This window comes from Jingyaoa shaoxingensis, assembly GCF_014385005.1.
GTDB classification, from domain to species: Bacteria; Bacillota; Clostridia; order Lachnospirales; family Lachnospiraceae; genus Marvinbryantia; species Marvinbryantia shaoxingensis.
In genome coordinates this window covers 1-57671 of sequence record NZ_JACRSZ010000016.1, presented here as the reverse complement: position 1 = coordinate 57671, position 57671 = coordinate 1, and the positions used below count along the sequence as shown (strand labels likewise).

Sequence of the window (57671 nt, the reverse complement as noted above, 5' to 3'; positions counted from 1 at the left end):
ATGACTGGTATATCGCAGCAGACAGTGATGAACAGACTTATTTTGACCTGGAATATCAGTTTCTGATGTATAGGAGAAAAAAATAAAAAGCTTCGAGTATGGAAGGAGAGGACAGAAAAATGTATCGAGATCATACGAAAACAGTGCATATTGGCAACCGGGTGATCGGAGGGGGCAATCCGATTCTGATACAGTCCATGACCAATACGAGAACCGAAGATGTAAAGGCAACGGTGGAGCAGATTCACCGTCTGGAGGCAGCAGGATGTGAGATCATCCGCTGTACGGTACCGACGCTGGAAGCAGCACAGGCATTGAAGGAGATTAAGAAAGAAATCAGCATTCCGGTGGTGGCGGATATTCATTTTGATTATCGTATGGCTCTGGCAGCCATTGAAAACGGAGCCGATAAGATCCGTATTAATCCGGGTAATATCGGTGATACAAAAAGAGTGAAGGCAGTAGTGGATGCGGCAAAAGAGCGTAACATCCCGATCCGTGTGGGGGTAAACAGTGGATCCCTGGAAAAAGACCTGGTAAAGAAATACAACGGTGTAACGGCAGAAGGCATTGTAGAAAGTGCTTTGGATAAGGTGCACAGTATTGAAGATCTGGGCTATAATAATCTGGTAGTCAGTATTAAGTCATCGGATGTGATGATGTGTGTAAAAGCTCATGAATTAATTGCAAAGGAGATCAATTATCCGCTCCATGTGGGAATCACAGAGGCAGGAACGTTGTTATCCGGTAATATTAAGTCTGCCATTGGTCTGGGACTGATTTTAAATCAGGGCATCGGAGATACGATCCGTGTATCGTTGACTGGAGATCCGGTGGAAGAAATCAAGTCGGCAAAACTGATTTTAAGAACCCTGGGACTGCGCAAGGGCGGCATCGAAGTGGTATCCTGCCCGACCTGTGGAAGAACCAGTATTGACCTGATCGGTTTAGCCAATGCAGTGGAAAACATGGTGCAGGATATTCCGCTTGATATCAAAGTGGCAGTTATGGGATGTGTGGTAAATGGGCCTGGAGAGGCAAAAGAAGCAGATATCGGAATTGCCGGAGGCAAAGGTGAAGGACTTCTGATTAAGAAAGGCGAAATCATTCAGAAGCTTCCGGAAGACCAGCTTCTGAATGCGCTTCGGGAGGAATTGTTGAACTGGGAGAAATAAGTATGGAGAAAAGTTTTCTGGAAGTATTTCCGGAATTACAGATCAGTGATTCAGTGAAAAAGCTCTTTGAGAAGGTCGCGGTGACAAAAGTTGCCGTGACTTCTTCCAGAGAGCTTCTGCGCGTTTATATCATCAGTGAGACATGGATCCACAAAAAGTACATCCGTATGGCAGAAAAAGCTATTAAGGATCAGTGTTTTTCTGATGCGGAAATTGATGTACGGATTATTGAAAAATTTCATCTGTCCGGTCAGTATACAGCTGAGAATCTGTTTCCGGATTACCGTGACAGTATTTTGCTGGAACTGAGAGACTACAGTATTTTTGAATATAATTTATTACGTCAGGCGGAGTATGAATTTACAGCTCCTGATGCCATGATACTGACCATCGAGGAATCCGTGGTTCTGGAAGGAAAAGCGGAGGAACTGATCCGTATTATGGAAAAGATATTCTGCGAACGCTGCGGACTGCATCTGAAGATTACCCTGAGACAGAAGGTTGCTCAGATGAGTAAGGCACGGAAAAACAGTGACTTGCTTATTGAACAGGAAGTGGCGGCTATCGCAGAACGGCTTCGTAAGAACCGGGAAGCCGGAGTGGGAGAAGAGTCATCCGGAGCAGAAGAATTAATGATCGATACTGATTCCAAACCCGAGAAAAAAGAAGCAAAGACGGCAAGTGGCAAAAAAGAAGCTGCGAAGACAGCACCTGCAGAGTCCAAAAAGCAGGTACAGGAACCAAAAAAGTCATTTGGCGGGGGTGGTTTTTCCAGAAAAGGTGGCGGAGATTATCGCCGTGGACTGAAACGTTCGGATAATCCGGATGTGATCTACGGGAGAGATATTGACGAAGAAGCTATCGAGATCCGTACCATTGAAGGGGAAATGGGAGAAGTGGTCATCCGTGGATGTGTCCGTGCTCTGGAGACCAGAGATATCCGAAATGAAAAGACAATTATTATGATGGATATTACGGACTTTACAGATACGATTACGGTCAAGATTTTCCTTGCAACGGAGCAGGTGCCGGAACTGACACAGGATTTGAAAAAGGGTGCGTTTGTGAAGCTGAAAGGTGTTACTACCATTGACCGTTTTGACAGTCAGCTGACGATTGGGTCAGTTGTGGGAATTAAGAAAATCAGTGATTTCCGCGCAGGTCGTATGGATACCTGGCCGGAGAAGCGGGTAGAGCTTCACTGTCATACCAAAATGAGTGATATGGATGGAGTATCTGAGGTAAAAGATATTGTAAAGCAGGCATACAAATGGGGACATTCAGCTATCGCTATTACCGATCACGGGGCGCTGCAGTCTTTCCCGGATGCCAATCATTTTATCGAGGATATTGATCGGGCATACCGGGATAAATATAAGGTAGAACATCCGGATGTGACAAAAGAAGAATTGAAGCTGATTCATGATCCGTTTAAAGTTATTTACGGGGTGGAAGCTTATCTGGTGGATGATTCCAAGGATATTGTTATGCATTCCATGGGGCAGAATCTGCAGGGAAGTTTCGTAGTGTTTGACCTGGAGACTACCGGCTTTAGTCCGGTGAATAACCGGATCATCGAGATCGGCGCGGTAAAAGTGGAAAACGGAGAGATCACAGACCGTTTTTCTACCTTTGTCAATCCACAGGTGCCGATTCCGTTTCGAATTGAAGAACTGACCAGCATCAATGATAATATGGTGATGGATGCGCCGGTGATCGAAGAGATCCTGCCACAGTTTCTGGAATTTGTGGGAGATGCGGTACTGGTGGCTCATAATGCAGGATTTGATGTCAGTTTTATTGAAGAGAACTGCCGCAGACAGGGGCGGGAACAGATCTTTACGTATCTGGATACTGTAGCACTGGCACGCATTATGCTGCCGCAGCTGAACCGTTTTAAGCTGGATACGGTTGCAAAAGCGCTGCATATTAATCTGCACCACCATCACCGTGCAGTGGACGATGCAGAATGTACAGCAGAGATTTTTCTGAAATTTGTAGAGATGCTGGCAAAACAGGATGTCTTTGACCTGGACGGCATCAATGAGCTGGGAAGCACTTCTCTGGAACAGATAAAGAAGCTTCCGACCTATCATGCCATTATTCTGGCAAAGAATGAGATTGGAAGAATCAATCTGTACCGTTTGGTATCCTGGTCGCATCTGCAGTATTACAACCGAAGACCCCGTATTCCGAAGAGTGCCATACAGCAGTACAGGGAGGGACTGATTCTGGGATCTGCCTGTGAAGCGGGAGAACTGTTCCAGGCAATTCTGGAAGGAAAAACAGAGCAGGAAATTATTCGTATTGCGAACTTTTATGATTATCTGGAGATTCAGCCAATCGGCAATAATGCATTTATGATCCGTGAGGAAGACAGAGAAGACATTAAGACGGAAAAAGATCTGCAGGATCTGAACCGGAAGGTTGTCAAACTGGGAGAGCAGCTGCACAAGCCGGTTCTTGCCACCTGTGATGTGCATTTCCTGAATCCGGAAGATGAGATTTATCGTCGGATTATTATGGCCGGCAAAGGATTCAAGGATGCAGACCAGCAGGCACCGCTGTTTTTGCACACTACAGAAGAGATGATGAAGGAATTTGCCTATTTGGGACAGGAAAAGGCAGAGGAAGTGGTCATTACCAATCCAAACAGGATCGCAGATATGTGTGAGCATATTGCGCCGGTACGTCCGGATAAATGTCCGCCGGTCATCGAGAACTCGGACAAAACCTTACGAGAAATCTGTTATAACAAGGCACATGAGATCTACGGAGAGGATCTGCCCCCGATAGTATCGGAGCGTCTGGAGCGTGAACTGAACTCTATTATTTCCAACGGATTTGCCGTAATGTATATCATTGCCCAGAAGCTGGTGTGGAAGTCTAATGACGATGGCTATCTGGTAGGATCTCGTGGATCGGTTGGATCTTCTTTTGTAGCTACTATGGCGGGAATCACAGAGGTAAATCCATTAAGTCCTCATTATTACTGTGAAGTCTGCCATTATTATGATTTTGATTCTGATGATGTAAAAGCCTTTTCCGGACGGGCTGGATGCGATATGCCGGATAAGAAATGCCCGGTGTGCGGGGCATCCCTTCGAAAAGAAGGATTTGATATCCCGTTTGAGACTTTCCTGGGATTCAAGGGAAATAAAGAGCCTGATATTGACCTGAACTTCTCTGGTGAATATCAGGGAAATGCCCATCGTTATACGGAAGTCATCTTCGGAACCGGACATACTTTTAAGGCGGGAACCATTGGTACGCTGGCAGATAAGACCGCATTCGGTTATGTAAAAAATTACTACGAAGAACGTGGACAGCGCAAGCGTGTCTGTGAGATTAACCGTATTGTAGAAGGATGCGTCGGAGTACGAAGGACCACAGGACAGCATCCGGGTGGTATTGTTGTACTGCCTCACGGGGAAGAAATTTATTCTTTTACCCCTGTACAGCATCCGGCAAACGATACAGAGACAGATATTATAACTACTCATTTTGACTACCATTCCATTGACCACAATCTGCTGAAGCTGGATATTCTCGGACACGATGATCCGACCATGATACGTATGCTGGAAGACCTGACTGGGTTAAATGCCCGCAATATTCCATTGGATGATAAGGCAGTGATGTCTCTGTTCAGCAGTACAGAGGCACTGGGGATTACCCCGGATCAGCTGGTGGAATGCCCACTGGGATCCCTGGGTATTCCGGAATTCGGTACCGACTTTGCCATGCAGATGCTGATTGATACCAAGCCAAAAGAATTTTCGGATCTGGTGCGTATTGCCGGACTGGCTCATGGTACTGACGTATGGCTGGGAAATGCCCAGGTGCTGATTCAGGAAGGAAAGGCAACCATTTCTACAGCAATCTGTACGCGAGATGATATCATGATTTATCTGATTCAGAAGGGGCTGGACAGTGAACAGTCCTTCACTATCATGGAGAGCGTGCGAAAAGGAAAAGGCCTGAAGCCGGAGTGGGAAGAAGAAATGAAGAAGCATGATGTGCCAGACTGGTACATCTGGTCCTGTAAGAAGATCAAGTACATGTTCCCGAAGGCACATGCGGCAGCTTATGTTATGATGGCGTGGCGTATAGCTTACTGTAAGGTATATTATCCTCTGGCATATTATGCGGCTTACTTCAGTATCCGTGCAGATGATTTTAATTATGAACTGATGTGCCAGGGGGAAGACAGGCTGAAGATGCATATGCGGGATTATAAAAAGCGCAGTGATTCTCTGTCCAAAAAGGAACAGGATACCTACAAAGATATGCGAAGTGTACAGGAGTTTTACGCCAGGGGTTTTGAGTTCCTGCCGATTGAACTGGAGAAGGCTCAGGCCAGCCGTTTTCAGGTGATTGACGGGAAACTGATGCCATCCCTGTCTACCATAGACGGAATGGGAGACAAAGCGGCAGAAGCAGTAGTAGAAGCAGTAAAAGACGGACCATTTTTATCGAAGGATGATTTCTGGCAGAGAACGAAGGTCAGCAAGAGTGTTATCGATGTGATGGATGATCTGGGTATTCTGGGAGATCTTCCGGAATCCAATCAGTTATCTTTGTTTGATTTTTCATAGGCACGGTGCTATACTTAGAAGAAAATGCTGAAAAAGCGTTTCCTACGCCGAATCTGCAAAGGAGTGGAGAAAATTATGAGAACATTTAATAAATCAACGAAACTCGACCACGTTTGTTATGATATCAGAGGACCAGTTCTGGATGAGGCTAACAGAATGGAGGAAAATGGTGAGACCATTTTGAAACTGAACATTGGTAATCCGGCACCGTTTGGATTCCGTGCACCGGATGAGGTGGTTCAGGATATGATGATGAATCTGACCAGCACCCAGGGATATTCCGACTCCCGCGGGCTGTTTTCCGCCAGAAAGGCGATCATGCAGTACTGCCAGATCAAGGGCATCCCGAATGTGGGAATGAATGATATCTATACCGGTAACGGTGTCAGTGAGATGATTACCATGTCTATGCAGGCATTGTTAAATAATGGAGATGAGATTCTGGTTCCGGCACCGGATTATCCGCTGTGGACTGCTTCTGTTTCTTTGGGTGGAGGAACGCCGGTACACTATATGTGTGATGAACAGGCTGACTGGAATCCGGACATCGAAGATATTAAGAAGAAGATCACAGATCGTACCAAGGGAATTGTTATCATCAATCCGAACAATCCGACAGGTGCAGTTTACAGCAGAGAGATTCTGGAAGAGATTGTTGAGGTCGCAAGAGAACATGGGCTGATTATCTTTGCGGATGAAATATATGACAGACTGGTGATGGATGGAATAGAGCATATTTCTATCGCATCCCTTTGTCCGGATCTGTTTTGTGTGACGATGAATGGTCTGTCCAAGTCTCACCGTATCGCGGGATACCGTGTGGGCTGGATGTGCTTAAGTGGTGATAAGTCTCATGTAAAAGGTTATCTGGAAGGCATCAATATGCTCTCCAACATGCGTCTCTGCTCGAATGTTCCGGCACAGTCGGTAGTACAGACTGCCCTGGGCGGATATCAGAGTTCACAGGAATTGCTGATACCGGGAGGACGTGTTTATGAACAGAGAGAGTTCATTTATAAGGCTCTGAATAATATCCCGGGAGTATCAGCAGTAAAACCAAAGGCAGCATTTTATATCTTCCCGAAGCTGGATGTGGAGCGGTTCAACATTACTGATGATGAGCAGTTTGCATATGACTTCCTGAAGGAACAGAAGGTGCTGGTAACACACGGAAAAGCCTTTAACTGGCCGGATCCGGATCATTTCCGAGTAGTATATCTTCCGAGAAAAGAAGTACTGGAAGAGACCATGAATAAGCTGGAACTTTTCCTGAGCAAATACAGACAGAAATAGGCGGGCTGCGGATGTTAGAGATGTTTTATCCGGATGAGTATCTGGATTCCACCTACAGTATCGATTTTGAAAGACTGTATCAGAAGGGATACAGAGGAATATTATTTGACATTGACAATACGCTGGTGCCTCACGGGGCACCGGCAGATGACAGAGCAAAGGCACTGTTTGAGAGACTGAGGAACATTGGCTTTCAGTGTTGTCTGATTTCCAATAATCAGCTTCCAAGAGTGAAACCCTTTGCAGATGAAGTGGGAGCACTTTTTCTGGAGGATGCACATAAGCCATCCAGAAAAGGATATCAGCTTGCCATGCAGAAGATGGGAACTACCACAAAAAATACACTGTTTGTGGGGGATCAGCTCTTTACAGATGTGTATGGAGCGCGGCGAACCGGCATTACCAGTATTCTGGTAAAACCGATTCATCCAAAAGAAGAGATCCAGATTGTGCTGAAGCGTTATCTGGAAAAGATTGTGATTTTCTTCTATCGGAGAAAGTGTAAAAAATATAAAGTATAAGAAAAAAGAGGTAACTGTTCAGAACCCACTGTGAAGGCACGGAACAGATACAGAGAAAGGGATTTAAGGAATTATGAAGGGCTATTATACAAAGGTGTATGCCGTACTGGATGAGAAAAAAGCAGATGCTGTTCTGGTATCTGACGGATATAATATGCGGTATTTAAGCGGATTCCGCGGAGCAACCGGATATCTGTATATTTCTAAAAAGAGACAGGTTCTTATGACAGATTCCCGTTATACAACGATGGCGAAGGAAGAAGCACCGGATTTTGAAGTACAGGAACTGGTAACAGGACAGACATACGGACAGATGGTGAATGCTCTGATCACAGAAGAAGGCGCACAGCACGTGGCTTACGAAGATGCGTATATGTTGTGTAAGACCTATCAGGGACTGCAGGAAGCCTGTGCAGGCAAGATTGACATTTCTCTTGGGGATTCCCTTGACCTGCTTCGCAGCGTAAAAGCAGACTGGGAGCTGGAATATCTGGCAAAAGCAGAATCTATCGGAGATATGGCATTTACCCATATTCTGGATGTGTTAAAACCAGGCATTACCGAACTGGAAGTGGCAGCAGAGTTGGAATATTTTATGAAGACACATGGTGCAGAGAATTTAAGCTTTGAAACGATTGTGGCGTCCGGTCCGAATTCAGCTATGCCTCATGCAATGCCATCTGATCGTAAACTTGAAAAAGGTGATTTTGTTACCATGGACTATGGATGTCTCTACCATGGATATTGTTCTGATATGACCAGAACAGTTGTGATCGGAAAAGCAAATGACAAACAGAAAGAGATCTACCATACGGTACTGGAAGCGCAGCTGTCTGCACTGGATGCCTTAAAGGGTGGCGTACGTGGCTGTGATGTTGACAAAGTGGCAAGAGATATCATTGCAAAGGAAGGATACGGAGAATATTTCGGACACGGTCTGGGACACAGTGTGGGGCTTTTTATTCATGAAGAACCGCGCCTTTCCATGCTTTGTAAAGAAACGATTCTGCCAAATATGATTCAGACTGTAGAACCTGGAATCTACGTACCTGGATTTGGCGGTGTCAGAATTGAAGATATGGTAGTGGTTACAGAAGAAGGATACCGTAATCTGACACATTCACCGAAAGAATTGATTGAATTATAGAAAAAAAACTTGAAATGCGAGATATTATATTATACAATCTATAATATCTATGGGAAGAGAACGCAACCCGTATTCGTAATCTAAGGAGGAATATTTGAATGATATCAGCAGGAGATTTTAGAAATGGCGTAACACTGGAGATCGAAGGAAATATTTACCAGATTCTGGAATTCCAGCATGTAAAACCGGGAAAAGGTGCTGCTTTCGTTAGAACCAAGTTAAAAAACATCATCAACGGTGGTGTGGTAGAAAAAACTTTCAGACCAACTGAAAAGTTCCCTGCTGCACGTATTGACCGTGTAGATATGCAGTACTTATACTCAGATGGTGACCTGTTCCACTTCATGAACGTTGAGACATATGATCAGATCGCACTGAGCAGTGATGATATCGGCGATGCACTGAAATTCGTAAAAGAGAATGAAATGGTTAAAATTTGTTCACACAACGGTAATGTGTTTGCAGTAGAACCACCACTGTTTGTAGAACTGGCTATCACAGATACAGAGCCTGGTTTCAAAGGTGATACCGCTACAGGTGCAACAAAGCCAGCTACCGTTGAGACAGGTGCAGTTGTATACGTACCACTGTTCGTAGAACAGGGCGATGTGATCAAGATCGATACACGTACAGGTGAATATCTGTCCAGAGTATAATATGATGCAAGGGGCAAAAGTTACGAAGTAACGAGGCAATTTGTGGACATCATATGAAGCAGACAAATGGATCCCGGATTTTCCGGGATCTTTTTTTGTATAATAGGAAATTGCATTTCCTATTATACAAAAAGCCTCCGGCAGGATGCGCACTGCGGCGTACAATGATGATGTCGCAAGCGACCTCCGCAGGCGCCAGAATGTGCCAAGGCACATTCTTTGTTCCGACAAAATTCCACAAATAATAACAAAACTTCCTTATTGCATATGTGATCAATATGTGCTAATATATGTGATGTAAAACTTCTGAATAATTCTGGTGCGTTCGCACAATATTTTTCCAAGCGGTTTTATAAAATAAAAGAAAAGAGGAACAGTGTATTGAAGTATGAAGAATTCATCTGCTGTATGCAGACAAAAATGCAGGAGAAACTGGGAGATGAGGTGCGTACAGAACTGCACCAGGTAACAAAAAATAATGATATAGTGCTGGACGGGCTGACTTTTTATCAACAGGGAACGAATATGGCACCGACAGTTTATCTGAATGATCTGTATCAGGAATACATAGAAGGAAAGACCATTCCGGAGATTACGGAGCATGTATGTGAGCTGTATCATCATGCGACAGTGGCAGAAGAGTTCCGTCCGGAGGAATACCTGAATTACGAGAAAGTAAGGACACATTTAGCCTGCAAGCTGATCAATTATAAGAAAAATGAACGTCTCCTGAAGGAAGTTCCATATCAGAGATTTCTGAATCTGGCAGTAGTAGCTTATTACAAAGTAGAGGATGAGAAGATCGGCAATGCAACGATACTGGTGAGAAGCAGCCACTGTAGATCCTGGGGAGTGACAGAACAGGAAGTACTCATGCAGGCGAGAGATAACACACAGAAGATTCTTCCGGTAAAATTCGTGGAGATCGGGGAGGTACTGGAAGAATGCGGTTATGAGTCAGAACAGGGTGTCCGGATGTATGTACTGACGAATGAGGAGAATTATTTTGGAGCGTCTGCCATTATTTTTGACAGTATTCTGGAAAAAATCAGTATTCTTCTGAGGGACGATTTCTGGATTCTTCCAAGCAGTATCCATGAATGCATCATTGTACCGGCGGACTGCACCATGTCAGCAGAAGGAATGCGGGATCTGGTAAGAGAGATCAATCAGGCAGAGGTGGCACCACAGGATTATCTGTCGGATGAGATTTACTATTATCAGTGTCAGATGCATCGTCTGACTTGCGTGGATGAGGTGGAGGAGAAAACGGACGGGACGGAAAGCTAATTGCTGTTGTTTACTCCGTGGCCGGCAATAGTTAGTTCAAACTTTTTCCGTTCTTGACTTTTTCAGAAATGTATTGTACTATAATGAGTGTTGTGGACTGTCCATAATGCACCTGTAGCTCAGGGGATAGAGCAGTGGTTTCCGGTACCACGTGTCGGGGGTTCGAATCCCTCCAGGTGCGTTTTCATTTTAATGAACAGGAGGCAGAATTATTATGGACGATATCAGAGAGTGGATTTCAGACAATCTGAGATACATTTTACTGGGAGTTGCCCTGATTGTTGTTATCATACTGGCAGTGACCGGTATCAGAGCAATCAGTCATTTGGGCAAGGGCGGAAGCAGTTCCCCAAAGACAGAGACAGAGACGGAGACATCAGCCGGTACGGATACGATTGTAGACGGGGATGCAGCGAGTACATCTACGCTGGTTCAGAACGATGCAGATGTGTTGACGGTAATGACATCTTATTATGCGGCCAAGACAAACAAAGATCTTGAGACATTGAAGAAGCTGGATCCTTCCATTGATGAAACAGAGGAGAAGGCAAATCTGGACAGCAGTTATGTGGAAAGCTACAGCAATATCAAGACCTATTCCAAGCAGGGTCCAACAGAAGACAGTTGTGTAGTGTATGTATGCTATGATGGAAAGGTACAGAACATTGATACACTGGTACCGAGTCTGACACAGTTCTACCTGAAGAAGGATGCAGAGGGCAGTTATGTCATTACTGATCCGACAGGAGACCAGGCGGCAGAGAGTTTCATTGAAGAGACAAGAAAGAGCACTGAAGTGCAGAATCTGATTGATACAGTGAATAAGCAGTGTGAAGACGCGAAGAACTCTGATCCGGTACTGAAGGAATTTATGAGTAAGTATGGTAATTCACAGGATGGCGAAGCTGAGACAGAGACAGAAGCTCAGTCTGAAGAACCAACAGAGATGATTGCTAACGATTCCTGTAATGTACGTTCCGAGCCGAGTACAGAGTCAGACGATAATGTCATTGGCGGTCTGTACATGGGTGATACGGTTACCAAGATCGGGGAGACAGATGATGGCTGGACCGAGATCGATTACAATGGACAGAATGCGTATGTAAAGAGCGAGTTCCTTTCTTCAGCAGATGGTTCAGATTCAGCCGATACATCTGACAACAATGCGGATGCGAATGCAGATACGGAAGCAGATTACTTCTCACCGGATTATAATGCAGAGGCAGTCCCAGAGACTGAGGCAGCGGCAGACGGATCAGGAGAAGCAGCATAAAATGAGTAAAGAGGTTTACGGGCAATCGTAAGCCTTTTTCTTTTTATATCAGATGTGAATTGATTCGAAAATTCGATTATACTAATCATAATAATCTGTATTCCAGAGACGGAAAAATGCTTGTCACAAAAAAACGAAACGTATATAATAATGGCAGACAAGGGCGTCAGAGATAAAAAGATGGACTCTTGCAGTCCATCTTTTTTATAGCCCGGATTTAAGGAGGAATATGAAAAATGTCATACGTTGATGAGGTAATTGAACAGGTAGTGAAAAAAAATCCAGCAGAACCTGAATTCCATCAGGCAGTCAAAGAGGTTCTGGAATCTCTGAGAGTAGTGATCGAAGCCAATGAAGAAAAGTTCAGAAAAGATGCATTACTGGAAAGACTGGTTGAACCGGAAAGACAGATCAAGTTCCGTGTACCTTGGGTAGATGATAAGGGACAGGTTCAGGTGAATACCGGATACCGTGTACAGTTTAACAGTGCAATCGGACCTTACAAGGGAGGATTAAGACTTCATCCATCTGTAAATTTAGGTATCATCAAATTCCTTGGATTTGAGCAGATTTTCAAAAACTCTCTGACAGGCTTGCCAATCGGTGGTGGTAAAGGTGGATCAGACTTCGATCCTAAAGGAAAATCAGACAGAGAAGTAATGGCATTCTGCCAGAGCTTTATGACCGAGCTGAGCAAATATATCGGAGCAAACGAAGACGTACCTGCAGGTGATATCGGAACAGGTGCAAGAGAGATTGGTTATATGTATGGACAGTACAAGAGACTGACAGGGCTGTATGAAGGTGTCCTGACAGGTAAAGGACTTTCCTACGGTGGATCTCTTGCAAGAACAGAAGCTACAGGATATGGTCTGTTATATCTGACACAGGAACTGTTAAAACTGAATGGTAAAGATATCAAAGGCATGACTGTTGCAGTTTCCGGATCAGGTAACGTTGCTACCTATGCAATCCAGAAAGCACAGCAGCTTGGAGCAAAAGTAGTAACCTGCTCAGACTCCAACGGATGGGTATATGATCCGGAAGGAATTGATGTAACTGCATTAAAAGAGATCAAAGAAGTAAATCGTGCACGTCTGACAGAATACAAGAAATATCGTCCAAATTCTGAATATCATGAAGGACGTGGCGTATGGAGCGTAAAAGTAGATCTGGCTCTCCCTTGTGCCACACAGAACGAGCTGCATCTGGAAGATGCACAGCAGCTGGTTGCTAACGGTGTAACAGCTGTATGCGAAGGTGCAAATATGCCTACAACTCTGGAAGCTACTGAATATCTGCAGAAGAACGGTGTAATCTTTGCACCTGGTAAAGCTGCTAATGCGGGTGGTGTTGCAACATCTGCTCTGGAGATGTCACAGAATAGCGAGAGACTGAGCTGGACATTCGAAGAAGTAGACAACAAGCTTCAGCAGATCATGATCAACATCACACACAACATGGTAGATGCTGCAAAACGATACGGTATGGAAGGCAACTATGTTGCAGGTGCTAACATTGCCGGATTCGAAAAAGTCGTAGACGCTATGACTGCTCAGGGTATTGTATAGAATATCAGATCAAAAATAAAGGAATCATTACAGGAGGCTGCGGAGCTTTTTTCCCGGTCTCCTGTTTTTTGCCAAAAAACTGATGCAAAAAAGAAAGTACATCTATCAGAAAACCTCATAATAAAAAATTTGCCAAACACAGGGATATTTGCTATACTAAAGCTTGAAATTTTGGAAAAGATAGAAAATATCAGGGAAAAATGGTTGTGATTCACATTATGAACCATGACGAAGAAGATTGCCACTGATAGGAGACAAGAAAAAGAGGAATGAAAAGATATGTGCGGTATAGTTGGATTTGTTGGTAAACAGGGAAATAAAGAACAGGTTCTGGACGACATGATGAAGGTGATTATCCACCGTGGTCCGGATTCTGCAGGAAAATATGTGAATGACCAGGTAGCACTGGGATTTCGCCGTCTGAGCATTATTGACCTGGAGAACGGGTCACAGCCGATGTTTAATGAAGATGGAGAGGTAGGTATTGTCTTTAACGGAGAGATCTATAACAGCCCGGAACTGAGAGAGCGTTTTCAGGCCAAGGGGCATGTGTTTAAGAACAGCTCTGATACCGAGACTCTGGTACATGGATATGAAGAGTACGGCGAGAAGCTGGTACATGAACTACGTGGTATGTTCGGATTCGCCATTTGGGATAATAAGAAGAAGAGATTGTTTATGGCAAGAGATTTTTTCGGAATTAAGCCGGTATATTATGCCATGATCCGTGGTAATCTGGTATTTGGCTCTGAGATTAAAAGTATTCTGGAGTTCCCGGGATTTAAAAAAGAAGTCAATAACGAAGCTCTGGAAGAGTACCTTTCTTTCCAGTATTCCAATCTACCGGAAACCTTTTTCAAAGGTGTGTATCGTCTTCTTCCGGGGCATTATCTGACTTACCAGAACGGAGAACTGAATGTAACACAGTACTTTGACCCGACTCTGGAACCAGTTTCCAAGGACAGTCAGGAAGAACTGGTAAAGAAGCTGACAAACGTACTGGAGGATTCTGTGGACAAGCATATGCTGGCAGACGTAGAAGTAGGTGCATTCCTTTCCAGTGGCGTGGATTCCAGCTACATTGCAGCAAAATATTCCGGAAAGAAGACATTTACCGTAGGATTTTTTGATAAGAACAATCAGTACAGTGAGACACAGTATGCAGAAGAGTGTGCCAAGTTCCTGGGACTGGAGAATTACAGCCACCAGATTACGGAAGAGGAATACTGGGGTGAGATGCCAAAGATTATGTATCATATGGATGAGCCTTTGGCAGATCCGGCAGCTATTGCACTGTATTTTGTGGCAAGAGAGGCAGCAAAACAGGTAAAAGTAGTTACATCCGGAGAGGGAGCAGACGAGTTCTTTGGCGGATATACTATTTACAGAGAGCCATTGTCTTTACGCTGGCTGTCCTGGCTGCCAAAGAGCTGGAGAAAGAGTATGGCAAATCTTGCTGAAAAACTGCCGGAAGGCATGAAGGGACGAAGCTATATCATTCGTGCCAGCAAGTCTGTGGAGGAGCGTTTCATTGGTAATGCGAATATTTTCACAGAAGAGGAACGAAAAAAACTGCTGAAGGTAAAGACCAATGCACCTTCACCGGAAGCACTTTTGGCTGCAAAATATAAGAAGATGAGCAAGTACGATGATACCACCAAGATGCAGTATATTGACCTGACAAACTGGCTTCCGGGAGATATCCTGCTGAAGGCAGATAAGATGAGTATGGCACATTCACTGGAACTGCGTGTACCATTCCTGGATAAAGAAGTATTCCAGGTGGCAAGACAGATTCGTACGAATATGAAGCTGAAGGACAAGACCACCAAGTTTGCTTTCCGCCGTGTGGCAGAGCCTTGCCTGCCGGAATTTACTACTAATAAGAAGAAACTGGGATTTCCGGTGCCAATTCGTGTATGGTTAAAGGAAGAGACCGGATATGGCAAAGTAAAAGAAGCTTTCGAGAGTCCGGCAGCAAAGAAATATTTCCATACAGAGCCGATTATGCGTCTGTTGGATGATCATAAGAATGGAGTAAGAGATAACAGCCGTAAGATCTGGACGATCTATTCCTTCCTGGTATGGTATCAGGTATTCTTTGAGGAGGAGAAGAAGGCTGCATAATATGAAGAGTGAATCGGGTCTGTGGAACAGACCCGAATTTCGCATCAGGATCTGTGAAAAAGACGGATCAAATGCGGGGACAGGGGGATATATGACAAAAGAAGAATTTCAGAAACTGACAGAAAACATAACCCTTCTTGACGGAGCAACCGGTTCCAATCTGTTTGCCATGGGTATGCCGAGAGGTATATGCACCGAAGAGTGGATTCTGGATCACCCGGATATACTGACGGAACTTCAGAAGGCTTATGTGGAAGCAGGAAGCCAGATTCTGTGTGCACCGACTTTTGGAGCAAACCGTTTTAATTTAAACGGTTACGGGCTGGGGGCGCAGGTAGAAGAGATGAATCATGAACTGGTTCAGATCAGTAAAAAAGCGGTAGATGGCAAAGCTTATGTGGCTGGAGACGTAACCGCCATTGTGAAAATGATCGGTATGTCACCGGATGCCACCTATGAGAAAGCCATGGAACGCTATAAAGAGCAGATGAAATACATGATAGATGCCGGAGTAGATGTGCTTTTGATGGAGACCATGACCAGTATGGATGAAGCTATGGCTGCACTGGAAGCAGCGCAGGAGATCAGTGATCTTCCGGTTCTATGCAGTATGACCATCGATGCAGACGGCAGTATCTACGCAGGCGGACACATCTTCGAAGCGGCAGAGACCCTGCAGGCAATGGGCGCAGACGCAGTGGGAATTAACTGCTCTGTAGGACCGGAACAGTTAGTATCCATCGTAGAAGGACTGAACAATATTCTGACTATACCGATGATTGTAAAGCCAAATGCAGGAATGCCGAAGATTTCTGATACCGGAGAAGCCAGCTACGATCTGACACCGGAAAAATTCAGAGAAAGCATGAAAGTATTGCTGGAGAAAGGTGCGAAGATTGTAGGCGGATGCTGCGGTACCACACCAGATTTCATAAGAGAGTTAAAGAAATTGGCATAAGATAACAGGGATCAGATAAACTGGCATCGAGAAGTAAAATCGATGCCAGTTTGCGTGTCCAGATCTACCGGTCTGATTCATAAGGAGGGTCAGCCGGATGCCCTCCCCGGTCTTTCTGCATACACCGCTGAATGCTGTCACGGGAGGTACCCCAGTCTTTATCACGGTTTCGGTAATCGTATTTTTCAGTAAACCATAGTACTTCGTCTTCCAGACGCTTCAGATTCTCCTGCATAAGCTGAAAAAGTGCAGGGTAAAAGGCGTCTTTTTCTTTATTTCCCAGCCTGCTGTCAGCAAGATCTGCCAGATCACCAAAATGAGTCAGGCAGAAGCCTTTGCTGTTTTCGAAGAGTTCTTTGAAGGATGGCTCCTTTTTGTACAGTTCAAAGAAGGTGTCCAGGTATCGTTCATAATCGGAACGGATGTGGTCACAGATATAGCAGTGGGAAGTCTGACTTTGTACCCACTGACCGATAGAAGTGGCAGGTGCATCTTCGGAACCGCTTTTTTTAAACCGCTTCATCAGACTGCTTTTTCCGGGAGTGAATTTTTTAATCTCCGTATCCAGTTCTGCATTTAATTTATGAAAATGAGTACTCAGGATCAGGGCAGCGCCCAGACGGTTGCCATAATCGTAAAGCTTCTTATAATGATGGCGGCAGAAACCGGCAGCATCCGTCTGGGCACGAATATCGTCTTCCATATAAGAAGCGCCACTTCCCAGAACGAAATCAATAGAATGTTCCTCAATCTGACGTTCCAGAAAACAGAAAGGACATTCGTCTTCGGAACGAAAAGCATCCATCAGAGGGATGGTATAAATAGACTCTTTCATAGCCGTATCTCCTTGTATTTATCTCATATAAACCAGTATAGGCGAGTGTTGAAATTATTGCAATGAAATGTTATACTTAATGAATCTTTGAGGAGCGTGAAAGATTTATGCATAACAACCGAATGCAGTCGGAGTTTGAACAAAAAGATGAAAACAAGCCTGTCAGGCTGAATAAATACTTGAGCGAAGCCGGGATCTGTTCCAGAAGGGAAGCAGACCGGCTTATTGAGATGGGGAAGGTTTTTGTGGATGGCAGGCTGGCAACCACAGGTCAGAAAGTGATTCCCACTCAGAAGGTAACGGTGGAAGGACAGCAGGCAAAGCGGGAAAAGGAGATGATCCTGCTGGCTGTAAACAAGCCGAGGGGCATACTTTGCAGTACCGATGACCGGTGGGGGGATACTACCATTGATGCATTTTTGAATTATCCCAAGAGAGTCTTTCCCATCGGGAGACTGGATAAGGATTCCGAAGGGCTGCTTTTAATGACGAATCACGGAGACATTCTGAATAAAATCATGCGGGCTGGAAACTATCATGAGAAAGAGTATGAGGTAGAGATTGACCGCCCGGTGACAGAAAAGTTTATTCAGAAAATGCAGCAGGGGGTATGGCTGTCCCAGCTAGAAGTAAAGACCAGACCCTGTAAGGTGAGGAAGATTGGAGAAAAAAAGTTCTCCATTATTCTGACGCAGGGGCTGAACCGGCAGATCCGCCGGATGTGTCAGGCATGCGGCTGTAAGGTGTTGCGGTTAAAGCGAGTACGTATCATGAATATTTCTCTGGGAAATCTGAAAACAGGAGAGTACCGGGAAGTATCTGACCGGGAAATCGAAGAATTATATGAAAGAATAAAGGAATCCAGATCATGAAAGACAGAATAGACGAATTACGGGAGATTATCAATTATCATATTGACCGTTATTATAATCAGGACGATCCTGAGATTACAGATTATGAATACGATATGCTGATGCAGGAATTAAAGAAGTTAGAAGCAGAACATCCGGAGCGTATCACCCCGGATTCTCCGACCCAGCATGTGGGTGGAACGGCAAAGAGAGAAGCAGGTGTACTGGTGCGCCACAGAGTGCCGATGCTCAGTCTTCAGGATGTGTTTTCCAAAGAAGAGGTTATGCAGTTCGTAGAGAGTATGCAGCAACAACTGGATCATCCGGAATTTGTAGTTGAGACGAAGATTGACGGACTTTCCATGGCAATCCGTTATACGGATGGTGTGATGACCACAGCAATCACCAGAGGAGACGGCATTATCCAGGGAGAGGATGTAACAGAGAATGCCCGTGTAATCAAAGATGTGAAGAAGAAGCTGAAGCATCCGATTTCTTATATCGAGATTCGCGGTGAAGTGTATATGACAAATGAGGCTTTTGATGCAGTAAATGCGAAGCAGGAGTTGCTGGGAAAGAAGACTTTTGCCAATCCGAGAAACTGTGCGGCAGGAACCCTGCGTCAGTTGGACAGCAAGATTACAAAAGAACGCAATCTGTCCATGTTTATTTTTAATATTCAGGAAACTCAGGGCAGAACGTTTACTACCCATACAGAAGGCTATGAGTATTTAAAGAGCAATGGCGTGAAAGTAATTGAGAACTATCAGATCTGTACTACAGGAGAAGAAGTATGGGAAGCCATTCAGAAAATCGGAGAGCAGCGTGGAAAGCTGGGCTATGATATTGATGGTGCTGTGGTGAAGTTAAACAATCTGCAGGATCGTGTGACGGTGGGAGAGACATCCAAGGTTCCGAGATGGGCAGTGGCTTATAAGTATCCGCCGGAAGAAAAAGAGACTGTGCTTCGGGATATTGAGCTGTCCGTAGGACGTACCGGAAGAATTACCCCAACGGCAATCTTTGATCCGATCCGGTTGTGTGGTACCAGCGTATCCAGAGCAACCCTGCATAATCAGGACTTTATCGATGATCTGGATATTGGCATCGGAGATACTATTGTAGTATATAAATCCGGGGAGATCATTCCGAAGATCAAGGCAGTAGTAAAAGAAAAACGGCCGGATGGTACGGTGAAGTTCCGGATTCCGGATCGATGTCCGGTGTGCGGAGCTCCGGCAGTGAGGGAAAAGGAAACGGCAGACATTAAATGTACCGGTATCAGCTGTCCTGCACAGAAGGAACGCCATATTATCAATTTTGTAGGCAGAGATGCCATGGATATCAAAGGATTTGGAGAAAATTATATTGTAGAGCTGGTTCGCCGGGGATATCTGGAGAATGTGGCAGATATCTTTACTCTGAAGAACTATCGTGAGGAACTGATCGAAAAAGGTCTGATCGGAAAGGAAAAGAATACCGATAAGCTGCTGGCTGCCATAGAAGAATCTAAGAAAAAGGAACCACAGCATCTGCTGGCAGGGCTGGGCATCCCGAATGTGGGTAAGGCAACAGCAAGGGAACTGATGCAGCATTTTGGTTCTATAGAGAAACTGGAGGCGGCAACTGTGGAAGAACTGGAAGAAGTGCCTGATATCGGGCAGATCAGTGCATGCTCGATTTATGACTTTTTTGCAGACGAAGAGAACCGGAAGCTCCTGGAGAAGATGGCAGCAGAAGGCGTTCGAATGGAAGCAACGGTGCAGGCTGAAGGCGGCGTGTTAAGTGGAAAAACACTGGTAGTGACAGGGACACTGCCGACTATGGGCAGAAAGGAAGCCACTGATAAGATCCTTCAGTATGGTGGAAAGGCGTCAGGATCTGTATCCAAAAAGACCGATTATGTACTTGCCGGTGAGAATGCTGGAAGCAAGCTGACCAAAGCACAACAGCTTGGGGTTCCGGTGCTTACGGAAGATGAATTTTTAGAGATGATTGGAGAGAAACACTGATAAGGCAGGGAAAGTAAAGAATCGAGGAGTTTGAGTGGAGAAGAAAAAACAGTTTTTGATGAAACAGAAGGAACATCTGAATCGTGGTAAGAGAGGCGTTTTAAGCGTTATCTTTGGGCGTACCGGTATCCTGCTGATGCTGATTTTGCTTCAGATAGGATTGCTTCTGGTGGGATTTCGGTTCCTGAGTAATTATATATTCGCTATTTATGGTGGATCCATTTTTCTTGGATTCGTGCTTAGCGTATATCTGATTAACCGTAAAGGAAATCCTGCATTTAAAATTGCCTGGATGGTTCCGATTCTGACGGTACCGGTATTTGGAGCACTGTTTTATCTGTATTTTCATCTGCAGCTGGAGAGCCATCTACTGAATCAGAAGGTGGTAAAAGAAGTGGCCAGAACAGCCAGTCTTTCGGAGCAGAAAGAAGAAGACAGGGCTTCTCTGGAAGCAGAATCACCTCAGATGGCAAATATGATATCTTATCTGCGTAAGGTAAGCAACAGTGCAGTGCATACCAATACCACAGCGCGTTATTATCCAAGCGGTGAGAGTGCCTTTGATGTGATATTGCAGGAGCTGTCTGCAGCAAAGCATTATATTTTTATTGAATTTTTCATAGTGGATCAGGGATACATGTGGGAAACCATACTGGAGATCCTGCGGGCGAAGGTAAGAGAAGGTGTGGAAGTACGTATTATGTACGATGGCATGAGTGATTATTTCCGCCTTCCGGTTCACTACGCCAGACATCTGAATGAAGAAGGAATCAAATGCCAGGTATTTTCACCAATTGTACCTCTGTTATCTACAGTGCAGAATAACCGAGATCATCGGAAAATTATGGTTGTGGATGGGCATACGGCATTTACCGGAGGAATAAATCTGGCAGATGAGTACATCAACCAGAAGGAACGGTTTGGTTATTGGAAGGATGCCTGCCTGATGTTAAAGGGAGATGCGGTAAGAGACTTTACCTTGATGTTTCTTCAGATGTGGAATGTAGTGGAATATGTGAAACTTTCCAAGACGGAGAGAGAAAAGGTGGATGATCATCTGCTGGAAGAATACCGCAGATACATTCAGATGCCAATTCCGAAGTGCAGTGAAGAGGGAAAAGGATTTGTGATTCCGTATGATGATAATCCGCTGGATGATGAGCAGGTTGGCGAACTGGTTTATCTGGATATCTTAAATACAGCAAAAAAGTATGTGCACATTATGACTCCGTATCTGGTGCTGGATCATAATATGATCGTGGCACTGACTTATGCAGCAAAGCGTGGCGTGGATGTGAAGATTATTATGCCTCATATTCCAGATAAAAAGTATGCGTTTATTCTGGCGCGGACTTTTTACAATGAATTGCTGGATGCAGGAGTTGAGATCTATGAATTTTTGCCAGGTTTTGTGCATTCGAAGGTCTTTGTGTCAGATGATGAAAAAGCGGTAGTGGGAAGTATCAACATGGATTTTCGAAGTCTGTATCTGAGCTTTGAGTGTGCGGCACTTCTGTATAAGAATAAAGAAATATCCACAATTGAAGCAGATTTTCAGGAGTCATTGAAGTCATGCGAAAAAGTCACAAAAGAGGTCTATAACAGTCAGCCAGCATGGAAGAAACTGGCAGGAAGTCTGTTGCGTTTATTTGCGCCGTTGATGTAAGAAGAAGGGATCATATGAATGGGAAAAAAGTTGGAGAGTAGGAAAAGTATCTATTTTAAATATACACTTTGCTTTCTGGTTACGGGAATACTGGTATTTGGCTGGCTGGTAGCCTACGGTAAGTCTTTTGTATGGGATTTTGACGGAGTTTTCCAGCATTTCAATACACTGGCATATTATGGGAAATATCTTCGGAAGATTCTGATGACTCTGATAAGGGAGCACAGGTTTGTGTTTCCAATGTGGGACCTGAGTATTGGATTTGGTTCCGATATTCTGACGACACTGAATTATTATGCCATAGGAGATCCACTGACCCTGCTTGCTGTTCTGGTGCCAGGGTCACGGACAGAGTATCTGTATGCAGTACTGATTGTGATCCGTATCTATCTGTCAGGTATGGCATTTATTATGTTTTGTCGTTATCATAAGAATCAGGGAAACGGAGTGCTTCTTGGAGCAGTCACCTATTGTTTTTCCGGATTTGTGTTATTCTGCGGGGCGAGACATCCGTATTTTATCAATCCAATGATCTATTTACCACTGATTTTAATTGGAATTGATAAGATTTTTAACAGGGAGAAACCATGGCTTTTTGTGGGAATGACAGCCATCAGTGCCATCAGCAATTTCTATTTCTTCTATATGATTGCCATTGTGATGGTGATCTATGCGGTGTTCCGTTATCTTATGATCTATGGGAGAATTCGTATCAAAGAGGTGGTGCCCTGGCTTTTGAAGTTTGCAGGATGGTCCTTTCTGGGAATAGGGATCGCGATGCCGATTCTTCTTCCTTCTGCCATGTATGTGTTAGGCACAGGCCGCATGTCAGCCAAAAACTACATCCCGGTTCTGTATCCACTGGCACATTATGCACGGTTGCTGAATGATTTTTTCGGAGTGGATTATATAGCGGCAAGTCCCAGATATTATACAGTAACCGGTTTTGCACCAATCATACTGGTGGCGTTGTTTATTTTGCTGGTGAGCAGAAAAAAACACCGGGAACTGAAATGGGGATGGGTGGTGCTGACAGCATTGTTATTGATACCATATGCAGGACATGTGATGAATGGATTCTCTTATGTGTCTAACCGCTGGATCTGGGCTTATGGTATGCTACTGGCATATATTCTGGTGAAACTGTATCCGGATTTCCTGGAACTGAAAAAAAGTGAGAAAAGAACTCTGGCAGTGATTGGATGTGTGGTACTGCCTGCGGCACAGCTTCTCTTAAGTAAGTATGCAACCCTTCATGGCTGGCTGGGGATTGGCATGACAGCAGTTACGATAGTGATCCTTCTGATCTGTTCCGGAATGAAAAAACAGCAGTTCTTTGCGGCAGCGATGGTGGTGACAACGATTGTTTCCATAGCCGGAAATGCGTATTTTCTGTTTTCACCGGATCAGACCAATTATCTCAAAGCATTTCGTGCAAAAGGTGCTCCGTATGCGTGGCTGACAAATCAGGCACAGAACAATCTTGTAAAAGAACTGGAAGATACAGATACTTTTTACCGCTATGATCAGTACGGCAATATTGCCAGAGAAAATACGGCAATGCAGAACCGTCTCTACAGTACAGATTTTTATTACAGTGTTACAAACGGGGCTGTAGCAGAATTTTTCCGGGAAATGGATACGTCCAATCCGATTGAACAGATGTATGACGGACTGGATGGACGTACGATATTGGATCGGCTTACCGGAGTAAGGTATTTTATTGTCAAGAAAGGACATGAAGAATATCTGCCATATGGCTATGATGAAAAAGTGGCGGAGAATAAAAAATATACCGTATATAAGACAGAACAGACACTGCCATTTGGATATACCTGCGACAGTGTCATTACCCGTGAAGTCTGGGAAGAACTGTCCGTGACAGAAAAACAGCAGGCACTGCTCCAGGGCGCTTACATACAAGGTGAAACAGAATACGACACAGATCTTGCGCAGACAAGTCTTGTCTTTAACGATGTGGAACCGGAATATGAGATCACTACAGACGGAGATATCCAGATCGAAGGTAATCAGTATGTGGTAGGGAAAAGCGGAGCATCCATTACCCTGCATTATCAGGGGGTGGAGAACTGCGAAACTTACCTGGTACTGGAAGGGCTGAATTATGACGGAGAAGCGACCAAGTTTGGAATGACGGTTACCAGAGATGACGTGGAAAAGAAGGAAACGGTCTATACAGAACGGAACAGCTTCTACAGTGGCAAAGAAAACTTTTTATATAACACAGGATATCATGAAGATGCTTCCTCTGAGGTGACATTGACATTCCGGAAAGCCGGAGTCTTCACTATCGAGAATCTGTATCTGGCAGAACAGCCAATGGAAAGTCTGGATCAGCAGACAGAAGCATTGAAGGAAAACATACTGGAAAATGTGGAGTTTGATGAAAATACTGTAAAAGGCACTATTACACTGGATGAGAAGAAAATACTGGTATTGTCCATGGCGTACAGCAAAGGATGGAAAGCATATGTAGACGGAAAAGAACAGGCCGTGCTGCAGGCAAATGGTATGTTCTGTGGTCTGGAACTGGATGCGGGAGAGCATGTGGTAGAGATGCATTACTGCACACCATACCTCATACCGGGATTGATCATCAGCGCACTCTGTCTGACCGGAATAGTGATCTTTCTGATCTGGAAGAAAAAATGTAAATAGCCTGTAAGTAACTAAGGTGTAAAGTCTTTATGGAAAGTAAAGGCTTTGCACTTTTTCTCAGTATGGGCATATTGACAAGTACGCAGAGTGAGATATTATGAAATAAAGCAATACAAAGGAGAAGAAAAGATATGGTTGTGTGTGATGCATATAAACCGGTTTTACAGGAATACCAGGAAGCGTTAGAGGAAAATTTTGAAAATATGAGTGAATACACATATGTGCAAAGTACTTTTGACCCGTACTTTACATTTTATCGTGGGGAGGATATTTATTATGCAGAATATGACTTCTGCGATGACGGACTTCCAGAATTGCTGATTGCGGTTCGGTATGAAGCAACAGAGCAGCAGGCAGAAAAGTATCAGATTAAGGCTGTTTATGGTACGGATGGAACTGACGTTGATCGTCTGGATGCTTCACAGGAAAAATCGTTTAGCGACTATTCTTTCTGTGATGGAAATATTATGAGATGTCACTGGACCAGTGGAGGACTGTCTGCAGGTGGAGACCTGTTCTTTCAATTGAATCCTGGAATGGCCGAGGGAACCCTGCTGGATGAAATGTTTTATATGGGAATGGGGGATTGTTACAGAGGAAGTGAGCCGGATGAATCAAATGAAATATCAAGATCAGAATACGATGATATTGTAGCATCTTATAAAGAATTGAAGAATCTTTCCATTCAATGGGAACTTCTTAGTGACAGCGATTTTACCCCATCATCTGAAAGCGGGGATGATGTTGACAGAATCAGATACGATAAGAATGACATGAATTATGTGTATGACGGTGAATGGATTAATACTGGTTTTGGATGTGAGGCATATCTGCCGGTATACTGGAACAGGACTCAGGAAACTAATGAAACGATTTCCAGTGGCATAAACAGACAATATTATTGTGAAGATGCAAGTATCACAATTTATGCCGGGTATCAGTCCTATGAACCTACAGAAGAAGGGATCTATGAGTATTTACTGGAAAACGGATATCAGCCGTACTATGCAGATGCAAATGGAGTTACAGGTGTTGCATTTGAAGCACAAAATGGTACGGAGATATCCTTCGCATTTCCGGCAGTTGATGATGAAATTGTGCAGTTCAGCGTATACAGTTCGAATGAAGAAACTGCAAGAGCATATGCCAGAGATCTGTTTTCTTCCATAAGCCTCAGATAGAGACAATATAAAAGATCTCTCATATTGCAAAACTGTCTTCGCTGGGGGTATCGGTTGAAGATATTACTTTGTAGAGAGAATAAAATAACTGAATAACAATATCTAAGGTGTAAAGTCTTTATTGAATTTAAAGACCTTACACCTTTTAAAATTTGATGAAAATATCTAACGGAAACTCTTTACCCAGTTCAGCAGGGAATTAGGATAAATATTTTCTGCTACATCTCTGCGCATCTGGTCGGTAACAGGACCGTTCTTCGCCAGTTTTTCCAGAATAGCAGCCTGGAGTTCTTCTACGGACATTTCCTCGTAAGGTTTGTTCAGATCAAGAACTTTTTCGGCTTTGATTTCAGGATTACTTGAACTTTCCGGTTTTACAGAATCGGCTGCTTCGTCAGGAATTTCCGATAAAATTTCAGCAGCAGAGGTTACTGGTGTCGCATCAGCGTTATCAGCAGGTCCTGTAATCGTATTTTCCAGTGAAGGCGTAGTACGTTTCACCTCATTCGGATCAGCCGTCTCAGTAGATTCTTTTACAGCATCCGTTGCTAGATCAATGTTATCCGCAGCAGTTGTCTTTACCTTTCCGGCAGTGTCTTTCATTGTTTCCTCTTTTGATACAGTCGTCTCTACAGAAACTGTAACTTGTTCACCATTCAGTGCAGATTCAGGAGCCCAGATTTCTCCGAAGTTTCCACCAACGGTGACATGAATCTGTCCACTTTCCGGCAGCACTTTCGCACCAGTCAGAGCACCGACATAGGTTTCACTGCTGTCTACCGGTACCCAGAAATCAGCTTCGTTGTCATCGTTGTTGACAGTGACAGCCACAGTACATCCATTCCAGCTTCTGGTGAATGCATACTGGCGGTTGGTCAGTACACGCTGCTGATAGTCGCCATAGGAAAGTGCAGGAACAGCTGCGCGTACTTTTCCTAATGCAGCGATCAGTGTAGTACATGGGTTGGAAGTAATGGCATCTTTATAATCATTCAGATTCAGCTGTGGACGGAGAGAATCGTCAGAGCCGTATTCCTTCTTGCCTTCTATACCGAATTCGGAACCATAATAGATAGAAGGAACACCCGGAAGGGTATACATCAGGATATGCACCGGTGCAAAATGTGCTTTATTATTCAGCTTGGTGTAGATACGTTCTACGTCATGGTTGTCCACAAAATTATACAGCTTCAGTCCATCCGGACGGTTACCACCCATTTCATAGAGGCGTTTTACGGTATGCGCGATTTCAAAGTAATTGTGATCGTTATGTCCGGAATACAGGGCTTTATGCAAGTGATAGTTGGTAACGGAATGCAGGGTTCCTTCATTGACCCAGCGGATATAATCTCCGTGAATGACCTCACCCATCAGCCAAAACTCTGGCTTCACTTCATTGGCAGTCTGACGAAGAGCCTTCATGAAATCAAAATCCAGAACGTCTGCAGCATCCAGACGGATACCGTCAATATCGAATGCTTTCACCCAGAAACGAATTACATCACAGATATAATCTTTGACCTCTGGATTACGCTGATTCAGCTTTACCAGAAGGTTGTAGCCACCCCAGTTCTCGTAGGAAAAACCATCGTTATACTCATTGTTGCCATAGAAATTCACATTGCAGTACCAGTCGCGGTAGCGAGAACTTTCACGGTTCTTCTGAATATCTTTAAATGCAAAAAAATCGCGTCCGGTGTGATTGAATACGCCATCCAGAATGACCCGGATACCCTGACGGTGACATTCTTTTACAAAATCAGTTAAGTCTTCATTCGTACCCAGACGACTGTCCAGCTTCTTATAATCGGTTGTTTCGTAACCATGTCCTACAGATTCAAACAGTGGCCCGATATACAGAGCATTACATCCAAGATTGTGGATATGAGTGATCCAGGGAAGAAGGGTGTTCAGCCGGTGAACCGGCTTCTCATAAGCATTCTGCTTCGGCGCTCCTGTCAGACCCAGTGGGTATATATGATAAAAAACAGCTTCATCGTACCATGCCATAATAATAATACCTCCAAAAAACAAATTCTTTTTCTATTATAATGTTTTTTCGCAAAAAATTCTATACTTTTGTCAAGAACTACTCTATAATAAAAAATGGAAAACAATGCAAAAGAGGAGAGAAGAAAATGAGTCAGTTGGAAAACAAAGGACCAGAGTACGATTTTTACGGGAAGCTGTCATTGAAAAAGGCCATACCCCTGGGACTGCAGCATGTACTTGCCATGTTTGTGGGAAATCTTACTCCGATCCTGATTATCACGGGAGCATGTGGAATTGGATCAGGAACAGAATTTGCAGATGTGCAGATTACCTTACTGCAAAATGCCATGCTGATTGCAGGAATTGTAACATTAATTCAGTTATTTGCTATCGGACCGGTAGGCGGCAAGGTGCCAATCATTATGGGAACCAGTTCCGGATTTATCGGTGTCTGTAACAGTGTGGCATCCGTTATGGGAGGCGGTGTGCTGGCATACGGTGCCATCATGGGAGCTTCTCTGATAGGTGGATTATTTGAGGGTGTACTTGGATTTATGATTAAGCCTTTACGTAAGTTTTTCCCACCGGTAGTGACAGGAACCGTTGTGTTGTCCATAGGTCTGTCACTGATTTCTGTAGGTGTGGGATCCTTTGGGGGCGGAAGTGCCGCAAAAGATTATGGTTCTGCAGAGAACCTGATTCTGGGTGCTATTGTCTTGATTGTAATTATTGCATTAAAGCATGGAACTAAAGGAATGACCAGCGCATCTTCTGTACTGATCGGTATTATTGTCGGATATGTAGTGGCTGCGATTATGGCGGCAGTACTTCCAACGACAGGAATCGACGCAGAAGGTGTGGAATACACCAAGGCGTGGGTACTGAACTGGAGCAAGGTAGCAGATGCCAGTTGGTTTGCAGTGCCAAAACTGATGCCGGTAAAGATTGTATTTGATGCAAGAGCAATCTTACCAGTTTTGATTATGTTCGTAGTAACTGCAGTAGAGACGGTAGGAGATATCTCAGGTGTCATCGAAGGTGGTATGGATCGAGAAGCTACCGACACAGAGCTTTCTGGTGGTGTGGTATGTGATGGTATTGGATCCTCACTGGCTGCGTTATTTGGAGTATTGCCAAATACCTCATTCAGCCAGAATGTAGGACTGGTAACGATGACAAAGATTGTAAACCGTTTCGCGCTGGCTACAGGAGCCGTTTTCCTGATTCTCTGCGGACTGTTTCCAAAGCTGTCTGCCCTGATTTCCATTATGCCACAGAGCGTACTGGGCGGCGCAGCAGTGATGATGTTCTCATCCATCGTAGTCAGCGGTATTCAGCTGATTACAAGAGAGAAAATGACTGCAAGAGACATCACCATCGTATCAGTAGCACTGGGACTTGGTTATGGATTTGGCTCTAACAGCGGTGTGCTGGCAGGACTGCCACAGTCCGTTCAGCTGATTTTCGGCGGATCCGGAATCGTACCGGCAGCTCTGGTAGCTATGGTATTAAATATTGTGCTTCCAAAGGAAGAAGCATAGGTTCGTTATAAGTAAAAATGACTGGAGAGCAGTGATGTTAAAGATAAAAGAAATTGTCAGACCACAGAGTCTGGAAGAAGCCTATGAACTGAACCAGAAAAGAACTAACCGAATTTTGGGCGGGATGCTCTGGATGCGTATGAGCAACATTCAGATTCAGAAGGCTATTGATCTGTCTGGTCTTGGACTGGATAAGATTGAAGAGACGGAAGAAGAATTTTCCATAGGCTGTATGGTGACTTTACGTGAACTGGAACTTCATACAGGATTAAATACCTGTTTTGAAGGTCTGATCCGCAGATCTGTGGAAGATATTGTTGGAGTACAGTTCCGAAATTCGGCAACTATTGGAGGCAGTCTGTTTGGGAGATTTGGTTTTTCAGATGTATTGACCGCCTTTCTGGTGTTGGATACTTACGTGGAGCTCTATAGAGGAGGGGTATGCCCTCTGGCAGAATTTGCATCCGGAAAACGGGATAATGATATTCTGGTAAGAGTCATTGTAAAAAAGACAAAGGGACATTATGCTTACCAGTCGTATCGTAACACGAAGACCGATTTCCCGGTACTGGCTGTGGCAATGGCGCAGGCAGAAAATGGTGTGAAAGCAGCTGTCGGCGCCAGACCGCAGAGAGCAGAAGTGCGAATTGTCACAGATATGGAAAAGAATACGTTGAAAGCTTTGGCAGATTCTTTTGCATATGGAAGCAATATGCGTGCTTCTGCAGAGTATCGGAAGCATCTGGCGAGTGTCCTGTTAAAGAGGGCAGCAGAAGAGATACAGGGAAAGGAGCTTGTATAGTATGATTGTAACCATTACCTTAAATGGAAAAAAGATAATCGAAGACATCAGTGCAGATATGACCCTGTATCAGTTTGTCAGAGAGCATGGCTGCTATAGTGTAAAGTGTGGATGTGAGACCACGAACTGTGGACTGTGTACGGTATTTTTAAATGACAAACCAGTCCTTTCCTGTGCGGTGCTGGCAGCAAGAGCAGACGGACAGAAGGTGGAGACTCTGGAAGGACTGCAGAAGGAGGCGGAAGAATTCGGCCGTTTTATTGCCGATCAGGGTGCAGAGCAGTGTGGTTTCTGCAACCCAGGCATGATTATGAATGCCATTGCTTTGTTCCGGGAAACATCGGAGCCGACAGATGAAGAGATTAAACGTTATCTGGCTGGCAATTTATGCCGTTGTTCCGGATACGAAGGGCAGCTTCGTGGCATTCATGAATTTATAAAATATAAAAAAGAAGGAGGGGCATCATGGGCGAAGTAGGACAGCCAATACGAAAAAAAGATGCTATGGCACTGGTGACCGGAAAACCAGTCTATATGGATGATCTGGCACCAAAGGAGTGTCTGATTGTCAAAGTGCTCAGAAGTCCCCATGCCAATGCGTTAATAGAAGAAGTAAACCTTGCCGGTGCCCTGAAGGTACCGGGTATTGAAGCCATCTATACCTGGAAGGATGTGCCGAAGAACCGGTTTGCTCAGGCTGGGCAGACCTATCCGGAATGGAGCCCTTATGACCGATTGATTCTGGATCAGCATGTCCGATTTGTGGGAGATGCAGTGGCAATCGTGGCAGGAGAAGATGAAAAATGTGTAGACCTTGCCATGAAGCGCATTAAGGTAAAATACAAAGTACTTCCGGCAGTGTTGGATTACCATACTGCAAAGGATAACCCGATACTGGTACATCCAGAGGATAACTGGAAGTCGATGTTCCCGGTAGGGGCAGATAATCACAGAAATCTGTGCGCGCATATGGAAGATGAAAAAGGGGATGTAGAGAAGGTCTTTGCGGACTGTGATCTTACATTGGAACGTACTTTTCATGTACCGGCAGTAAATCAGGCCATGATGGAGACATTCCGGACCTGTTGTTATATTGATACTTATGGAAGACTGGTTATTTTAAGTTCTACCCAGATCGTTTTCCATGTAAGAAGAATCATTGCTGCGGCTCTTGGTATTCCAAAGTCCAAGGTACGTTCCATGAAACCGCGTATCGGAGGGGGATTTGGAGCAAAGCAGACCGTAGTGTCAGAGATTTATCCGGCATTTGTGACTTGGATGACAAAGAAGCCGTCCAAGCTGCTTTATTCAAGAGAGGAAAGCCAGATTGCCGGTTCCCCGCGTCATGAGATGGAAGTGACCGTAAAGGTGGGCGCCAATAACGATGGAACTATCCGTGCCATTGAAGTCTATAACCTTTCCAATACAGGTGCCTATGGCGATCATGGACCGACGACGGCAGGTCTGACCGGGCATAAGTCCATTCCGCTGTATACAGCCAATCTGGAAGCGTACCGTCATACCTTTGATGTGGTATATACCAATATCTGTGCAGCGGGCGCTTACCGTGGTTACGGAGCCACTCAGGGCGTGTTTGCCCTGGAATCTGTAGTCAATGAACTGGCAGGTAAGATTGGCATGGATCCGGTAGAGATCCGTATGAAAAATGTGGTACGTCAGGGTATGTGCATGATGGCTTATGATAATGAGATAGCATCTGGATGTCGTTTGGATGAGTGCCTGATGCGGGCGGCTGAGATGATCGGATGGAAAGAAAAGTTCCCATGTAAGGATATGGGGAATGGAAAGGTACGTTCTGTGGGAATCGCTATGGCCATGCAGGGTTCTTGTATTTCCCATGTGGATGTAGGATCCGCTACCATTATGTTAAATGAAGATGGAAGTTACAAATTAACCATAGCAGCAGCAGATATGGGAACCGGATGTGACACCATTTTGTCTCAGATGGCAGCAGACTGTTTGAACGTAACCACCGATGAAATCTTTGTATCCGGTGCAGATACAGACTTTTCACCTTATGATTCAGGATCTTATGCATCCAGCACCACCTATATTACCGGTCAGGCAGTAGTACGGGCCAGCACAGAGCTGGAAAAGAGAATCCGCACACTGGCAGCACGAATGCTGTCCTGTGAATTGGAGGATGTGGATTATGACGGCCATGTGGCAAAGAATGTGAAGACAGGTGAATCAGTGACCATCGAAGAGATCGGATATCAGGCACAGTGTTCTAATGACTATGCACTTCAGGTGACAGAGAGCTATACGTCTCCGGTATCACCGCCTCCATATATGGCAGGTGCGGTAGAGATTGAACTGGATAAAGAGACCGGTCATGTAGAGATCCTGGATTATGCGGCCGTGGTAGACTGCGGAACTGTGGTAAACCCGAACCTGGCAAGAGTACAGGTGGAAGGCGGTCTGGGACAGGGAATCGGTATGGCGTTATTTGAGAATATACAGTATTCCGAAAAAGGACAGTTATATAACAATTCTTTGATGCAGTATAAGATTCCGACCAGAATGGATTACGGAAAACTGCGAGTGGAATTCCGCCCAAGCTTTGAACCGACCGGACCGTTTGGAGTAAAATCCATTGGGGAAATTGTAATCAATACACCGGCACCGGCACTGGCAGATGCCATTTATAATGCAACGGGTCACTGGATGAGAGATTTGCCGATGACAGGAGAGAAGATTGCCATGGCCATAGCAGGAGAAGAGTAACATGATTCTGAGCTGGCGGGAAGACGGATGGCAGAAAGAGTCCAGTCTGTTTGACGCGTTGGGGGTCAATGTGGATCACCAGGAAGTTTTGTCCCTGACTGGAGGAGGGGGTAAGACTACTGTGATTCGAAGGCTGCAGAAAGAGTGCATGGAGCGGAATGTTTTTCATGGCGTTTCTACCACCACTCATATGCAATATGAAAAAAACGAGAGCTTTCTGGGGATTCCATCACTGGAGAGCTTTCTTGAAATTTATCAAAGATGTGGTACAGTCTGGATGGGTGAACCGGTTTCAGAAGAAAAGATGAAGGGATTCTCAGAAGCATTTTTACAGAAAGTGTTTAAGACTGGAGCATGGCTTTTGCTGGAAGCAGACGGAGCAAAATGTTTTCCGATAAAAGCTCCGGAAGCGCATGAACCGGTGATTCTGCCGGAGACCACCAGAGTGATTCAGGTATATGGAATGGATGGATTAGATCAGTCAATTGGTGAGCGGTGTTTTCGCAGCCACAGGGTGGCGGAGATCCTTGGCAAAAAAGAGAACGACCAGCTGACAGAAGTAGATCTGGCAGTTCTGGCAGCCAGTCCCCAGGGAGGAAAGAAACTGGTGGGAGACCGGTTCTATCATGTGATCTTAAATAAGGCAGATACACCACAGCAGGTGAGGAAGGCCATGATAACGGGAGCGAAGATGCTGGAATATGGTATTTCACAGGTGTCTATCACATCGCACTTGTTGGAAGACACAGATAAAGGAAGAAAAATATGGCACTTAGAATATTGATCAGAGGGGCCGGAGATCTGGCTACCGGTGTGGCAGCGGAATTGAAGGAACGGGGATATCAGATTGTGATGACTGAGATAGAAGTTCCACTGACAGTGCGCAGACAGGTAGCCTGTTCCAGAGCAGTATATGAAGGAAAAGCGGTAATAGAAGGACATACAGCCCTGCTGGTTTCCAATGAAAACGAGGCAGAGGCTGCACTTCAGAAAAATCAGATCGCTGTGCTGACGGATCCGGAGGGCGAGATTCGGACCAAAATGCACTTTGATGTGATTGTAGATGCGATCATGGCAAAAAAGAATATGGGAACCAGCATGACAGATGGTCCTTGTGTGATCGCACTTGGACCTGGATTTACGGCAGGTTACGACTGCCATGCAGTGATTGAAACTAAGCGGGGGCTGACATTGGGACAGCCTATTTATGAGGGCAGAGCAATTCCGAATACCGGAGTGCCGGGCATGGTAGGTGGTTATGCGATAGAGCGTCTGATCAAAGCTTCTGCAGATGGAATAATGGAGCCGGTGGCAGAGATCGGAGATGTTGTGCGAAAAGGAGAGTTGTTGGCTGTCACAGGTGGACATCCTGTTTATGCACAGATTGACGGTATTATTCGTGGAATGCTTCAGACAGGAGTGGAGATCACGAAAGGAATGAAGATCGGAGATGTAGATCCCAGAATGGAACCGTCTCTGGTACACATGATTTCCGATAAGGCAAGAAAGATCGGAAAAGGTGTGGCACAGGCCATTCGTACGATTTTATTTTCACAGTATGGGATGGTATTTCTGGCAGCCGGAAGCTCCAGACGGTACGGAGAAGCACAGGAAAATAAACTTTTGGCAGAGAAGAACGGAAAGCCAATGTTTCGGTATCTTCTGGATCAGATGGAAGTTTTCTCCATGTGCACCAGAACAGTGGTCAGCAGGATCCCGCAGATTCTGGATTATGCACAGGGGCACGGTATGCTGCCTACGGAGAATACAGAGCCGGAAAAGGGAATTTCCTTATCACTGAAAATGGGAATAGAAACCTGTCGGAAGCAGAATCCACAACTTCAGGGAATCCTGTTTGCAGTCTGTGATCAACCGGGCTTAAAAGCACAGACTATAGAGCAGATGCTGGAGCTGGCTGTGAAGAATCCGGAAAAGATCATCTGCGCCGGGACAAAAGACTGCTTAGGGAATCCTGTGCTTCTGGATAAACGGTACTTTCCGGAACTCATGGAACTGAAGGGGGATACCGGTGGAAAACAGGTGGTAAAAAAACATCTGGATCAGGTAGTGCTGTGTGAGACTTCATCTCAGGAACTTCAGGATATTGATGAAAAAACACAGAACTGGTAAAAGAGGAAAGTAAAATGAAAGATATACTGGAAGCATTATCAGCGGCAGCGCCGAATGTGGAAAGAAAGATGCTGATTTTGCAGATGGGCGAATGACCGGAACCATAGGTGGTGGATGTCTGGAAGCAAAAGTGATTACAGAGGCGAGAGCGCTGATGATCCAGCCAGAGAAAAACGCCATATTGATCAAAGTGGATCTGACTACAGAAGAGGCTGAAGAAGAGGGCATGGTATGTGGCGGTATTCTGGAAGTATTTTTAGAAAAGATGTAACTGTCCAAAAACTACATACCTGTGAAGATACGGAACAGATACGTCTGAGAATTCCCTGTCAGAATATGGTTGACTGGGAAGTACAGAGTATGGTAGGATAAAAATAATTACAGACACAGATTACGGACCAATTGGGATAACGACTGTGCATACGTTTTGTATGCTGTTCGTTATCCCTTTTTTGCGTGTTTCACATAGTCGTTTAAGGAGGAGAGGAACAATGTATTTAATGATTGATAATTATGATTCTTTTGTATACAATCTGAAAGCTTATTTCCAGGAACTGGGAAGAGAGATTTTAGTAAAAAGATGTGATGAAATTACACTGGAGGATATTGAGAAAATGCAGCCAGAGGGGATTATTCTGTCACCTGGGCCGAAGCGTCCGTGGGATGCGGTGCTCTGCGTGGAAACGGTCAGACAGTTTCAGGGACAAATCCCGATTCTGGGAGTTTGTCTGGGACATCAGGTGCTCGGATACTGCAGTGGTGCAACTGTGAAGAAGGGTGCATGTCCCATGCATGGCAAGGTGACACAGATTCACCATAACGGAACAGGAATTTTTCGGGGGCTGCCGTCTGATTACAAAGTAACCAGATACCATTCACTGGTCGTGGAACAGGATACAGTGCCTTCAGAATATCAGGTGGATGCAGTAGCGCAGGATGGTGCAGTTATGGGAATTTCTCATAGAAAATGGCCGGTTTTCGGCGTGCAGTTCCATCCGGAAGCGGTGCTGACAGAGTATGGACATAAGTTACTGGAGAACTTCTGCCTGATTGCAGAAGCACAGAAAAAAGCGCATATTGCATAAAGGAGACTAGAAGGTATGTATCAGAAACAGAGAAAAAGAAAAAAATTGGATACTTATATTCCGGCAGCAGAACTGTTCCGGATCTATCAGGAAGAGAAAGACTGTGTATTTCTGGATTCCTCTTTGGTAAATCATCTTGGAAGATATTCGATCATTGGACGATGCCCTTATCTGAAATTGGTAAAGGAAGGAGAACTGTTTACTGTAAACGGGGAGGAAGAGAAGGAACAGACTTTTGAATCCTATATGAAGATATATCTGGCAGAGCATGTGGATAAAAATGACAGTGAGCTGCCTCTGTTATCCGGTGCTATTGGTTATTTTTCCTATGATTACGGAAGAGAAAGACAGGGGATTCTGTCAGGAGAAGAAGAGATTGTCCATATACCGGATGCAACAGTGACTTTTTATGATTTTTTCATAATAGAAGACTGTCACAGCAAAGAAATCTGGCTGATTGCAGACGGAATTACCGGTGATGCCGCACAAATGCTGGAAGAAGCAGAGCAGCGCTGTAAAAAAGCCATACAACAGAGAGAAGAAAGAACAAAAGACAGAGCAGAAATAGCAGTTTTTCCAAATTTTGAAAAAGAAGAATATAAGCAGGCTGTGTCAGATATGATTCAGTACATCATAGAAGGAGATATTTACATTGCCAATATGACGCAGCAACTCACAATAGAGAGCGATAAAGAACCACTGGATGTGTTTTATGATCTGAGAGGAGCAAATCCGTCACCGTTTGGCGGGTACCTGGATTACGGAGAGTATCAGATCATCTGTGCCTCACCCGAGAGATTCCTGCGTATGAGAAAAGGAACGGTTCATACCAGACCGATTAAAGGAACCAGAAAAAGAGGAGAAACACCGGAAGAAGACCAGATGCTGAGAGCGGAATTACAGAATTCAGAAAAGGATAAAAGCGAGCTGCTGATGATTGTGGATCTTGAGAGAAATGATCTGAACCGTGTGTGTGTACCGGGAAGTGTAAAGGTAACGGAACTGTTTACCGTGGAAGAATATGCTACTGTTTTTCATTTGGTATCGGATATTGAGGGAATCCTTCAGGATGGCAAAAACGTGATGGATCTGCTGGAAGCTGCTTTTCCGGGCGGATCGATTACAGGGGCGCCAAAGTATCGTGCCATGGAGATTATCGATGAACTGGAACATGGAAAACGGAATCTTTATACTGGATCTATAGGATATCTGACCCTGGACGGGGATTGTGACTTTAACATTGTCATACGTACAGCATTACATAAAGATGGAAAGTATCACCTGGGAGTAGGCGGTGGAATTACAGCGGAGTCAGATCTGGAATTTGAATACGAGGAGACTTTGCAGAAGGCAAAAGCAATACTGGAGGCATTACAATGAAGATAGAATTGGATCAGGGGTATCAGTTTGGACTGGGGGCATTTGAGACAATTGCCCTGGAACATGGCCACCCGGTATTTCTTGAGAGACATTTAAACAGACTGGAAAAAGCGGCAGAATTTTTGAAACTTGGCGGCCTGGAATCACGTGGTATTACCTGTGAAAAGGTGCTGGATTATCTGGTTAATATAGCAGAAGAAGAAAAACAGCATAGTGCACTGAAAATAATGCTTTCTGAGAAAAATGTGGTTTTTCAGGTACGGGGCAATCATTACAGGGAAGAACAGTATCGACAGGGATTTGTGATGGATTTCAGTGAAATCAGGCGTAATGAGACATCACCACTGGTGTGTTATAAGACCATGAACTATGGAGACTGCATTCTGGAAAAAAGAGCGGCCGCAGAAGCAGGTATGGACGAACGTATCTTTTTGAACACCTGTGGAGAAATCTCGGAAGGAACGGTCAGCAATATTTTTTTCGTGAGAGGTGGAAAGCTTGAGACACCGGCAATGGGCTGTGGGCTTCTGCCGGGGATTATAAGAGAGTATCTTTGCGAGACAGAAGAGACAGAAGAGACAGTGATTTATCAGGAAATGTTAAATCACTATGAGGAATGTTTTGTAACCAATTCGCTGATGGGCATTATGCCGGTAAAACAATTAGGAGATAGAACCTTTACTCAGTTCGGCAGAACACTGGATTTGCGTGAAAAATATTTAAAATTAATACAAAATTTGTGAGAAAAATAGGAAAAAGTGATAAAGGATTTTGCTGCCCTCTGGTAAAAAAAAGTTATATGTGCTAAGATGTGATATAAGAGTATTTATGCATATAGCATAGACAGAGTGGAAGGAAAAGACTACAATGGAGAAGCAGCTTCGGGAAGAACAGGGAAATATACAGCAGAAGATATGGAACATTCTTTGTCGGGATCATTATATGGTACTGGGGTTGTTAGATTTGAAGAGTGGATATATTTCCTTCCCGGTATTATGCGGAAAGAATGAATCATGGGATGGAGGTGCACAGTATCGGTACGAAAAAGTTCTGAAAGATATGATGGATGAAAGGGTAGATCTGGCCTGCAGGAAGGTATTTGGAAGATGTGCTTCCATTGAGACAATCAGAGAAAATATGGAAGTTGGAGGGAAATACTGTTTTCAGGTATATAATCAGTCAGATCAGATGGAATGTGTAACCTATTACTGGTTTGACAGAGAAGAGAAGATTGTTCTGGTAGCGGTAGATGACATGAAGGAAGAACAGGAACGGGATCCGGTAACCGGAGGACTGAACCGCAAAGGGTACATGCATCATGCTGCTAAGATACTGGCAGCGAATCCGGAAGAAAAGTTTGCCATGCTGCATTTTAATATCAGCAGATTTAAGACAATTAATGATTTGTTCGGATATGAGACGGGAGATCTGCTTCTGCGTAAGAAAATGAATTCTCTGAGAAACAGCTTTCTGCAGCCGATTCTTCTTGCAAGAATGGAAGCAGACAGTTTTGCTGCACTGGTGGAACAGAAGAATCTGGATTATGCCAGACTGGCAGAACTTTTACACAGTGTCTATGAAAAAGTAAGTATGAAAGTGGATATTTATGGAATATGTGGTATCTATCTGATACCGGAGCACTGTACATTAAGTGTGTCAGAGATGTATGACAGGGCAAAACTGGCGAAGAACTGGATAAAGAATCAGTACGTACAGCCATATGCTGTTTTTCGGGATCAGATGAAAGCAGACTATGAACAGACCAGTATAGCAATCAGCCAGCTTGAGGATGCCATCAGGAATGAGGAGATACAGATCTATTATCAGCCGATCTATGATGCCAATACAGAAAAGATAATATCGGCAGAAGCTCTTGCAAGATGGAATTCAGAGAAGCATGGAGTTATGCTACCAGGAAAGTTTGTGCCGGCATTGGAAGAGAGCGGACATATTACCATGCTGGATACCTGTATTCACCACAAGGTCTACAAATTTCTGCAGGAGCGAAAGTTAAAAGGGCTTCCGACTGTGAAGATTGCTATGAATCTGTCCAGAATGGATCTGATGGATGATAATATCATGCGGCTTATTCTGGAAGACATTAAGAGTACGGGAGAAGATGAACCACAGGTCAGTTATGAGATTACGGAGTCAGCCTATACCACTATTTCGCAGGCGGGAATGAAATTCTTGAAAACATTACACAGCAGAGGAATATCTATCTTGATGGATGATTTTGGAAGTGGAGTCTCTTCATTCAGTACCATACGGGAATATGAGTTTGACGTGTTAAAGCTTGACATAGGATTTACCAGAAAGATCGGCACGAATGCGAAAAATGATAATATTATTATTTCAATCATAGAACTGGCACACAGACTGGGGATGAGAGTGGTTGCAGAAGGTGTGGAGACACGAGAACAGGCTGATTTCCTGAAGGAGAATGGATGCGACTATTTCCAAGGATATTACTTCTCGAGACCAGTGCCGCAGGAGCAGTTTGAGGTACTTCTTGAAGGTGATCTTTAGTAGTAGAATTCTTGAATTTTGTATTGAAAAAAGTACAAAAAACGTATATAATACGAATGTTGTAAAAATACAAGAGGAGAGAGAAAGGCGAAAGAGATGGCAGCACAAATTGCAGCAGTAACAATTTTTCTGGTGATGTTTCTGTTAATTATTATGGAAAAATTCGAACGTCACATCATCACACTGGGATGTGCCGCACTGACACTGATTTTGGTATTTGGTGTCTGTATGCACAGTACATCCGCAGTGACAGAAACACTGAACCTTGCAGGAATCTTTACGAAGAACTTCTGGATTGTATCGGGAGAAGCTTCAGAAAGTACAGGGGGTATTAACTGGGCTACAATTATCTTTGTGGCAGGTATGATGATTATGGTAGAGGGAATGGCAGCAGCCGGATTTTTCCGCTGGCTTTGTATGTCCATTGCAAAAGCGGTAAAATACCAGGTCATTCCCATTTTTATTACATTTATGATTATGTCAGCAGTACTTGCAATGTTTATTGACAGCATTACAGTAATTTTATTCCTTGCAGCAGTTACACTGGAACTCTCACAGCTGTTGGAATTTGATCCGGTTCCAATGGTTCTGGCAGAGATCTTCTGCGCGAATCTGGGGGGATCAGCGACGATGTGCGGGGATCCGCCAAATATTATCGTGGGAACTTCCCTGCAGCTGACATTTGCAGATTTTATTACCAATACAGGAGTGCTGGCAGGTATTTCACTGATTCTGGTGGTGATTTATTATTATTTCTGCTTCCGTAAGGAATTATCTGCGACTGGACAGCATACAACGGTGAAGGAGTATCCGGATCCGAAGTCTGCAATCAAAGATAAAAAAAGTTTTGTAGTCAGTACAGTGATTTTCCTGGCAGCGGTGGTACTTCTGGTAACACATGCTCAGACCGGCCTGACGGTGGCGACTATCGGTCTTGGAATTGCGGTGGTGACACTTCTGACTTCCAAAAATAAAATGGACGTTATCAAAGGGGTGGATTATAAGACGCTGTTATTCTTTATTGGTCTGTTTGTCGTTGTCGGAGGACTGGAACAGACACATATTCTGGAACTGATTGCAGGTGTGATCGAAAAAATCAGTGGCGGTAACCTGTATATTATGGTGGCAATCATTATCTGGATTTCTGCAATTGCAAGTGCATTTGTAGATAACATCCCATTTGCAGCTACTATGGTTCCGGTTATTCAGAGCCTGGCAGCGTTAAATGGTATTGATATTTCCACACTGGCGTGGGGACTGTCCATGGGAACTGACATTGGAGGAAGTGCAACGCCGATCGGAGCATCTGCCAATGTAGTAGGTATGTCGGTAGTGGCAAAAGAAGGTCATATTATTGGCTGGGGCAGATACTGCAAGAGTGCAGTTCCGGCAACGATCATTGTTATGGTTGTGGCTACGGTAGGCATCTGGCTTAGATACTGTTAAATGGAACTGTTCGGTGAAAGAAGAACAGGGATAGTTTATAGAAGAAAGAAGTGGGGGATGATAAGATGGGTGAGAAAAAGCAGTTAATTATTTCATTAGGACGGGAATATGGCAGCGGTGGTCATGTAATAGCAGAAGCACTGGCAAAGAGATTTGAGATTCCGTTTTATGATTATCATCTGATCGGTGAGATCGCTGCAGGCAAGAAAGTGGACGTGAAGACTCTGGAGCGTTTTGATGAACTTCCGAAGATTCCGTTTTTTTCCAGAACAGTAAATGGATTCAGCAATTCCCCTCAGGAGAATCTGGCCAATATGCAGTTTGATTATCTGAGAAAAAAGGCTGCATCCGGCGAATCATTTGTTATTGTGGGAAGGTGTTCGGAAGATATTCTGAAGGAATATGAGGGTTTGATCAGCATTTTTGTACTGGGTGATATGGAAGAGAAAATAAAGCGTATCATGGACAGGGAAGATGTAGACAGACTGAAGGCAGAAGAAAGTATTGCTTATCATGATCGAAAAAGAAAAACCTACCACAATCACTTTTGCCGGGGCAAATGGGGAGATTCCAGAAATTATGATCTGAGTATTAACAGCAGTAAACTGGGAATTGACAAAACCATTGATATGCTGGAAGACTATATCAGAAGAAGAATGGAAGAATAGAGAAGCAGCGGGAGACATCTGTAGAGGTGTCTCCCGTTTTTTTAAGCAAAATTCGGCAGGAAAGCCTGATTCTCGCTCAGAATATCATTCAGCATGAGGCGGGCTGTTTCAGCAGAATTTACCAGTGGATGAATTGTCAGAGCCTGGAGAGCTGCATCGCGGTCACCATAAATGGCAGCCTGAATGGTAAGCTGTTCATATACCTTTACGTTCTGAAGCAGTCCACGGATCTTAAGCGGGGTATGTCCGATCTGAATCGGATGAGCACCATTACTGTCAATGACACAGTTACGCTCAATAACAGCGTTCTCTGGCAGATCCAGATTGCAGCCGCTGTTCATGACATTTACTACCTGAATGTCTTTTTTATTATTGTAAATGGAGTCGATGAGAGAACATGCGGCATCTGAATAACGGGCACCGCCTCTTCTTGCCAGCTGTTCCGGTTTTTCTTTCAGATCAGTATCCTGATATAGCGTGAAGAGTTCGGATTCTACACTTTTGACTACTTCGCCGCGTACTCCTTTGGACTTAGAATCTGCAAGGCATTCTTCCAGCATCTGTGGCTGCAGATAATAGTATTTCAGGTAACTTACCGGGATCATGCCAAGAGAGCGAAGAAATTCAGGACTGTAGTGCACTTCTGGAATATTAGCCATGATTTCTTTTGAAGAAGCATCACATATTTTTTCGATCGCTTCTGCTGTGACATCTTTTCCGTGAAGTAAGACTTTTTGTGCCCAGATCAGGTGATTGATACCTACAAAATCCAGAAACAGGTCATCTGCGGAGCAGGAGAATTTCTGTGACATATCGTTGATCATATTAATCGGGCAGTTACACAGTCCGATGGCACGAATATTTGTGTGGTTCAGTACTGCTTCTGTCAGAAGACCGGAAGGATTGGCAAAGTTGATCAGCCATGCATTTGGGCAGAGACGTTCCATATCATGGGCAATGTCCAGCGCAACAGGGACAGAACGCAACGCATTGGCAAATCCACCGGCACCGGTGGTCTCCTGACCAATTTTGTGATAACGCAGAGGAATATGTTCATCTCGAATTCTGGAATCCAGGAGACCTGCACGGAACTGTGTAGTCACAAAATCGGCATCCTTCAAAGCTTCCTCACGGTCAGTAGTAGCGTGGATACGAAGGTCTGCACCGGCTTTCTCAACCATACGTTTGGCGAAAGCAGTGACAATGTTCAGCTTTTCCTGACCTTCCGGGATATCCACCAGATACAGGTCTTTTACCGGAAGGACATCCATACGTTTAATGAATCCTTCGATCAGTTCCGGTGTATAACTGGAACCACCTCCAATAGTAGCAATTTTTAATCCTCTTTCAGTCATGGTAAAATCCTCCTTTTGTTACAGTTATTTACAGGTTTCTCTCAGAATCAAATGTGGCTGGAAACATCTGGTCTCAGGCTGGTGCGCCGGGTCACGGATGGCAGCCAGTAACAGTTCAACGGCGGCACAGCCCATCTCATACATAGGCTGGCGCATAGTGGAAAGTCCGGGAAAAATAATATCCCTGGAATCCGGGGTATCATCATCAAAACCAATCACAGCAGTTTCCCCAGGAATGGAAATGCCTGCGTTCATAAGTGCACGAAGTACACCGTAGGCTGTTTTATCAGCACCGGCAAAAACGGCATCCGGATGGATGTCCCGTTCTAGAAGCTCCGTTATCTGGCGATATGCAGATTCCTCAAAAAAGTCTGCATACAGAATAGAATCAGCAGTAATGGGAATATGGCTGTCACGCATAGCATGTACAAATCCGTTCAAACGTTCCAGAGAAGCGGTATAGTTCATATCTCCGGTAACATGAATGATGTTTTTTCGGCCCTGAGCGATCAGATATCTGGTAGCTTCGTAAGCACCCTGTTCATTATCGATCTGAATACGGTTACAGTTCCCATTATCAGGACCACCTTCGATAAAGACACATGGAACCGGCTGCTTTGCCATGTAATGGAACAGTTCTTCATTGTCAAGATTACTTCCATAAGTAATAATGCCGTCTGTCCGTCCCTGGGAGAAATAATCCACATATTTCATTTTGGTTTCAGGATGACTGCGGCTGCTGCAGAAGAGAACATGATAATTATGCTGTTCTCCCGCATCCTGCAGACCGGCAATCAGTTTCAGAAAGAATTCATTACACAGTTCATCCATGATCACACCGATGGCACCGGTTTTCTGAGTGACCAGTGATCTTGCGAGTCCACTGGGAACATAATGAGTTTCTTCCATAATGGATAGAATCTTCTGCCTGTTTTCAGGACTGACACCAGGTTTGTTATTCAATACTCTGGATACCAGGGTGCGGGATACGTTTGCTTTTTTAGCAATATCAGATATGGTAGTCATTGTGTACTCCTGTTATGTGATGGTTTTGTTACACGATTAATCAATGTTTCGAAGTTTACATATATAGTTTACATGTTTACAAGATAAAGTCAAGACGAAACTGCGAAAGAAAAACGAAAATGCTTAAATATACAGAAAATATTGACAAAATTAAAAAGAATATTATACTTAAGATATGGTGTGTATCGATACACATTTGAACATGAAAATTTTTATAAAAATAGTCAGAAAATCATGGAGGAAAAATGAGTTATATACTGGGAATTGATCAGGGGGGAACAAAGACAGCAGCAGCTGTCATGGATGAAGGGGGAAAGATACTGGGGATTGCAACCAGAAGAGGTGCCTACTATCCGACAGATGGGATGGTATCTGCATTTACAAAAATAAAAGAAGCAGTGGAAGAAGTCATTGCTCAGGCTGGGATTACCAGAGAACAGATTGGGACAGCGATTGCCGGTATTACCGGTATCGACTGGCAGGGTGACGAAGAAAAAGTAACGGAGGAACTGAAAAAAATACTTGAAATTTCTGATTTGCATGCCTATAATGATGCAGTTATTGCTTTATACTGTGTGGAGGAAGGCGAAGGAGACATGGTGCTCTGTGCCGGAACCGGAATGAATGCAGCAGTACGCGATGGGGAAGAATCATATTTTGTATTTGGTGATTATATAGAGGAAAGCATGCAGGGGGGAAGCGCTCTGGCACGCAGGTCCATCCGCCGGGTGTTTGATGCCAAGATCGGACTTGGACCGGATACGAAGCTGACAGAATTGTTTTTACAGTTCTCAGGAGAAATATCTGTGGACGGACTTCTGCGGCGTTATATGATGGAACCAGGTTTTTCCGGTGAAATACGTTTCCTGGTGCCGGACATATTAAAGACGGCACAGGAAGGTGACCCAGTGGCAAAAGTACTTGTGGAAGAGTATGCCGGACGCATGGCAGAGTACATTTACGTGGGACTGGAGCGTGTTCCAAGGCAGAAAAAGAAGAAAACTGCAGTACTGGCAGGCAGTGTGTTTAAAGGAGAAGAGAATCTTCTCACCAGTCAGGTGATCCGGCAGGTGAAAGTAAAGAAAGAGAATGTGGATGTAATACTGGCAGACTGTGATCCGGTGATCGGTGCCTGCCGTATGGGAATGGAGAGAAAGAATGGAAAGGAAGCAGACAATAAGTGATATGACAACGGGAAGCCCGGCGAAGCTGATTATCCGGTTTATGATACCGATGTTCCTGGGCAACCTGTTTCAGCAGTTCTATAATGTGGTAGATTCTATTGTTGCAGGGCAGTTTCTTGGCGTACAGGCACTGGCTGCCATCGGCAGTACCGGTTCCCTGATGTTTTTTGTGATAGGCTGGCTGAACGGTCTGACCAGCGGATTTGCCATCATGGTGGCACAGTGCTTTGGGGCAAAGAAAGAAGATAGAATGCGTCATTATGTGGCAATGTCTGTGTATTTGTCCGTGGCATTTGCATTGGTTATGACAATTGGACTGACTCTGGCAAATGAGCCGATATTACGGCTGATGAATTATTCTGAAGAGATTATGCCGGAAGTAAAGGCATATATGGGTATTATCTATGCGGGACTGCTGGTAACCGTTGCCTATGATGCGTTATCAGCGTTCTTACGTGCGCTGGGTGATTCCAGATCACCACTGTATTTCCTGATGATTTCAGCAGGCATTAATGTATTTCTGGATATTGTATTTATTGTAGTTATGGGAATGGGTGTGGAAGGATGCGCTTATGCCACTGTTATAGCCCAGGCTATTTCTGCATTTTGCTGTTTTATCTATATTGTGAAAAAGTACCCGATTCTTCATCTGAGAAAAGAAGATTTTCGTTATTCCTGGAATTCTGTGAAAAAGCTTCTGGGACTGGGAATTCCCATGGCATTGCAGTTCTCTATTACGGCAATCGGAACGATTATTGTACAGGGAGCAGTCAATGTCTATGGGGAAACCTATATGGCAGGATTTTCCGCAGCAGGAAAGCTGCAGAACATTCTTGGAACTGTTTTTGTGGCATTCGGAGCAACGGTGGCAACCTATGTGGGACAGAACCGGGGTGCCGGAAGAATCGACCGTGTAAGAGAAGGCGTACGCTGCACTCAGTACATGATACTGGCATGGAGTGTGATAGCCATGATACTGATGTTTTTCTTTGGCAAATACATGACCTGTATCTTTGTGAATTCATCTGAAACGGATGTACTTGCAGTGTCAGTAGAGTATTTCCATACCGTGTTCTGGTGCTATCCATTTCTGGGAAGTATTTTTCTGTACCGTAATACCCTGCAGGGGATGGGCTACGGACTTGTTCCGATGATGGGCGGTATTTTTGAACTTGCTGCACGAACCATCATTGTACTTCTGGTGGCGGGGCACACCAGTTTCCGTGGTGTCTGTCTGGCAGATCCGGCAGCGTGGATCGCAGCGTTGATCCCACTTGTACCATATTATATTTATATTATGAGAAAACAGAAACAAAAGATCTGAAAAAAAGACTTGCCAAATGATGGCAGACGATATATAGTATTCAAAAAGAGCTATTTCGAAATGAAGTTTGCAGGAAAAGACATGCGTCTACCGAAGGAGTAAAACTCTCAGGTGCCGGTACTTACCGGTGCAACTGTAAATGGATCGACTCTCTGGAGACACCCGGATCAGATCGGGGGCCGAAGGTGCAACATATATCATATCTTATTGATATTTGATATATGAATCTCTCAGGTAAAAGGACAGAGAAGATATCGTTCTAAAGTATATCTTCTATCCCTGTACCAGTATGTTTATGGTGTAAGGGATATTTTAATTTCATGGGCAATTTCATCCTGTGAAATAAGTTACGCTTCATGCGGGCACATACATTTACCAGATCACATTGGGCAGTCTTATTCATATCAGAGTATATCTATAGATCAGTTTGACATCTTTGCGGATTCCATTTTGAAAAACTCACAGACATGCAGTTGTTTGAAAAGCTGTGATAACAGACACAGAAAAAAACGATGCAGAAAAAGAGAAAAGGATAGGAGAAAGTTACAATGTGGAGTGCAATCAATAGTTTTCTGGTGTATGTAGATGATCTGGTATGGGGAGTGCCACTGATGATTCTGATTATGGCCGGTGGTCTCCTGCTTACCGTACGTCTGGGCGTGATGCAGGTACATAAGCTTCCGCTGGCACTGAAATGGATGTTTAAGAATGAAAAAGACGGTGTGGGAGAGATTACCAGTTTCTCAGCACTGTGTACTGCACTGAGCGCAACCATTGGTACCGGTAATATCGTCGGTGTAGCTACGGCGGTCTGTGCGGGTGGTCCGGGTGCATTATTCTGGATGATTGTGGCAGCCTTTCTTGGAATGGCAACCAAGTATTCCGAAGGGCTTCTGGCGGTCAAATATCGTGTAGTTGCAGAGGATGGACACAGTCTCGGTGGTCCGTTCTATTATATTGAACAGGGTATGGGAAAGAAATGGACATGGCTGGCAAAGATTTTTGCATTCTTTGGAGTCTGTGTAGGTCTGTTTGGTATCGGTACTTTCAGTCAGGTAAATGGTATTGCCAGTGCAGTCAATGGCTTCTTTGATCCGGAGAATCTGCATTGTGTAACACTGCCGTCCCTCGGAAGCTATTCCTGGTCCGTTGTAGTTGCATCTTTGTTACTGGCGTTTTGTGTGGCAGCTGTATTGATTGGCGGTGTAAAACGTATCGCAAAAGTCAGCCAGATTATTGTACCATTTATGGCAGTGATTTATTTTGTTGTAGTAGCTATCCTGATCATCTGTAATGTTTCACATGTACCTGAAGCAATCGTAACGATCGTGACAGCAGCATTTAATCCAAAAGCAGTTACCGGTGGTGTGGTAGGAAGCATGATCGTATCGATGCAGAAAGGTGTTGCACGTGGTATCTTCTCCAATGAAGCAGGTCTTGGTAGTGCTCCGATTGCGGCAGCAGCAGCTCAGACCAATGAACCGGTTCGCCAGGGCCTGGTCAGCATGACAGGAACTTTCCTGGATACCATCGTGATCTGTACACTGACAGGTCTGTCTATTGTTCTGACAGGAGCATGGCAGGTAGAAGGTCTGCAAGGTGTGGAAGTGACTACCTATGCATTCCAGAATGGACTTCCGTTTGCACCGCAGTTTTCTTCTTTTATTCTGATGATCTGTCTGGTATTCTTCGCGTTTACCACGATCCTCGGATGGGATTATTACAGTGAACGCTGTCTGGAATATCTGACAGGCGGTAACATGAAGCCAGTCAAAGTCTTCCGCTGGGTATACATCTTTGCGGTATTCATCGGACCGTACATGACAGTGAGTGCAGTATGGACAATCGCAGATATCTTTAACGGACTGATGGCAATCCCGAATATGATTGCACTGTTTGTATTAAATGGTGTGGTAGTCAAAGAAACAAGAGATTTCTTTGCTGCGAAGAAACATAAAATGTAATTTTGGAATGTTATAAATCAAAACAAAAAAGACAGGGCGTGTGAGAAAAAATTTTACATGTCCTGTTTTTTCATGACAAGAAAATGCTCAAAGAATACGCTTAATTATGTCATCTGTGATTTAATTTAGTCAAAATATGGTTAAATGACGAAATTAAAAAGGTTGATGACTGAATTGGACATTGGAAATATGGTGACCATAAACTTTTTTCACAGGCTGGTATTTGATTATTTGTAAAAAGTGGTGTAATATATGCAAAGTGGTTAATCAGGTATGACTGTATCTGAAAAGTCGCAAGGCAAAAACATTTGTGAAAACAGGAAGGAACGTGTTATGGCTAATCATAACCATCAGAAAAAGATCGCATTAATTAATGATTATACAGGGTTCGGGCGATGTTCGGTTGCAGTACAGTTGCCGATTATTTCAATGTTGAAGGTACAGTGCTGTGCATTGCCGACTTCGATTTTTTCCGATCATACCGGATTTGAGAGCTTTTTTTACACTGACTATACGGACAATATGCAGGCTTATATCGAAGAATGGAAAAAGCTGCAGCTTCATTTCAAGGGGATCTGTACCGGATTTCTTGGATCAGCGCAGCAGATTCAGATTGTGAGCCAGTTTATTCGAGACTTTAAGAAGGAAGATACCATCACTGTTATTGATCCGGTGATGGGTGACTATGGAAAAGCCTATCCGACTTATACGGAAGAGATGTGCAGCCAGATGATTGAGCTGGTGCGCTATGCAGATATTGTAGTGCCAAATGTGACGGAGGCCTGTATCCTGACGGGAACACCATATAAGGAAAAATGGACTGCCAGAGAACTGCTGGCACTGGCGGAGAAGATCGGTGAGATTGGACCGGAAAAGATTGTGATTACCGGAATTCCGCAGAAGACCTATGTATCTAACTTCTGTCTGGAAAAGGGGAAAGGCTATGAATTGATCCGTACGCATAAGATTGGCAGCTCCAGATCTGGAACCGGTGATATTTTCTCTGCGATTATTGCGGCTGATGCGGTAAATGGCGTGGAATTCACACAGTCCGTCCGAAAAGCATCGAAGTTTATTAAGAAATGTATTCAGAGATCCATCGAGATGGATCTGCCGCTGACGGACGGGGTATGTTTCGAAGAAGAACTATATACATTGAAATAAAATATCAGAAAAGAGGAATGCAATATGAAAAAAGGAATGACTATTTTATACAAGGTACACAATAATCTTTATGTGAATCTGACCAATCGTTGTCCATGTGCCTGTACCTTCTGCCTGCGCCAGAATATGGATACAGTAACCCATGATGACAAGACTTTGTGGCTGGAGCATGAGCCGACCGTGGAAGAAGTGAAAGCAGAATTTGCGAATTTTGATATGTCTCAGTATGAAGAAGTGGTTTTCTGCGGATATGGGGAACCAACCGAACGTCTGGATGCCATTCTGGAGATCGCAAAGTTTGTAAAAGAAAACTATCGGAAGCCGATTCGTATCAATACCAATGGTTTGGCGAATCTAATCTGGAAACGAGATGTGACGCCGGAACTGAAAGGTCTGGTAGATACCATCTCCATCAGTCTGAATACACCAAATGCAGACCGTTATCATGAACTGGTGCGCAGCAAGTTCGGAGATCAGTCCTTTGACGCTATGCTCAGCTTTGCAAAAGAGGCAACCCAGTATGTACCACATGTAGTGCTGACAACGGTAGATACCACACTGACCAAAGAAGAAGAGGCACAGTGCCGCAAGATCTGTGAAGATCTGGGAGTGACATACCGCATCCGTCCATGGGAAGATTAGAAAGAAGTTTTGCAATATTTGGGACATATAGCATTTGTGGCGGTATGTAGTAGATACAAATTTTCTGAAAAATAATTCGGGCCATGTTTTTGAAAATACAAGACATGACCCGATTTTATTCAAATCGAAAGCATGTGGAACACGATATGCGTTTTTAAGCGATTTTAGGAATATTCATCTAACAGACAGGAAAGAGGAGTATGAGCAGGAAAAAATACTATAAAAAGAACTATCGTAAGAAAAAACAAAAGAAGATCAAAAATCCGCTGCTGAAGATCCTTCTACTGGCTATTTGCAGTGCCCTGGCACTTGCACCAGAGCAGGCGGAAAAGCTGATACAGTTTGGCAGCGGGATCTACGAGAGCATTACCAGAGAACCTACGATTTCACTGGATGATATACCGGAATATGACGGAGAACCATATGTGGTGATCAATGATAATATACCGGATTTTCCGGACAAGGATAAGACCACAGAAGTCTTTGAGGTCTATAGTGATCTGGATATCCTGGGGCGGTGCGGCGTAGCCTATGCCAATATCTGCGAAGAACTGATGCCGACCGAGAAGCGGCAGAGTATTCAGGAGATTTATCCAACCGGATGGAAAAATAAACAGTATGATATCGTGGACCAGGGATCTCTGTATAACCGCTGCCATCTGATTGGTTTTCAGCTGGCAGGAGAAAATGCCAATGAGAAGAATCTGATCACAGGAACCCGTTATATGAATGTGGAAGGTATGTTGCCATTTGAAAATGAGGTAGCAGATTATGTGCATGAGACGGATAACCATGTCTTATACAGAGTGACGCCGATTTTTGAAGGATTGAATCTGGTGGCATCCGGTGTGGAGATGGAAGCGGAATCGGTAGAAGATGGAGGAGCAGGAGTCTGCTTTCATGTCTATGTCTACAATGTGCAGCCGGGAATCGATATTGATTACCGTACAGGAGAGAATAAGGAAGCGGTTGATTATGAAAAATACAGATAAGAAAACAAATAATATCATAGAAATAACAGACTTTTCTGCATCGGAGCTGGATGTATATGCCAGACTGACAGAAAATCAGCTTTTAAACCGGGCAGAGCCGGAAAAGGGCATGTTCATTGCGGAAAGTCCCAAAGTAATAGAGAGGGCTTTGAATGCAGGTTACATACCAGTATCTTGTCTGGTGGAAAAAAGACAGATCGAGAATGGTGTAGAAGAAGTACTGGAGGTGCTGAAAAGATGCAATCAGGTGCCTGTATACACAGCAGAATTTGAAGTACTGACCAGGCTGACTGGATTTGCCCTGACGCGCGGTATGCTCTGTGCCATGTACCGTCGTCCGCTTCCGTCTGTGAAAGAGATCTGCGAAAATACCGGAAGGATTGCAATTCTGGAAGAAGTGGTCAATCCGACCAATGTGGGAGCAATTTTCCGTTCGGCGGCAGCATTGAATATGGATGCGGTAATATTGACAGCCGGATGCAGTAATCCACTGTACCGGAGAGCGATTCGCGTCAGCATGGGAACCGTATTTCAGATCCCGTGGACCATACTGGATAAAAGAACTGCTTGGCCACAGGAAGGCATGGAGATCTTAAAGGCAGCAGGGTTCCGCACGGCCGCATTTGCGCTGAGAAATGATTCAGTGACAATTGATGATCCACAGCTTGCCGGGGAAGAGAAGCTGGCAGTGCTCCTGGGAACAGAAGGGGATGGTCTGGATGCTTCTACCATGGCTGAATGCGATTATACCGTGAAGATTCCCATGTCTCATGGAGTGGATTCGCTGAATGTGGCAGCGGCCAGTGCAGTTGCATTCTGGGAGCTGGGAAAACGCAGAACATGAATGTGCCACTTGCGTCACTTTTGGCCCCATTCCCGTCATTTTTATTGAAAAAAATGTTAAAAAGTGTAAAATATTTGGTAAAGAAAGCGAAAGGAGTCGGAAACGATGATGAAAAAAAGAGTATTAGCACTCATGATGGCTGGAATGATGGTATTTGGAGGTACAATGCCTGTATTTGCAGAAGCAGATACAGAAACTGAAACAGAGGCACAGAGTGAAGATCCTATTGTATGGAGTTATGAAGATATTGATCCGGATGTGTATGATGGAGAATGGTTCTCCTTTGAATATGGATTTGACCTGTACCTTCCGACTGACTGGGAAGAAGCGGACATATCAGACTCTGATAACATGGTATATGCACTGAACAGTCCGGATGGCAAGATGTCTATGGCAATTACCTGCAATACAGCAGAAGAGATGGGAACCAAAGCAGAACTGGATGCAGTGAAGGCAGCATTGGAATCAGAAGGATTCACAGGTCTGGCAGATGCAGAGATTAATGGCATCAGCACCGTTGGATTTGATGGCGAACAGAACGTAAGCGGTATCGCATTTGTAGGTGAAAGCGGAAATATGTACAGTATTATTGTTGGACCTATTGAAGATGAAGATTCACAGGCGATTGCTCTCAATATCTTCAGATCCTTCAGTGAAACGGAGACAGAAGCAGACACAGAAGCGGAATCATAATTGTTCAGCTGCCACTGTCCCGCTGGGGGGTGAATCATAAAAGCGATAGTAAGATAAAAGAAGACCGGGCGTATCTTTATGGTATGCCCGGTCTTTTAAAATATGTTATGCAATCGGGATCATGATATCCACGTAAAAGCAGGAAGTATCATTGGAAAACTGTGCGCTTCCGTTGTATTTTTCCACAGTAATCTGAGTGGAAGTCAGGCCAATACCATGACCATTTTTCTTGGTAGTCTGGTACTGGTCATTTTTTCGCTTTATATTGCCGTTGAAAGTATTGGTAGAAACAATATACAGCCAGGCATTAAGCCGTGTGGTTACGGTAAGCTGGATACTTCGCTTTCCAGTCGGGAGCGTTTTACATCCGTCAATAGCGTTTTCCAGCACATTTCCAAGAATACAGCACAGATCTATGTCGGTTACGGTAAGCTGGTTTGGAAGATCAATATTCAGATTGATATCAATAGCAGCTTCCTGTGCGGAGGGAATTAGATAATTCAGCAATGCATTGACGGAATTATGCTGGCAGTAAGTAACAGACTGATTCACAGGAAGGGCCTCCAGATATTCGTCCAGATAGCGATTCAGAGAGGCGTAGTTGCTTTCTTCTGATAACATTTTCAGAGTATGAAGTGTATGGTGGAAGTCGTGGCGGATCCGTGCGGTTTCTTCCATATACCTGCACTGTTTCAGATACTGAGCTTCCTGCGTTTCCAGAAAATGGTTTCGTTCAGCAATTTTGGCGGATTCCAGCATACCGATTGCGATGAAGTAGAAAAGTACATAAATCATCATCATCATAGCAAACATGATACCCAGAAGACTCCAGAAAATGAGGAATATACGGTTTACATAGAGGGTTTCGTGTTTGTGTGGGACAATCAGAATATTCAGTCCGAGGAAAGTCCCTGAGATCAGAACTGTCATATACCAGATATTGGGGGCAGTAAGGGAATCAATCAGGAAACTGCCATAGCGGGACAAAGGGTATGCGAGCAAAACCAGCATAAGCAGGCTGACGCTAAAGTGAAACAGGTTGGTATCCAGCCTTGCAACAAAGGCGGTTGCCTGAGGATATCGGACAGCATCATAGCCATTGGTAAAATTGGCAGAAAAGCTCAACAGTGCACAGACAAAAACAAAAACGGAAAGGGACTGACAGAAAGTAGTGCGCACCGAGAACTGAAACAGAACAAAGAATAAGATCAGCAATGGCAGTGTAAAAAAATTCTCATTCAGTGAAAAACGGCAGGTAAAATACGAGACAACAGGAATGCAGAGCAGAAATGCCGGGCAGATGCATAGAAACACGTTATTTTTTTTGAACTTTAACTGATTTTTTACAGGAAAAACAAAATTTGAAGATGTGATTTTCACTGCGATCATGGCAACTGTCATGGTGTACGGAATGATCGTGTACAATGTTGCACTGAATACAGGGGGAGTGGTCAGCGGCTTTACTTTTCTGGCTGCCACACATGAACTTGTCTTCATGGCACCGATTGCATTTGTACTGGAGTTCTTTGTGGTCAGCAAGCTGGCTGGAAAGCTTGCATTTACCGTGATGAAGCCGACAGACAGACCACAGTTTATTACCTATGCGATTTCAATCTGTATCTGTTGTATCATGTGCCCGACAATGAGCCTGATTGCCACGGTTTTATTTAAGGAACCGTCCTTTGGAGAATGGATTCGTACATGGGCAATGAATTTTCCAATGGCCATCTGCTATCAAATGTTCTACTGTGGACCATTTGTACGTTTGATTTTCCGCCTGATTTTCCGTCGTGGTGATAAGAAACAGCAGTAAAATTTCATAATATTTGAAAAAGATGTCGTAATGGCATCTTTTTTTGATTTTGTGGTATTAACAACGGACTTGCATGGAAGAATATTTTATAATTTACACATCGTATCTGTTCAGTACCTTTACAGTGGGTTCTGAATAGTTACACTCATCAAATATAACAGGAGGAATCAAAATGGAACAGAATATGTTTTGCTTTCAGTGCGAACAGACTGCAGGATGCACGGGATGTACCGGCAAGGCAGGGGTGTGCGGAAAAACAGCCCAGACTGCAGAATTACAGGATAGATTAACGGGAGCCCTGATAGGACTGGCGAGAGCAACGGAGGGTGGAATTCAGGCAACAGAGGAAACAGGGAAACTGTTAATAGAAGGATTATTTACAACAGTAACGAATGTAAATTTTAATGACAATACCATTCAGGAGCTGATTGACCGTGTACATGCGGAAAAAGAGAAAGTGGTGCCAGGATGCGGAAGCTGCGCTGATCCATGCAGCCGTACAGAAGATTATTATATGGAAGATCTGTGGAATGCACAGGAAGACATCCGTTCTCTGAAATCATTGATATTATTTGGTGTACGTGGTATGGCTGCTTACGCATACCATGCAATGGTACTTGGAAAACGAAGTGAAGAAGTGGAGCGTTTTATCCACAAGGCATTGTTTGCAGTGGGAGAAGACTGGAACATGGAAATGTTGCTGCCTGTAGTGCTGGAAGTGGGGGAAAAGAATTATCTGTGTATGGAGATGTTGGATCATGCCAATACAGGCACATATGGAACACCGTCTCCGACAAAAGTATCTCTGACAGTAGAAAAAGGGCCGTTTATCGTCATTACAGGACATGACCTGAAGGATCTGGAGCTGTTATTGCAGCAGACGGAAGGAAAAGGCATTCATATTTATACACATGGAGAAATGCTCCCGGCACATGCCTATCCGGAACTGAAAAAATATCCTCACTTAAAAGGAAATTTTGGAACTGCATGGCAGAATCAGCAGAAGGAATTTGCGGATATTCCGGCTCCGGTATTATATACAACCAACTGTCTGATGCCTCCAAAGAGCAGTTATGCAGACCGTATCTTTTCAACAGAACTGGTATCTTACCCGGAAGTGACACATATCGGGGAGGAGAAGGACTTTACTCCGGTAATAGAAAAAGCACTGGAACTGGGCGGATATCCGGAAGATAGAGAGTTTACCGGAATCAATGGTGGAAGCAGTGTTATAACTGGATTCAGCCACGGCTCAGTTCTCCAGGTGGCAGATCAGGTAATTGATGCTGTGAAATCAGGAGCTATCCGGCATTTCTTCCTGGTGGCAGGATGTGATGGAATCCGTAAAGGAAGAAACTATTATACAGAATTTGTGAAGCTGACACCGCCAGATACTGTCATTCTGACACTGGCATGCGGAAAGTTCCGTTTTAACGATCTGGATCTAGGCACGATCGGAGGATTACCAAGGATCATGGACATGGGACAGTGCAATGATGCTTACAGTGCCATCAAAGTAGCAGTAGCACTGGCAGAAGCGTTTGAATGTGATGTAAATGAACTTCCGTTATCCATGGTATTATCCTGGTACGAGCAGAAAGCAGTATGTATTTTACTGACCCTGTTACATCTGGGGATCAAAAATATCCGTCTGGGTCCAACCCTGCCGGCATTCATTTCACCTAATGTATTAAACATATTGGTTGAAAAATACGGCATTGCACCAATTACCACGCCAGAAGAAGATCTGAAAGCACTGCTGGGATAGTTATTGGGGGGATAGCTATTGGGGACGGTGTTTTGCGGCTTTTTAACTGTCCCCTCTGGCTTAATGGTGCATTAAAATTCAAGTCGAGCATCCGCGAGACTTGGCGCGTGATTCTGGTCAGCGTAAGCTGACACATTCTTTACAGAATCACTGCGCATCCTTGCGGAGCGTTTATCTCAGTCGGAGATTGGACTCCCACTGAGACAAATTTGTTATTACTCACCACCTGAAAGAGGTGGGAGTCTTCTCGACTTAGATAAATCTATGTCTTTTGCAAGGACGGGTTTACAAAAGGATGGAATGCAGCTTTGCCTGTAAAAGAAAAAAGATTTTGAAAAAAGTCGAAAAAAGTGTTGACAAATACTGGCACGGGTGCTAATATAATGAAGCTGTCTGACAGAGACAGTGAGAAATACAAAACTTCAATCGAAAGATTGGAAAAAGTTAAAAAAGTTGTTGACAAACTTCTGAAACAGTGATATGATATCGAAGTTGCTGTTGAGAAACAAAACAACAAAGAACCTTGATAATTGAACAGTGAAACAACCTTGAAAGATTCTAAAAAAGTTTTAACATTCAAGGAACTGACCTTATAAAACAGTAAAAGGGATAGATTAGCTAGTATGTTGATTTTGATCCCGGAATCAAACATTTATTTTGAGAGTTTGATCCTGGCTCAGGATGAACGCTGGCGGCGTGCTTAACACATGCAAGTCGAGCGAAGCACTTAAGAAAGATTCTTCGGATG

Annotated in this window: 44 protein-coding genes, 1 tRNA gene, 1 rRNA gene, 1 pseudogene and 1 riboswitch (1 of these 48 running past the window's edge); of the genes and pseudogenes, 42 read left to right on the top strand and 5 right to left on the bottom strand. The window is 44.2% G+C overall.

The annotated features are described in order from the left end of the window. From H8716_RS13940 to H8716_RS13880, 13 genes are all read left to right on the top strand, one after another. Nucleotides 1-86 carry the end of a dihydrofolate reductase gene (locus H8716_RS13940; RefSeq protein ID WP_249309665.1) on the top strand. Its footprint begins 406 nt before the window's first position, so the window shows 86 of its 492 coding nt (coding positions 407-492); its start codon lies beyond the left edge, outside the window; the stop codon is at nt 84-86. A gap of 33 nt (nt 87-119) precedes the next feature. Next, a complete protein-coding gene (gene ispG, locus H8716_RS13935; RefSeq protein WP_249309664.1) occupies nt 120-1175 on the top strand; it encodes a flavodoxin-dependent (E)-4-hydroxy-3-methylbut-2-enyl-diphosphate synthase in 1056 nt (351 codons plus the stop codon). A gap of 2 nt (nt 1176-1177) precedes the next feature. Next, nucleotides 1178-5773, top strand: coding sequence for a PolC-type DNA polymerase III (locus tag H8716_RS13930; protein ID WP_249309663.1), 4596 nt, complete (start codon nt 1178-1180; stop codon nt 5771-5773). Between the two features lie 75 nt (nt 5774-5848). Next, entirely contained in the window at nt 5849-7066 is a 1218-nt protein-coding gene (locus tag H8716_RS13925) for a pyridoxal phosphate-dependent aminotransferase (RefSeq protein ID WP_249309662.1), read from the top strand. 11 nt (nt 7067-7077) lie between these two features. After that, the gene (locus tag H8716_RS13920) at nt 7078-7587 is read left to right on the top strand and encodes a YqeG family HAD IIIA-type phosphatase (RefSeq protein ID WP_249309661.1); all 510 of its coding nucleotides are present in this window, start codon (nt 7078-7080) and stop codon (nt 7585-7587) included. Nucleotides 7588-7660: 73 nt separating this feature from the next. After that, nucleotides 7661-8734, top strand: coding sequence for a M24 family metallopeptidase (locus tag H8716_RS13915; protein ID WP_249309660.1), 1074 nt, complete (start codon nt 7661-7663; stop codon nt 8732-8734). 98 nt (nt 8735-8832) lie between these two features. Then, nucleotides 8833-9390, top strand: coding sequence for an elongation factor P (gene efp / locus H8716_RS13910; RefSeq protein ID WP_249309659.1), 558 nt, complete (start codon nt 8833-8835; stop codon nt 9388-9390). A 381-nt stretch (nt 9391-9771) separates the two neighbouring features. Then, on the top strand, nt 9772-10680 hold the full coding sequence (locus tag H8716_RS13905) for a DUF5688 family protein (protein WP_249309658.1): 909 nt from the start codon (nt 9772-9774) through the stop codon (nt 10678-10680). A gap of 108 nt (nt 10681-10788) precedes the next feature. Continuing rightward, nucleotides 10789-10861: transfer RNA gene (locus tag H8716_RS13900), tRNA-Arg, on the top strand. A gap of 33 nt (nt 10862-10894) precedes the next feature. Beyond that, nucleotides 10895-11953, top strand: a complete 1059-nt coding sequence (locus H8716_RS13895; protein ID WP_249309657.1) for an SH3 domain-containing protein — start codon at nt 10895-10897, stop codon at nt 11951-11953. A 236-nt stretch (nt 11954-12189) separates the two neighbouring features. Next, nucleotides 12190-13524, top strand: coding sequence for an NADP-specific glutamate dehydrogenase (gene gdhA / locus H8716_RS13890; RefSeq protein ID WP_249309656.1), 1335 nt, complete (start codon nt 12190-12192; stop codon nt 13522-13524). A gap of 279 nt (nt 13525-13803) precedes the next feature. Then, nucleotides 13804-15651, top strand: coding sequence for an asparagine synthase (glutamine-hydrolyzing) (gene asnB / locus H8716_RS13885; protein ID WP_249309655.1), 1848 nt, complete (start codon nt 13804-13806; stop codon nt 15649-15651). Nucleotides 15652-15742: 91 nt separating this feature from the next. After that, complete coding sequence (locus H8716_RS13880) at nt 15743-16609, top strand: homocysteine S-methyltransferase family protein (protein ID WP_249309654.1); 867 nt, start codon at nt 15743-15745, stop codon at nt 16607-16609. Nucleotides 16610-16673: 64 nt separating this feature from the next. Here the strand turns inward: H8716_RS13880 and H8716_RS13875 are convergent, their stop codons facing one another. Further along, nucleotides 16674-17444 (bottom strand): DUF6062 family protein, encoded by a 771-nt coding sequence (locus H8716_RS13875; protein ID WP_249309653.1) that lies wholly within the window; start codon nt 17442-17444, stop codon nt 16674-16676. A gap of 107 nt (nt 17445-17551) precedes the next feature. Between H8716_RS13875 and H8716_RS13870 the strand changes: the two genes are divergently transcribed. The 5 genes from H8716_RS13870 (at nt 17552) to H8716_RS13850 (ending at nt 25833) form a co-directional block, all read left to right on the top strand. Then, nucleotides 17552-18316, top strand: coding sequence for a pseudouridine synthase (locus H8716_RS13870; RefSeq protein WP_249309652.1), 765 nt, complete (start codon nt 17552-17554; stop codon nt 18314-18316). After that, nucleotides 18313-20307 (top strand): NAD-dependent DNA ligase LigA, encoded by a 1995-nt coding sequence (gene ligA, locus H8716_RS13865; RefSeq protein ID WP_249309651.1) that lies wholly within the window; start codon nt 18313-18315, stop codon nt 20305-20307. The genes H8716_RS13870 and ligA overlap by 4 nt, the downstream gene beginning before the upstream one ends. Nucleotides 20308-20365: 58 nt before the next feature. Beyond that, nucleotides 20366-21973, top strand: coding sequence for a cardiolipin synthase (gene cls, locus H8716_RS13860; RefSeq protein WP_249309688.1), 1608 nt, complete (start codon nt 20366-20368; stop codon nt 21971-21973). An 18-nt stretch (nt 21974-21991) separates the two neighbouring features. Then, entirely contained in the window at nt 21992-24652 is a 2661-nt protein-coding gene (locus H8716_RS13855) for a YfhO family protein (RefSeq protein ID WP_249309650.1), read from the top strand. 131 nt (nt 24653-24783) lie between these two features. Next, on the top strand, nt 24784-25833 hold the full coding sequence (locus H8716_RS13850) for a hypothetical protein (protein WP_249309649.1): 1050 nt from the start codon (nt 24784-24786) through the stop codon (nt 25831-25833). Nucleotides 25834-25998: 165 nt separating this feature from the next. On the opposite strand, the gene H8716_RS13845 is transcribed toward H8716_RS13850, so the two are convergent. Continuing rightward, complete coding sequence (locus H8716_RS13845; RefSeq protein WP_249309648.1) at nt 25999-27843, bottom strand: alpha-amylase family glycosyl hydrolase; 1845 nt, start codon at nt 27841-27843, stop codon at nt 25999-26001. A gap of 128 nt (nt 27844-27971) precedes the next feature. Between H8716_RS13845 and H8716_RS13840 the strand changes: the two genes are divergently transcribed. From H8716_RS13840 to H8716_RS13780, 13 genes are all read left to right on the top strand, one after another. Next, nucleotides 27972-29366 carry a uracil-xanthine permease family protein gene (locus H8716_RS13840; protein WP_249309647.1) on the top strand — a complete coding sequence of 465 codons (1395 nt, stop codon included), beginning with the start codon at nt 27972-27974 and terminating at the stop codon, nt 29364-29366. A gap of 34 nt (nt 29367-29400) precedes the next feature. Then, the gene (locus tag H8716_RS13835; RefSeq protein ID WP_249309646.1) at nt 29401-30168 is read left to right on the top strand and encodes an FAD binding domain-containing protein; all 768 of its coding nucleotides are present in this window, start codon (nt 29401-29403) and stop codon (nt 30166-30168) included. Between the two features lies 1 nt (nt 30169). Continuing rightward, a complete protein-coding gene (locus H8716_RS13830; protein WP_249309645.1) occupies nt 30170-30646 on the top strand; it encodes a (2Fe-2S)-binding protein in 477 nt (158 codons plus the stop codon). Next, nucleotides 30634-32916, top strand: a complete 2283-nt coding sequence (locus H8716_RS13825; RefSeq protein WP_249309644.1) for a xanthine dehydrogenase family protein molybdopterin-binding subunit — start codon at nt 30634-30636, stop codon at nt 32914-32916. The genes H8716_RS13830 and H8716_RS13825 overlap by 13 nt, the downstream gene beginning before the upstream one ends. A 1-nt stretch (nt 32917) precedes the next feature. Next, nucleotides 32918-33700 (top strand): selenium cofactor biosynthesis protein YqeC, encoded by a 783-nt coding sequence (gene yqeC, locus H8716_RS13820; RefSeq protein ID WP_249309643.1) that lies wholly within the window; start codon nt 32918-32920, stop codon nt 33698-33700. Beyond that, entirely contained in the window at nt 33682-35046 is a 1365-nt protein-coding gene (gene yqeB / locus H8716_RS13815) for a selenium-dependent molybdenum cofactor biosynthesis protein YqeB (RefSeq protein ID WP_249309642.1), read from the top strand. The genes yqeC and yqeB overlap by 19 nt, the downstream gene beginning before the upstream one ends. A gap of 34 nt (nt 35047-35080) precedes the next feature. Next, the gene (locus H8716_RS13810) at nt 35081-35317 is read left to right on the top strand and encodes an XdhC family protein (protein WP_330606637.1); all 237 of its coding nucleotides are present in this window, start codon (nt 35081-35083) and stop codon (nt 35315-35317) included. Nucleotides 35318-35537: 220 nt separating this feature from the next. Then, on the top strand, nt 35538-36131 hold the full coding sequence (locus H8716_RS13805) for an anthranilate synthase component II (RefSeq protein ID WP_249309640.1): 594 nt from the start codon (nt 35538-35540) through the stop codon (nt 36129-36131). A gap of 15 nt (nt 36132-36146) precedes the next feature. After that, the gene (gene pabB, locus H8716_RS13800; protein WP_249309639.1) at nt 36147-37511 is read left to right on the top strand and encodes an aminodeoxychorismate synthase component I; all 1365 of its coding nucleotides are present in this window, start codon (nt 36147-36149) and stop codon (nt 37509-37511) included. Continuing rightward, nucleotides 37508-38254 (top strand): aminotransferase class IV, encoded by a 747-nt coding sequence (locus tag H8716_RS13795; protein ID WP_249309638.1) that lies wholly within the window; start codon nt 37508-37510, stop codon nt 38252-38254. The genes pabB and H8716_RS13795 overlap by 4 nt, the downstream gene beginning before the upstream one ends. 124 nt (nt 38255-38378) lie before the next feature. Beyond that, the gene (locus tag H8716_RS13790; protein ID WP_249309637.1) at nt 38379-40040 is read left to right on the top strand and encodes a putative bifunctional diguanylate cyclase/phosphodiesterase; all 1662 of its coding nucleotides are present in this window, start codon (nt 38379-38381) and stop codon (nt 40038-40040) included. A gap of 96 nt (nt 40041-40136) precedes the next feature. Then, the gene (locus H8716_RS13785; RefSeq protein ID WP_249309636.1) at nt 40137-41486 is read left to right on the top strand and encodes an ArsB/NhaD family transporter; all 1350 of its coding nucleotides are present in this window, start codon (nt 40137-40139) and stop codon (nt 41484-41486) included. A gap of 65 nt (nt 41487-41551) precedes the next feature. Beyond that, nucleotides 41552-42154 carry a cytidylate kinase-like family protein gene (locus tag H8716_RS13780; protein ID WP_249309635.1) on the top strand — a complete coding sequence of 201 codons (603 nt, stop codon included), beginning with the start codon at nt 41552-41554 and terminating at the stop codon, nt 42152-42154. Between the two features lie 41 nt (nt 42155-42195). Here H8716_RS13780 and H8716_RS13775 read toward each other — a convergent pair whose 3' ends face one another. Both H8716_RS13775 and H8716_RS13770 read right to left on the bottom strand, forming a co-directional pair. Further along, nucleotides 42196-43509 carry a 6-phospho-beta-glucosidase gene (locus tag H8716_RS13775; RefSeq protein WP_249309634.1) on the bottom strand — a complete coding sequence of 438 codons (1314 nt, stop codon included), beginning with the start codon at nt 43507-43509 and terminating at the stop codon, nt 42196-42198. Between the two features lie 24 nt (nt 43510-43533). Continuing rightward, on the bottom strand, nt 43534-44535 hold the full coding sequence (locus H8716_RS13770; RefSeq protein ID WP_249309633.1) for a LacI family DNA-binding transcriptional regulator: 1002 nt from the start codon (nt 44533-44535) through the stop codon (nt 43534-43536). Nucleotides 44536-44780: 245 nt separating this feature from the next. Here H8716_RS13770 and H8716_RS13765 point away from each other — a divergent pair, with 245 nt between their 5' ends. The 8 genes and pseudogenes from H8716_RS13765 to H8716_RS13730 all read left to right on the top strand — a co-directional run bounded on the left by H8716_RS13765 (nt 44781) and on the right by H8716_RS13730 (nt 53342). Further along, nucleotides 44781-45719, top strand: a complete 939-nt coding sequence (locus tag H8716_RS13765; RefSeq protein ID WP_249309632.1) for a BadF/BadG/BcrA/BcrD ATPase family protein — start codon at nt 44781-44783, stop codon at nt 45717-45719. Continuing rightward, nucleotides 45694-47043: an MATE family efflux transporter gene (locus tag H8716_RS13760; protein WP_249309631.1), complete on the top strand. Its 1350-nt coding sequence runs from the start codon at nt 45694-45696 to the stop codon at nt 47041-47043. The genes H8716_RS13765 and H8716_RS13760 overlap by 26 nt, the downstream gene beginning before the upstream one ends. A 142-nt stretch (nt 47044-47185) precedes the next feature. Beyond that, a riboswitch (glycine riboswitch) is annotated at nt 47186-47299 on the top strand. 292 nt (nt 47300-47591) lie between these two features. Then, on the top strand, nt 47592-49007 hold the full coding sequence (locus tag H8716_RS13755; RefSeq protein ID WP_249309630.1) for an alanine/glycine:cation symporter family protein: 1416 nt from the start codon (nt 47592-47594) through the stop codon (nt 49005-49007). A gap of 333 nt (nt 49008-49340) precedes the next feature. Further along, the gene (locus H8716_RS13750; RefSeq protein ID WP_249309629.1) at nt 49341-50171 is read left to right on the top strand and encodes a pyridoxamine kinase; all 831 of its coding nucleotides are present in this window, start codon (nt 49341-49343) and stop codon (nt 50169-50171) included. A gap of 24 nt (nt 50172-50195) precedes the next feature. Beyond that, a complete protein-coding gene (locus H8716_RS13745; RefSeq protein ID WP_249309628.1) occupies nt 50196-50813 on the top strand; it encodes a TIGR04100 family radical SAM protein in 618 nt (205 codons plus the stop codon). 200 nt (nt 50814-51013) lie between these two features. Continuing rightward, nucleotides 51014-51781: pseudogene (locus H8716_RS13740) on the top strand (DNA/RNA non-specific endonuclease); the annotation flags it as partial. Between the two features lie 7 nt (nt 51782-51788). Next, entirely contained in the window at nt 51789-52649 is an 861-nt protein-coding gene (locus H8716_RS13735; RefSeq protein WP_249309627.1) for a TrmH family RNA methyltransferase, read from the top strand. 105 nt (nt 52650-52754) lie between these two features. Next, nucleotides 52755-53342: a hypothetical protein gene (locus tag H8716_RS13730; RefSeq protein WP_249309626.1), complete on the top strand. Its 588-nt coding sequence runs from the start codon at nt 52755-52757 to the stop codon at nt 53340-53342. A 105-nt stretch (nt 53343-53447) separates the two neighbouring features. Here the strand turns inward: H8716_RS13730 and H8716_RS13725 are convergent, their stop codons facing one another. Then, complete coding sequence (locus tag H8716_RS13725; protein ID WP_249309625.1) at nt 53448-54839, bottom strand: ATP-binding protein; 1392 nt, start codon at nt 54837-54839, stop codon at nt 53448-53450. On the opposite strand from H8716_RS13725, the gene H8716_RS13720 reads away from it, so the two are divergent. The 3 genes from H8716_RS13720 to H8716_RS13710 all read left to right on the top strand — a co-directional run. Next, nucleotides 54838-55155 carry a DUF2798 domain-containing protein gene (locus tag H8716_RS13720; RefSeq protein WP_330606632.1) on the top strand — a complete coding sequence of 106 codons (318 nt, stop codon included), beginning with the start codon at nt 54838-54840 and terminating at the stop codon, nt 55153-55155. The genes H8716_RS13725 and H8716_RS13720 overlap by 2 nt on opposite strands. 172 nt (nt 55156-55327) lie before the next feature. Beyond that, entirely contained in the window at nt 55328-56923 is a 1596-nt protein-coding gene (gene hcp / locus H8716_RS13715; RefSeq protein WP_249309623.1) for a hydroxylamine reductase, read from the top strand. A gap of 653 nt (nt 56924-57576) precedes the next feature. Further along, nucleotides 57577-57671: ribosomal RNA gene (locus H8716_RS13710) — 16S ribosomal RNA — on the top strand; the annotation flags it as partial.

Bases quoted from the DNA above. Each gene is read 5' to 3' on its own strand.
- H8716_RS13875 (WP_249309653.1), bottom strand. From the start codon at position 17,444: ATGAAAGAGTCTATTTATACCATCCCTCTGATGGATGCTTTTCGTTCC.
- ligA (WP_249309651.1), top strand. From the start codon at position 18,313: ATGAAAGACAGAATAGACGAATTACGGGAGATTATCAATTATCATATT.
- H8716_RS13750 (WP_249309629.1), top strand. From the start codon at position 49,341: ATGGCTAATCATAACCATCAGAAAAAGATCGCATTAATTAATGATTAT.
- H8716_RS13845 (WP_249309648.1), bottom strand. From the start codon at position 27,843: ATGGCATGGTACGATGAAGCTGTTTTTTATCATATATACCCACTGGGT.
- efp (WP_249309659.1), top strand. From the start codon at position 8,833: ATGATATCAGCAGGAGATTTTAGAAATGGCGTAACACTGGAGATCGAA.
- H8716_RS13765 (WP_249309632.1), top strand. From the start codon at position 44,781: ATGAGTTATATACTGGGAATTGATCAGGGGGGAACAAAGACAGCAGCA.
- H8716_RS13725 (WP_249309625.1), bottom strand. From the start codon at position 54,839: ATGAAGACAAGTTCATGTGTGGCAGCCAGAAAAGTAAAGCCGCTGACC.
- H8716_RS13825 (WP_249309644.1), top strand. From the start codon at position 30,634: ATGGGCGAAGTAGGACAGCCAATACGAAAAAAAGATGCTATGGCACTG.
- H8716_RS13730 (WP_249309626.1), top strand. From the start codon at position 52,755: ATGATGAAAAAAAGAGTATTAGCACTCATGATGGCTGGAATGATGGTA.
- H8716_RS13760 (WP_249309631.1), top strand. From the start codon at position 45,694: ATGGAAAGGAAGCAGACAATAAGTGATATGACAACGGGAAGCCCGGCG.
- H8716_RS13930 (WP_249309663.1), top strand. From the start codon at position 1,178: ATGGAGAAAAGTTTTCTGGAAGTATTTCCGGAATTACAGATCAGTGAT.
- asnB (WP_249309655.1), top strand. From the start codon at position 13,804: ATGTGCGGTATAGTTGGATTTGTTGGTAAACAGGGAAATAAAGAACAG.
- hcp (WP_249309623.1), top strand. From the start codon at position 55,328: ATGGAACAGAATATGTTTTGCTTTCAGTGCGAACAGACTGCAGGATGC.
- H8716_RS13780 (WP_249309635.1), top strand. From the start codon at position 41,552: ATGGGTGAGAAAAAGCAGTTAATTATTTCATTAGGACGGGAATATGGC.
- gdhA (WP_249309656.1), top strand. From the start codon at position 12,190: ATGTCATACGTTGATGAGGTAATTGAACAGGTAGTGAAAAAAAATCCA.
- H8716_RS13735 (WP_249309627.1), top strand. From the start codon at position 51,789: ATGAAAAATACAGATAAGAAAACAAATAATATCATAGAAATAACAGAC.
- H8716_RS13855 (WP_249309650.1), top strand. From the start codon at position 21,992: ATGGGAAAAAAGTTGGAGAGTAGGAAAAGTATCTATTTTAAATATACA.
- H8716_RS13830 (WP_249309645.1), top strand. From the start codon at position 30,170: ATGATTGTAACCATTACCTTAAATGGAAAAAAGATAATCGAAGACATC.
- H8716_RS13720 (WP_330606632.1), top strand. From the start codon at position 54,838: ATGGCACCGATTGCATTTGTACTGGAGTTCTTTGTGGTCAGCAAGCTG.
- H8716_RS13915 (WP_249309660.1), top strand. From the start codon at position 7,661: ATGAAGGGCTATTATACAAAGGTGTATGCCGTACTGGATGAGAAAAAA.
- H8716_RS13895 (WP_249309657.1), top strand. From the start codon at position 10,895: ATGGACGATATCAGAGAGTGGATTTCAGACAATCTGAGATACATTTTA.
- pabB (WP_249309639.1), top strand. From the start codon at position 36,147: ATGTATCAGAAACAGAGAAAAAGAAAAAAATTGGATACTTATATTCCG.
- H8716_RS13770 (WP_249309633.1), bottom strand. From the start codon at position 44,535: ATGACTACCATATCTGATATTGCTAAAAAAGCAAACGTATCCCGCACC.
- H8716_RS13925 (WP_249309662.1), top strand. From the start codon at position 5,849: ATGAGAACATTTAATAAATCAACGAAACTCGACCACGTTTGTTATGAT.
- H8716_RS13805 (WP_249309640.1), top strand. From the start codon at position 35,538: ATGTATTTAATGATTGATAATTATGATTCTTTTGTATACAATCTGAAA.
- H8716_RS13790 (WP_249309637.1), top strand. From the start codon at position 38,379: ATGGAGAAGCAGCTTCGGGAAGAACAGGGAAATATACAGCAGAAGATA.
- H8716_RS13835 (WP_249309646.1), top strand. From the start codon at position 29,401: ATGTTAAAGATAAAAGAAATTGTCAGACCACAGAGTCTGGAAGAAGCC.
- H8716_RS13795 (WP_249309638.1), top strand. From the start codon at position 37,508: ATGAAGATAGAATTGGATCAGGGGTATCAGTTTGGACTGGGGGCATTT.
- H8716_RS13850 (WP_249309649.1), top strand. From the start codon at position 24,784: ATGGTTGTGTGTGATGCATATAAACCGGTTTTACAGGAATACCAGGAA.
- H8716_RS13870 (WP_249309652.1), top strand. From the start codon at position 17,552: ATGCATAACAACCGAATGCAGTCGGAGTTTGAACAAAAAGATGAAAAC.
- cls (WP_249309688.1), top strand. From the start codon at position 20,366: ATGAAACAGAAGGAACATCTGAATCGTGGTAAGAGAGGCGTTTTAAGC.
- H8716_RS13775 (WP_249309634.1), bottom strand. From the start codon at position 43,509: ATGACTGAAAGAGGATTAAAAATTGCTACTATTGGAGGTGGTTCCAGT.
- H8716_RS13840 (WP_249309647.1), top strand. From the start codon at position 27,972: ATGAGTCAGTTGGAAAACAAAGGACCAGAGTACGATTTTTACGGGAAG.
- H8716_RS13920 (WP_249309661.1), top strand. From the start codon at position 7,078: ATGTTAGAGATGTTTTATCCGGATGAGTATCTGGATTCCACCTACAGT.
- H8716_RS13755 (WP_249309630.1), top strand. From the start codon at position 47,592: ATGTGGAGTGCAATCAATAGTTTTCTGGTGTATGTAGATGATCTGGTA.
- H8716_RS13785 (WP_249309636.1), top strand. From the start codon at position 40,137: ATGGCAGCACAAATTGCAGCAGTAACAATTTTTCTGGTGATGTTTCTG.
- yqeB (WP_249309642.1), top strand. From the start codon at position 33,682: ATGGCACTTAGAATATTGATCAGAGGGGCCGGAGATCTGGCTACCGGT.
- H8716_RS13745 (WP_249309628.1), top strand. From the start codon at position 50,196: ATGAAAAAAGGAATGACTATTTTATACAAGGTACACAATAATCTTTAT.
- H8716_RS13880 (WP_249309654.1), top strand. From the start codon at position 15,743: ATGACAAAAGAAGAATTTCAGAAACTGACAGAAAACATAACCCTTCTT.
- yqeC (WP_249309643.1), top strand. From the start codon at position 32,918: ATGATTCTGAGCTGGCGGGAAGACGGATGGCAGAAAGAGTCCAGTCTG.
- ispG (WP_249309664.1), top strand. From the start codon at position 120: ATGTATCGAGATCATACGAAAACAGTGCATATTGGCAACCGGGTGATC.